This window comes from Actinocrispum sp. NPDC049592 (assembly GCF_040675465.1).
In the GTDB taxonomy this organism is placed as follows: domain Bacteria; phylum Actinomycetota; class Actinomycetes; order Mycobacteriales; family Pseudonocardiaceae; genus Kibdelosporangium.
The window spans coordinates 114068-170819 of record NZ_JBFAPA010000007.1; the positions used below are offsets into that span (position 1 = coordinate 114068).

Annotated in this window: 55 protein-coding genes (1 of these 55 only partly in view); 31 read left to right on the forward strand and 24 right to left on the reverse strand. The window is 68.7% G+C overall.

Features of this window, described 5'->3' with window-relative positions:
- The 7 genes from AB0J95_RS19465 to AB0J95_RS19495 all read left to right on the forward strand — a co-directional run.
- On the forward strand, positions 1 to 610 hold the 3' portion of the coding sequence (locus AB0J95_RS19465) for a heme-copper oxidase subunit III (RefSeq protein WP_364759137.1). Its footprint begins 14 nt before the window's first position; the window shows 610 of its 624 coding nt (coding positions 15–624); its start codon lies off the left edge, out of view; it ends in the stop codon at positions 608 to 610.
- A gap of 52 nt (positions 611 to 662) precedes the next feature.
- Complete coding sequence (locus tag AB0J95_RS19470; RefSeq protein WP_364759140.1) at positions 663 to 1508, forward strand: c-type cytochrome; 846 nt, start codon at positions 663 to 665, stop codon at positions 1506 to 1508.
- Positions 1505 to 2692: a ubiquinol-cytochrome c reductase iron-sulfur subunit gene (locus AB0J95_RS19475; protein ID WP_364759143.1), complete on the forward strand. Its 1188-nt coding sequence runs from the start codon at positions 1505 to 1507 to the stop codon at positions 2690 to 2692. The genes AB0J95_RS19470 and AB0J95_RS19475 overlap by 4 nt, the downstream gene beginning before the upstream one ends.
- Positions 2689 to 4332 (forward strand): cytochrome bc complex cytochrome b subunit, encoded by a 1644-nt coding sequence (locus AB0J95_RS19480; RefSeq protein ID WP_364759146.1) that lies wholly within the window; start codon positions 2689 to 2691, stop codon positions 4330 to 4332. The genes AB0J95_RS19475 and AB0J95_RS19480 overlap by 4 nt, the downstream gene beginning before the upstream one ends.
- Positions 4333 to 4469: 137 nt before the next feature.
- Positions 4470 to 4775 (forward strand): hypothetical protein, encoded by a 306-nt coding sequence (locus AB0J95_RS19485; protein ID WP_364759149.1) that lies wholly within the window; start codon positions 4470 to 4472, stop codon positions 4773 to 4775.
- A 1-nt stretch (position 4776) separates the two neighbouring features.
- Positions 4777 to 6309, forward strand: coding sequence for a hypothetical protein (locus tag AB0J95_RS19490; RefSeq protein WP_364759152.1), 1533 nt, complete (start codon positions 4777 to 4779; stop codon positions 6307 to 6309).
- Positions 6310 to 6312: 3 nt separating this feature from the next.
- Positions 6313 to 6687, forward strand: a complete 375-nt coding sequence (locus tag AB0J95_RS19495; RefSeq protein ID WP_364759155.1) for a hypothetical protein — start codon at positions 6313 to 6315, stop codon at positions 6685 to 6687.
- 3 nt (positions 6688 to 6690) lie between these two features.
- Here AB0J95_RS19495 and AB0J95_RS19500 read toward each other — a convergent pair whose 3' ends face one another.
- From AB0J95_RS19500 to AB0J95_RS19510, 3 genes are all read right to left on the reverse strand, one after another.
- Positions 6691 to 7116, reverse strand: a complete 426-nt coding sequence (locus AB0J95_RS19500; protein ID WP_364759158.1) for a protease inhibitor I42 family protein — start codon at positions 7114 to 7116, stop codon at positions 6691 to 6693.
- A 4-nt stretch (positions 7117 to 7120) separates the two neighbouring features.
- Positions 7121 to 7408 (reverse strand): Lrp/AsnC ligand binding domain-containing protein, encoded by a 288-nt coding sequence (locus tag AB0J95_RS19505; RefSeq protein ID WP_364759161.1) that lies wholly within the window; start codon positions 7406 to 7408, stop codon positions 7121 to 7123.
- Positions 7409 to 7741: 333 nt separating this feature from the next.
- The gene (locus AB0J95_RS19510) at positions 7742 to 9445 is read right to left on the reverse strand and encodes a DEDD exonuclease domain-containing protein (protein WP_364759164.1); all 1704 of its coding nucleotides are present in this window, start codon (positions 9443 to 9445) and stop codon (positions 7742 to 7744) included.
- A 59-nt stretch (positions 9446 to 9504) separates the two neighbouring features.
- On the opposite strand from AB0J95_RS19510, the gene AB0J95_RS19515 reads away from it, so the two are divergent.
- The 4 genes from AB0J95_RS19515 (at position 9505) to AB0J95_RS19530 (ending at position 16141) form a co-directional block, all read left to right on the forward strand.
- Positions 9505 to 10863 (forward strand): NYN domain-containing protein, encoded by a 1359-nt coding sequence (locus AB0J95_RS19515; protein ID WP_364759167.1) that lies wholly within the window; start codon positions 9505 to 9507, stop codon positions 10861 to 10863.
- 154 nt (positions 10864 to 11017) lie between these two features.
- Complete coding sequence (locus AB0J95_RS19520; RefSeq protein ID WP_364759170.1) at positions 11018 to 13744, forward strand: Tat pathway signal sequence domain protein; 2727 nt, start codon at positions 11018 to 11020, stop codon at positions 13742 to 13744.
- Positions 13745 to 13766: 22 nt separating this feature from the next.
- Positions 13767 to 15731, forward strand: a complete 1965-nt coding sequence (locus tag AB0J95_RS19525; RefSeq protein ID WP_364759173.1) for an NPCBM/NEW2 domain-containing protein — start codon at positions 13767 to 13769, stop codon at positions 15729 to 15731.
- A gap of 80 nt (positions 15732 to 15811) precedes the next feature.
- Positions 15812 to 16141, forward strand: coding sequence for a hypothetical protein (locus AB0J95_RS19530; protein ID WP_364759176.1), 330 nt, complete (start codon positions 15812 to 15814; stop codon positions 16139 to 16141).
- 53 nt (positions 16142 to 16194) lie between these two features.
- Here the strand turns inward: AB0J95_RS19530 and AB0J95_RS19535 are convergent, their stop codons facing one another.
- The 7 genes from AB0J95_RS19535 to AB0J95_RS19565 form a co-directional block, all read right to left on the reverse strand.
- Positions 16195 to 16467 (reverse strand): hypothetical protein, encoded by a 273-nt coding sequence (locus tag AB0J95_RS19535; RefSeq protein WP_364759179.1) that lies wholly within the window; start codon positions 16465 to 16467, stop codon positions 16195 to 16197.
- Between the two features lie 312 nt (positions 16468 to 16779).
- Positions 16780 to 18408 carry a glycoside hydrolase family 13 protein gene (locus AB0J95_RS19540; RefSeq protein WP_364759182.1) on the reverse strand — a complete coding sequence of 543 codons (1629 nt, stop codon included), beginning with the start codon at positions 18406 to 18408 and terminating at the stop codon, positions 16780 to 16782.
- Between the two features lie 30 nt (positions 18409 to 18438).
- Positions 18439 to 19308: a carbohydrate ABC transporter permease gene (locus AB0J95_RS19545; RefSeq protein WP_364759185.1), complete on the reverse strand. Its 870-nt coding sequence runs from the start codon at positions 19306 to 19308 to the stop codon at positions 18439 to 18441.
- Entirely contained in the window at positions 19308 to 20237 is a 930-nt protein-coding gene (locus tag AB0J95_RS19550; RefSeq protein ID WP_364759188.1) for a sugar ABC transporter permease, read from the reverse strand. The genes AB0J95_RS19545 and AB0J95_RS19550 overlap by 1 nt, the downstream gene beginning before the upstream one ends.
- A 10-nt stretch (positions 20238 to 20247) precedes the next feature.
- Positions 20248 to 21615: an extracellular solute-binding protein gene (locus AB0J95_RS19555; RefSeq protein ID WP_364759191.1), complete on the reverse strand. Its 1368-nt coding sequence runs from the start codon at positions 21613 to 21615 to the stop codon at positions 20248 to 20250.
- Positions 21616 to 21728: 113 nt separating this feature from the next.
- Positions 21729 to 22736: a LacI family DNA-binding transcriptional regulator gene (locus AB0J95_RS19560; RefSeq protein WP_364759194.1), complete on the reverse strand. Its 1008-nt coding sequence runs from the start codon at positions 22734 to 22736 to the stop codon at positions 21729 to 21731.
- Between the two features lie 87 nt (positions 22737 to 22823).
- The gene (locus AB0J95_RS19565) at positions 22824 to 23867 is read right to left on the reverse strand and encodes a hypothetical protein (protein WP_364759197.1); all 1044 of its coding nucleotides are present in this window, start codon (positions 23865 to 23867) and stop codon (positions 22824 to 22826) included.
- A gap of 55 nt (positions 23868 to 23922) precedes the next feature.
- On the opposite strand from AB0J95_RS19565, the gene AB0J95_RS19570 reads away from it, so the two are divergent.
- Positions 23923 to 25497, forward strand: coding sequence for a D-alanyl-D-alanine carboxypeptidase family protein (locus AB0J95_RS19570; protein ID WP_364759200.1), 1575 nt, complete (start codon positions 23923 to 23925; stop codon positions 25495 to 25497).
- Here the strand turns inward: AB0J95_RS19570 and AB0J95_RS19575 are convergent.
- On the reverse strand, positions 25494 to 26369 hold the full coding sequence (locus AB0J95_RS19575; protein ID WP_364759203.1) for an NADP-dependent oxidoreductase: 876 nt from the start codon (positions 26367 to 26369) through the stop codon (positions 25494 to 25496). The genes AB0J95_RS19570 and AB0J95_RS19575 overlap by 4 nt on opposite strands.
- Before the next feature lie 111 nt (positions 26370 to 26480).
- Here AB0J95_RS19575 and AB0J95_RS19580 point away from each other — a divergent pair, with 111 nt between their 5' ends.
- The 5 genes from AB0J95_RS19580 to AB0J95_RS19600 all read left to right on the forward strand — a co-directional run bounded on the left by AB0J95_RS19580 (position 26481) and on the right by AB0J95_RS19600 (position 31996).
- The gene (locus AB0J95_RS19580; protein WP_364759206.1) at positions 26481 to 26891 is read left to right on the forward strand and encodes a helix-turn-helix domain-containing protein; all 411 of its coding nucleotides are present in this window, start codon (positions 26481 to 26483) and stop codon (positions 26889 to 26891) included.
- 78 nt (positions 26892 to 26969) lie between these two features.
- A complete protein-coding gene (locus AB0J95_RS19585; RefSeq protein WP_364759209.1) occupies positions 26970 to 27170 on the forward strand; it encodes a hypothetical protein in 201 nt (66 codons plus the stop codon).
- 393 nt (positions 27171 to 27563) lie between these two features.
- The gene (locus AB0J95_RS19590) at positions 27564 to 28616 is read left to right on the forward strand and encodes an NlpC/P60 family protein (protein WP_364759212.1); all 1053 of its coding nucleotides are present in this window, start codon (positions 27564 to 27566) and stop codon (positions 28614 to 28616) included.
- A gap of 904 nt (positions 28617 to 29520) precedes the next feature.
- Positions 29521 to 30864 (forward strand): hypothetical protein, encoded by a 1344-nt coding sequence (locus AB0J95_RS19595; RefSeq protein ID WP_364759215.1) that lies wholly within the window; start codon positions 29521 to 29523, stop codon positions 30862 to 30864.
- Between the two features lie 16 nt (positions 30865 to 30880).
- Positions 30881 to 31996, forward strand: a complete 1116-nt coding sequence (locus tag AB0J95_RS19600; RefSeq protein ID WP_364759218.1) for a glycosyltransferase family 4 protein — start codon at positions 30881 to 30883, stop codon at positions 31994 to 31996.
- 406 nt (positions 31997 to 32402) lie between these two features.
- Here AB0J95_RS19600 and AB0J95_RS19605 read toward each other — a convergent pair whose 3' ends face one another.
- Together AB0J95_RS19605 and AB0J95_RS19610 are read right to left on the reverse strand one after the other, a co-directional pair.
- The gene (locus AB0J95_RS19605) at positions 32403 to 32879 is read right to left on the reverse strand and encodes a GNAT family N-acetyltransferase (protein ID WP_364759221.1); all 477 of its coding nucleotides are present in this window, start codon (positions 32877 to 32879) and stop codon (positions 32403 to 32405) included.
- Positions 32876 to 34669, reverse strand: a complete 1794-nt coding sequence (locus AB0J95_RS19610; RefSeq protein WP_364759224.1) for a long-chain fatty acid--CoA ligase — start codon at positions 34667 to 34669, stop codon at positions 32876 to 32878. The genes AB0J95_RS19605 and AB0J95_RS19610 overlap by 4 nt, the downstream gene beginning before the upstream one ends.
- An 84-nt stretch (positions 34670 to 34753) precedes the next feature.
- On the opposite strand from AB0J95_RS19610, the gene AB0J95_RS19615 reads away from it, so the two are divergent.
- The 8 genes from AB0J95_RS19615 to AB0J95_RS19650 all read left to right on the forward strand — a co-directional run bounded on the left by AB0J95_RS19615 (position 34754) and on the right by AB0J95_RS19650 (position 40315).
- A complete protein-coding gene (locus tag AB0J95_RS19615; protein WP_364759226.1) occupies positions 34754 to 35125 on the forward strand; it encodes a polyketide cyclase / dehydrase and lipid transport in 372 nt (123 codons plus the stop codon).
- A gap of 9 nt (positions 35126 to 35134) precedes the next feature.
- A complete protein-coding gene (locus AB0J95_RS19620) occupies positions 35135 to 35923 on the forward strand; it encodes a metallophosphoesterase (protein WP_364759229.1) in 789 nt (262 codons plus the stop codon).
- A 23-nt stretch (positions 35924 to 35946) separates the two neighbouring features.
- On the forward strand, positions 35947 to 36387 hold the full coding sequence (locus AB0J95_RS19625) for an SRPBCC family protein (RefSeq protein WP_364759959.1): 441 nt from the start codon (positions 35947 to 35949) through the stop codon (positions 36385 to 36387).
- A gap of 7 nt (positions 36388 to 36394) precedes the next feature.
- Positions 36395 to 37555 (forward strand): ArsA family ATPase, encoded by a 1161-nt coding sequence (locus AB0J95_RS19630; protein WP_364759232.1) that lies wholly within the window; start codon positions 36395 to 36397, stop codon positions 37553 to 37555.
- A gap of 44 nt (positions 37556 to 37599) precedes the next feature.
- Positions 37600 to 37920: a hypothetical protein gene (locus AB0J95_RS19635; protein ID WP_364759962.1), complete on the forward strand. Its 321-nt coding sequence runs from the start codon at positions 37600 to 37602 to the stop codon at positions 37918 to 37920.
- Positions 37914 to 38867: an ROK family glucokinase gene (locus tag AB0J95_RS19640; RefSeq protein WP_364759234.1), complete on the forward strand. Its 954-nt coding sequence runs from the start codon at positions 37914 to 37916 to the stop codon at positions 38865 to 38867. The genes AB0J95_RS19635 and AB0J95_RS19640 overlap by 7 nt, the downstream gene beginning before the upstream one ends.
- Before the next feature lie 66 nt (positions 38868 to 38933).
- The gene (locus tag AB0J95_RS19645; RefSeq protein ID WP_364759237.1) at positions 38934 to 39488 is read left to right on the forward strand and encodes a DUF4360 domain-containing protein; all 555 of its coding nucleotides are present in this window, start codon (positions 38934 to 38936) and stop codon (positions 39486 to 39488) included.
- A 29-nt stretch (positions 39489 to 39517) separates the two neighbouring features.
- Positions 39518 to 40315: an aldo/keto reductase gene (locus AB0J95_RS19650; protein WP_364759965.1), complete on the forward strand. Its 798-nt coding sequence runs from the start codon at positions 39518 to 39520 to the stop codon at positions 40313 to 40315.
- Positions 40316 to 40448: 133 nt separating this feature from the next.
- Here AB0J95_RS19650 and AB0J95_RS19655 read toward each other — a convergent pair whose 3' ends face one another.
- Positions 40449 to 40856, reverse strand: a complete 408-nt coding sequence (locus AB0J95_RS19655) for a nuclear transport factor 2 family protein (RefSeq protein ID WP_364759240.1) — start codon at positions 40854 to 40856, stop codon at positions 40449 to 40451.
- 279 nt (positions 40857 to 41135) lie between these two features.
- Between AB0J95_RS19655 and AB0J95_RS19660 the strand changes: the two genes are divergently transcribed.
- Entirely contained in the window at positions 41136 to 43808 is a 2673-nt protein-coding gene (locus tag AB0J95_RS19660; RefSeq protein ID WP_364759243.1) for a LuxR C-terminal-related transcriptional regulator, read from the forward strand.
- On the opposite strand, the gene AB0J95_RS19665 is transcribed toward AB0J95_RS19660, so the two are convergent.
- Positions 43805 to 44350 carry a hypothetical protein gene (locus tag AB0J95_RS19665; protein ID WP_364759246.1) on the reverse strand — a complete coding sequence of 182 codons (546 nt, stop codon included), beginning with the start codon at positions 44348 to 44350 and terminating at the stop codon, positions 43805 to 43807. The two genes, AB0J95_RS19660 and AB0J95_RS19665, sit on opposite strands and share 4 nt — an antisense overlap.
- Positions 44351 to 44526: 176 nt before the next feature.
- Here AB0J95_RS19665 and AB0J95_RS19670 point away from each other — a divergent pair, with 176 nt between their 5' ends.
- Both AB0J95_RS19670 and AB0J95_RS19675 read left to right on the forward strand, forming a co-directional pair.
- Complete coding sequence (locus AB0J95_RS19670; RefSeq protein ID WP_364759249.1) at positions 44527 to 45270, forward strand: lysophospholipid acyltransferase family protein; 744 nt, start codon at positions 44527 to 44529, stop codon at positions 45268 to 45270.
- A 9-nt stretch (positions 45271 to 45279) separates the two neighbouring features.
- Entirely contained in the window at positions 45280 to 45783 is a 504-nt protein-coding gene (locus AB0J95_RS19675) for a polyadenylate-specific 3'-exoribonuclease AS (protein WP_364759252.1), read from the forward strand.
- On the opposite strand, the gene AB0J95_RS19680 is transcribed toward AB0J95_RS19675, so the two are convergent.
- On the reverse strand, positions 45780 to 46397 hold the full coding sequence (locus tag AB0J95_RS19680) for a hypothetical protein (RefSeq protein ID WP_364759255.1): 618 nt from the start codon (positions 46395 to 46397) through the stop codon (positions 45780 to 45782). The two genes, AB0J95_RS19675 and AB0J95_RS19680, sit on opposite strands and share 4 nt — an antisense overlap.
- Positions 46398 to 46601: 204 nt before the next feature.
- Here AB0J95_RS19680 and AB0J95_RS19685 point away from each other — a divergent pair, with 204 nt between their 5' ends.
- Entirely contained in the window at positions 46602 to 47627 is a 1026-nt protein-coding gene (locus AB0J95_RS19685; protein ID WP_364759258.1) for a 6-phosphofructokinase, read from the forward strand.
- Between the two features lie 49 nt (positions 47628 to 47676).
- On the opposite strand, the gene map is transcribed toward AB0J95_RS19685, so the two are convergent.
- The gene (map, locus tag AB0J95_RS19690) at positions 47677 to 48444 is read right to left on the reverse strand and encodes a type I methionyl aminopeptidase (RefSeq protein WP_364759260.1); all 768 of its coding nucleotides are present in this window, start codon (positions 48442 to 48444) and stop codon (positions 47677 to 47679) included.
- A 57-nt stretch (positions 48445 to 48501) separates the two neighbouring features.
- On the opposite strand from map, the gene AB0J95_RS19695 reads away from it, so the two are divergent.
- Entirely contained in the window at positions 48502 to 48744 is a 243-nt protein-coding gene (locus AB0J95_RS19695; protein WP_364759263.1) for a helix-turn-helix transcriptional regulator, read from the forward strand.
- A 111-nt stretch (positions 48745 to 48855) separates the two neighbouring features.
- Here the strand turns inward: AB0J95_RS19695 and AB0J95_RS19700 are convergent, their stop codons facing one another.
- Positions 48856 to 49605, reverse strand: a complete 750-nt coding sequence (locus tag AB0J95_RS19700; RefSeq protein ID WP_364759266.1) for an antibiotic biosynthesis monooxygenase — start codon at positions 49603 to 49605, stop codon at positions 48856 to 48858.
- Positions 49606 to 49658: 53 nt separating this feature from the next.
- On the opposite strand from AB0J95_RS19700, the gene AB0J95_RS19705 reads away from it, so the two are divergent.
- Entirely contained in the window at positions 49659 to 49997 is a 339-nt protein-coding gene (locus tag AB0J95_RS19705; protein ID WP_364759269.1) for a helix-turn-helix domain-containing protein, read from the forward strand.
- Here AB0J95_RS19705 and AB0J95_RS19710 read toward each other — a convergent pair.
- From AB0J95_RS19710 to AB0J95_RS19735, 6 genes are all read right to left on the reverse strand, one after another.
- Positions 49987 to 51261, reverse strand: coding sequence for an ankyrin repeat domain-containing protein (locus tag AB0J95_RS19710; RefSeq protein ID WP_364759272.1), 1275 nt, complete (start codon positions 51259 to 51261; stop codon positions 49987 to 49989). The two genes, AB0J95_RS19705 and AB0J95_RS19710, sit on opposite strands and share 11 nt — an antisense overlap.
- A gap of 52 nt (positions 51262 to 51313) precedes the next feature.
- Positions 51314 to 52936, reverse strand: coding sequence for a glycosyltransferase family 2 protein (locus AB0J95_RS19715; protein ID WP_364759275.1), 1623 nt, complete (start codon positions 52934 to 52936; stop codon positions 51314 to 51316).
- Entirely contained in the window at positions 52933 to 54534 is a 1602-nt protein-coding gene (locus AB0J95_RS19720) for a sugar nucleotide-binding protein (protein WP_364759278.1), read from the reverse strand. The genes AB0J95_RS19715 and AB0J95_RS19720 overlap by 4 nt, the downstream gene beginning before the upstream one ends.
- Before the next feature lie 84 nt (positions 54535 to 54618).
- On the reverse strand, positions 54619 to 55365 hold the full coding sequence (locus AB0J95_RS19725) for a DUF429 domain-containing protein (protein WP_364759281.1): 747 nt from the start codon (positions 55363 to 55365) through the stop codon (positions 54619 to 54621).
- A gap of 11 nt (positions 55366 to 55376) precedes the next feature.
- Complete coding sequence (locus AB0J95_RS19730) at positions 55377 to 56333, reverse strand: DUF1152 domain-containing protein (protein ID WP_364759284.1); 957 nt, start codon at positions 56331 to 56333, stop codon at positions 55377 to 55379.
- 56 nt (positions 56334 to 56389) lie between these two features.
- A complete protein-coding gene (locus tag AB0J95_RS19735; protein ID WP_364759287.1) occupies positions 56390 to 56710 on the reverse strand; it encodes a helix-turn-helix domain-containing protein in 321 nt (106 codons plus the stop codon).
- Between the last annotated feature and the right edge of the window lie 42 nt (positions 56711 to 56752).

Here is a 56752-nt window from a genome sequence, read left to right on the forward strand (position 1 = left end):
AACAGCATCGCCTTCGATCAGCTCGCGAGTGCACTCGCTGAACCGGCCGAACATGGTCAGCGTCGGCACCATCGTGTGGCTGTCCAGTGAGCTGATGTTCTTCGCCGGGCTGTTCGCCATGTTCTTCACGGTGAAGGCACAGAACAGCACCGGACAGTGGCCACCGCCCCTGCACGGGGAGCCGTTCCACCTCAACCTGCCCTTCGCGACGCCGTTCACGGTGATCCTGGTGCTGTCCTCGGTCACCTGTCAGCTGGGTGTGTTCGCCGCGGAGAAGGGGGACGTGTTCGGCCTGCGCCGCTGGTACGTGCTGACCCTGATCATGGGCGCGATCTTCCTCGGCGGGCAGATCACCGAGTACATCAACCTGGTGCACGAGGGGATGACCATCCCCTCCGGCGGGTTCGGCACGGTCTTCTTCCTGACCACCGGGTTCCACGGCCTGCATGTCACAGGCGGGCTGATCGCCTTTGTCTACCTGCTCATGCGGACGAAGATGAGCAAGTTCACGCCTGCCCAGGCCACGGCCGCCATCGTCGTGTCCTACTACTGGCACTTCGTCGACATCGTGTGGATCGGCCTGTTCGCGGTCATCTACATCGTGCCGTGACGCACCAAGAAGACAATCCCGAACCGACTTCTCCAGCAAGGTTGCCCATCACATGACGAGCAGTAAAAAGGCGGACGCCGCCGGGGAGAGCAAGGCGGCACGCAACCATGCCCGCTCCTCCAAGCGTCGGCGGCGGATCTCCGGCCTGCTTGCGTTGGGTTTTGCCCTGATCGGTGTCGGCGCGATCTACAGCGCGGTCGCGCCGGAGCCGCAGACCGCGAACGCCTCGCAGCAGGACCCGGCGTTGGTGCGCAAGGGCGAGCAGATCTACAACAACACCTGCATCACCTGCCACGGCGCCAACCTCGAGGGCGTGAAGGACCGCGGGCCCGCCCTGATCGGCATCGGCGAGGCGTCGGTCTACTTCCAGACCTCGACCGGCCGGATGCCGCTGGCGGCGCAGACCGCGCAGGCCGAGCGCAAGCCCCCGAAGCTGAGCCCCGAGGAGATCGACGCGCTGATCGCGTTCGTCGAGTCCAAGGGCCCGGGCGGGCCGAAGCTGCCCGACGAGCACGGTGAGCAGCTGCGCGGCGACAACCCGGCCCGCGGTGGCGAGCTGTTCCGGATGAACTGCGCGTCCTGCCACAACTTCACCGGCCGCGGTGGCGCCCTGTCGTCCGGCAAGTTCGCACCGGAGCTGGACCCCGCGACCGAGGAGCAGCTGTACGCGGCGATGGTGTCCGGTCCGCAGAACATGCCGAAGTTCTCCGACCGCCAGCTGTCGCCGGAGGAGAAGAAGGACATCATCGCTTACGTCAAGTCGGTCACCGACGGGAACAACAACCCGGGTGGCGCGCCGCTGGGCGGTCTTGGCCCGCAGTCCGAGGGCCTGATCGCGTTCATCGTGGGGATGGCGGCGCTGATCGGCGTGACGCTGTGGATCGGAGCCAAGCAGTGAGCGAGCAGGACAAGAAGCTGCCGACCGACGAACAGCTGGCCGAGATGGACCGCGACCAGCTGGTCAGGCTGGGCGGTCAGCTCGACGACGTCGAACTGGTCGAGTACGACGACCCGTGGCCGGTCAAGGGCACCAAGGCGGAGAAGCGCGCCGAGCGCGCGGTCGCGTTCTGGTTCGCCCTGTCGGGTCTCGCCGGGCTGGCGTTCATCGTGGTGTTCATCGCCTGGCCGTGGCGCTACGCCGCGGCCAACACCAGCGACCACCTGCTGTACCTGCTGTACACGCCGTTGCTGGGCATCACCCTGGGGCTGTCGATCCTCGGCGTGGGGGTCGGCGTGGTGATGTACGCCAAGCGGTTCCTGCCGCACGAGGTCGCGGTCCAGCAGCGGCACGAGGGCCGCTCGACCGAGGTCGACCGGCAGACCTTCGTGGCGCACCTGGCCGACGCGGGCGACAAGAGCACCATCGCCCGCCGGTCGCTGATCAAGCGCACCGCGCTGTTCGGCGCCGGCACGTTCGGCCTGGCCGCGGCGGTGCTGCCACTGGGCAGCATGATCAAGAACCCGCACGCCGAGTCGGCCAACGAGAACGGCCTGTGGCACACCGGCTGGATGGCCAAGAACGGCGAGCGGGTGTTCATGCGCCGCGACACCGGCGACCCGCACGCGATCGAGCTGGTCAAGCCGGAGGACCTGGACGCGGGCGCGATGGAGACGGTCTTCCCGTTCCACGCCCCGGTGACCAAGTCCGGCCAGGTGGACTACGCGGCGCTCGAGGCGATCCTGACCGGCAAGCAGCGGGTCGACCCGGAGGAGCTGTCCGAGGCGCTGATCAGGTCGGACAACCCGGTCATGCTGATCCGCCTGCGGCCGGAGGACGGCAAGCGGGTGATCAAGGCGCAGGGCCAGGAGGACTTCAACTTCGGCGACTACTACGCCTACACGAAGATCTGCAGCCACCTCGGCTGCCCGACTTCGCTGTTCGAGCAGCGGTCCAACCGGATCCTGTGCCCGTGTCACCAGTCCCAGTTCGACGCCTTGCACTACGCCAAGCCCATTTTCGGCCCGGCCACCCGCAAGCTCGCGCAGCTGCCGATTCAGGTCGACGCCGAAACGGGTTACTTTTATGCCACGGCCGACTTCAACGAGGCGGTCGGACCGGCCTTCTGGGAGCGTAAGTCATGAGCGGCATCACGACGCCCACCAAACAGAAGAACCCGGCAGCCAGGGCCGCCGCGGGTGCGGGCAACTGGCTGGACGACCGGCTGCACGCGGCCGGTGGTATCCGCAAGCAGCTCAACAAGGTCTTCCCGACGCACTGGTCGTTCCTGCTCGGTGAGGTCGCTCTCTACAGCTTCATCGTGCTGCTGCTGTCGGGCACGTACCTGGCCCTGTTCTTCGACCCCTCCATGCAGGAGGTCGAGTACCAGGGCTCGTTCGTCAACCTGCGCGGCCTGGAGATGTCCCGGGCCTACGAGACCGCGCTGAACCTGTCGTTCGACGTGCGCGGCGGCCTGTTCGTCCGCCAGGTGCACCACTGGGCGGCGCTGCTGTTCATGGCGGCCATCGTGCTGCACATGTTCCGCGTGTTCTTCACCGGCGCGTTCCGCAAGCCGCGCGAGACGAACTGGGTCATCGGCATCCTGCTGTTCATGCTGGGCGCCATCGAGGGCTTCGCCGGCTACTCGCTGCCGGACGACCTGCTCTCCGGCGCCGGCCTGCGGATCATGTCGGGTCTTATCCTGTCGATCCCGGTGATCGGGACGTGGGTCAACTGGCTGTTGTTCAGAGGCGAGTTCCCAGGTCACGACGTCATACCCCTGCTCTACACCGCGCACATCCTGCTGATCCCGGGGATCATCCTGGCCCTGGTCGGTGTGCACGTGGGCCTGGTCTGGTACCAGAAGCACACCCAGTTCCCGGGTGTGATGCGGACCGAGAAGAACGTCATCGGCGTGCGGATCATGCCGTTCTTCGCCCTCAAGGGTGGCGGCTTCTTCGCGATCTGCGTCGGTGTCATCGCGATCATGGGCGGCATCTTCCAGATCAACCCGATCTGGAACTTCGGCCCGTACAACGCGGCGCACATCTCCGCGGGCACCGTGCCCGACTGGTACATGGGCTGGACGGACGGCCTGATCCGGTTGTGGCCGGCCTGGGAGGTCTACCTCGGGAACTACATGGTCCCGGCGCCGTTCTTCCCGTTCATGCTGGGCCTGCCGCTGCTGACCGGTATCGCGGCGGTCTACCCGTGGATCGAGCGGAAGTTCACCAAGGACTACGCGGCGCACAACCTGCTGCAGCGGCCGCGCGACGTGCCGGTGCGGACCTCGCTGGGCGCCATGGCGATCACGTACTTCATGGTCTCCCTGTTGTCCGCGGCCAACGACGTGCTGGCCGACAAGTTCGACATCTCGCTGAACGCCACCACCTGGATGGGCCGGATCGGCCTGCTGGTGCTGCCGCCGATCGCGTACGCCATCACGTACCGGCTCTGCCTGGGCCTGCAGCGTGCCGACCGCGAGGTGCTCGAGCACGGTGTCGAGACCGGCATCATCAAGCGGCTGCCGCACGGTGAGTTCATCGAGCTGCACCAGCCGCTGGGCCCGGTCGACGACCACGGCCACCCGATCCCGCTGGAGTACCAGGGTGCGGCCGTGCCGAAGAAGATGAACAAGCTCGGCTCCGCCGGCCGCCCGGTCGCCGGAACCCTGCTGCGGCCCGACCCCGTCGAGGAGACCATCGCTCTCGAGCGCGCCCGCTCCGAGCAGCACACCAACGGTCACGGCAACGGCCAAGGCCCAGGCTCGCACAGCAACGCCTGATCGACGCCGAGCAAAGCCCCCGCGAACCCCAGGTTCGCGGGGGCTTTCTCTTACGAGGGTCGTACCTGGGGTTTTGCTTCCGGGAACATTGCCGGGTCCGGGGGAACCGTCGTGATCATCGTGGGGTCTGATGGCGCATGGGCGATGGGTACGAGGCCGACAAGAAGGGCATGACCGAGCTCGCGGGGGATCTGCGGGACGAGGGTCGTGCGCTGGGCGAGGTGGAGCGGCCGCTGCGGGGGCGTTCCTGCGGGTCCGAGGACGAGCTGGGGGAGTTCGCCAGTGGCGCGTTCTCGAACTTCTACGGGGCCTGGTGCCAGGAGACGGACGTGATCATCGACGCGCTGGGGGAGCTGGCCACCAAGCTGGAGCAGAGCGCGGGCACGTACTCGTCCGTCGACGCCGAGCACGGCCGGGGTTTCGCGAAGATCGGCGGGTTCTGACGTGGGCACCAGGCAGGACGCCGAGAACGTCGCGCACGGCTGGGAGTCGGTCAACGTCTACTTCGGCGGGATCGGCTCGATGAAGAGCCTGGCCGACGCGGCGCTCAAGCTGCCCGAGCCCAAGGGGAACCCGCAGCAGCTGGCCGACCGGGCCAACGACTACCTCAAGGCGGCGCCGAAGGCCGACGCCGTCTCGGTCGACCTGACCAGGATGGCCTCGTCCAGCCTGCCGCGGGTGTGGGTCGGCGAAGCGTCCGAGTCGGCCTGTGACGTGATCACCGCCGCCGCCAAGGAGGTCGACCGGGTGGTGACCGTCTACGGTGATGTCGGCCGTGAGCTGGACGTCCTGGCCGATGCGATCGCCATGGCGAAGGCCAAGCACAACGACGGCTACGCGGCGATGGCCGGCGTCCGCAACGAGCTCGACGGGGTCAGCAACCCGTGGGACTTCGGGCACGCCGAGGAGATCAAGGCGAAGGGCGTCTCGGCGGCCGCGATGCTGCGGGACGCCGCCGTGATCGCCGAGGACGCGGGCAGGAAGGCCGCCGGCCGGCTCGACGACCTCGCCTCCCAGGCCCGCGCGGGCAAGCTGGCCAGCAGCAACCTGACCAGCGTGGACAAGCTCGTGCTGACCCAGGCCGCGGCGCCGGGCGGCCCCGAGGACCTCAACGCCATCCTGTCCGCGAACGACGCCACCCGCGCCGGGGACCGGCTGGACAAGCTCAGCGCGCAGGACCGGGCGCGGGTGGACAGCCTGCTGGACAACGCCAGGTCGCCGCAGGAGAAGGCGTACCTGATGAAGGCGCTCGCGGCTGGGCACAACGTCGGCGAGATCGAGAACTTCGACCGCCAGATCCACGACCACGGCGACGACCCGCAGTGGCTGCGCGACCGCCTGACCCCGATCGTCACCCCGGACCACGACACCACCACCGGCCAGAACGTCCCGGTCACCTACCAGGGGTCGGGCTGGAGCCAGGACCAGCGGCCCACCTGTGTGGCGTACTCGACGATGACCGCGCGGGCCCAGGTCGACCCGCTGTACTCGTTGAACCTGACCACCGGTGGCCACCCAGGCGACCCCGCCTACGACAACCCGCAGGCGTTCCACGAACGTGCGAGGGTGGAGAGCGAGCGGATCTACTCCGAGGGCAGGGAGGTCGGCTGGCACCCGTTCGGCCAGGGCGACGGCATGAACACCAAGCAGGGCATCTCGGTGGCGAACAAGGAGATCAGCCCGGCCACCGGCGGCCACTACGAGCACAAGGACCTGGACGACGCCGACGACCGGCGCAACGTCCTGCCCGAGGTCGAACACGCCGTGGACAACGGCAAACCGGTGCCCATCCAGGTGCGCGGCGACGGCGGCCACCAGATGATGATCATCGGCCACGAGGGCGACAAGCTGCAGATCTACAACCCGTGGGGGCACACCGTGTGGGTCAGCGAGGACGACTTCATCAACGGCCACATGGACAAGGCCTCCGACAGCCGCCTGCCCAACGCCGACGGCGTGCACATCCCCAAGGACTGAGCGATGGAAGACGCAGAACTCGCCCGGCTGGACGTTCCGGCCCTGCTCACCGAGGGTGTGGCGGCCCGCGGCAAGGAACTGTTCGGCAACGGAGCCGTGGCCGCGGCCATCATCCTGGACAACGCCGGGGTGATCCCGCGTTCGGTGGTGTTCCTGGCCGAGATCGTCCGCAGCGGCGGCGCCAAGTACGCCAGCGAACTCACCGAGCCCCTGCCGACCCCCGCACAGACCGAGGTGATCCGCCCCTGGCTCACCGCCGCGGCCGCCGCGTCGGCAAGCGTCGAGGACGACTACACCGTTGAGGACTGGCTCAAAGCCGTCGCGGCCATCCTCGCCGCCCGCCGCTCCGCCCGCGGCGAGGACGTCCCCCTGGTCTGACGCTCAGCCGGTGATGGTCAGGGTGATGGTGACCGTGTACTGCTCGCGGCCGGCCTGGAAGTCGTTGACCAGGACGATCTCGTTGGTGCTGGCCTTTTTGGCGACGAACGTCCAGTAGTGCCGGCCACCGCCGCCGGTGCTGTCCGATGAGGACATCGACACGTACTCGTCGTGCTCCAGCGCGGCGTTGACGTACTGCGGCTTGGTCTTCAGCCACCAGCTGTCGCCGATCGACGCGTTGTCCCTGGAGACGATGCTGAACCGGTCGCCCACCTTCACGGTGAGGTCCTGGCTGGCGTCCTTGGTCGCCGGCACCGGGACCACCGTGCCGTACCGGATGCCGCGGATGATGGGGCCGGTGAGGAACACCGCCGCGACGGCGACCGCCGCCACCCCGGCCCCGATGAGGACCAGGGACCTCGTGCGCATCAAGTCAGTCGGTGGTCTCGGCACCGATCGAGAACGCGGCCTCGGTGTCCTGCCGCGAGTAGGACCGGAACGCGATGTGCGTGTCGGTGGCCAGCACCCCCGGGATCTTGCTGATCTTGCCCGGGATGATCGTCGCCAGCTCCTCGTGCTCCCGCACCGTGATCACCGCGATCAGGTCCACATCACCCGCGCAGGAGTACACCTCGTCCACGCACTCCACGTCCGCGATCGCCTGCGCCGTCTCCGGGATGCTGTCCACTGTGGCCTGGATCATCACAATCGCCTTGATCACGGGCGTTCCTTCCTGGTCACGAGAATCCGTGACCAGCGTAGGAGGTGTCAGGCGGCGCAGTGCACCCGGGCACGCAACGCGGGCCTCGGTCACGCCGGTCGATGATCACGCTCAGGAGTTGAACGGGAACCAGATGTGACTCACAGTCGTCTCACTGCGTGACACCGTCCAGCCACGGGGAGGACACCGGACGTGCCGAACGACGGGTTCGAGATAGACCTCGCGGAAGCCCGGAAAAGCCGCTGACACCTCTTCCAAGCGAGGCAGGTCTGCGGGTTTCCCGCGGTCGAGCTCGGGTGAACGTCACCCCGCCGGGAGACGCGAGCAGCCCGGCTAGCCGGGACGGGTCAGCGAACGGGCGGATTCGGCGCGGTCGAGCCAGGGGCGCCAGCTGGCGGCGGAGGCGGCGGGCACGGTCCACGGGCTCGAGCACTGGACCATGCGGGTGCCGTCGCGTTCGAGCCAGCGCAGGATCACGCCGACCTCCTCGTGCGGGGCGCCGAACAACGGGCCGTCCCCGGCGATGACCGTCTCGGCGGACGCGACCAGCATGTCCACCACGGGCATCGGCCGGACACCCCGGGGCGCCGAACCGGCGGCGGCCAGCCGGCCGTGCCGGACCACGGCGAAATCCCAGCCACCGGTGCCATCCGGCCGCGCGGCGACCAGTTCGGTGATCCCGGCCAACGACGCCAGCCGCTGCCCCCGGTCCAGCGCCCGCACCAGCGACGCCAGCTCGTCCCGTCCCGTGGCGGCCTGTTCGTAGTGCTGCGCGTCGGACGCGGTGAGCATCCGCGAAGCCGCCCGCCACAACACGTCCAGGCGCTGCCCGGCGGCCAGTGACCGCACCGACTCCACCATCGGGTGATATTCGTCCGCCGATTGGTGTCCCGCACAGGGCGCCCCGCACCGCCCGATCTCGAACAACACGCACGGCGTCCCGTTCGGCGAGCGGGCTGGGATCCGTTGCGAGCACGAGCGGATCCCGCTGCCCGACTGCAGCGCCCCGGCCGCGTTCTCGGCGGACCGGTGCGACCGGAACGGCCCCAGCGAGCCGTCCCTGGGGGTGCGCACCACGGACAACCGCGGGAAGGCCTCGTCGGTCAGGGTGAGCCACCAGGCCTCGTGCTTGTTCCGGGACTTCCGGTTGTACGCCGGTTTGTGCGCGGCGAGCAGGCGTAACTCGCGGACCTCGGCCTCCAGGGCGTGCGCGCAGGTCACCGAGTCGACCCGGATGGCGAGGTTGACCATCTCGCGCAGCCGCCGCCGGGTCTCGCTGGCGGTGAAGTACTGGCGGACCCGTCGCCGCAGGTCCGACGCGGTGCCGACGTAGAGCACCTCCTCGCTCGGCCCGCGGAACAGGTACACCCCCGGCGCGTTGGGCAGGTCGGCCGCGAGTGATCGTTTCCGGCGCTGCTCGGGGGTCACCTCCGGGATGAAGTCCATCAGCTCTTCGAGTGACTGCACGCCGATCGACCCCACCCGTTCGAGCAGGCCGTGCAGCACGTCGACGGTCGCCCGCGCATCGGCCAGCGCCCGGTGGATGGGCGTCGTGGTCGCGCGGAACAACGTGGCCAGCGCGGAAAGCCGGCAGCTGGGCGCCTCCTCCCGGGACAGCACCCGGCGCGCGAGCTTGACCGTGCACACCACCGTCGGCCGCGGCCAGTGGTATCCGTGCCGCTGGCAGGCCGTTTTCAGGAATCCCACGTCGAACCCGGAGTTGTGCGCCACCAGCACCGCGCCCGCGGCGAACTCCAGGAACGCGGGCAGCACCTCGTCGATTTTCGGGGCCTGGTAGACCATCGCGTTCGTGATTCCGGTGATCGCCACGATCTCCGGCGGGATTCCGCGCCCGGGGTCGACCAGGGTGGCGAACTCGCCGACCACCTCGCCACCGCACACCTTCACCGCGCCGATCTCGGTGATGGCGTCCGCATCCGCGCTGCCCCCGGTGGTCTCCAGGTCGAACACGACGAACGTGGTGGTGCGCAGGGGCGTGCCCAGCTCGTCGAACGAAAGCTGCGTATCCGTGCTCATCGCGCGGGACGCTATGGGTCCGCACCGACAATTTCGCCCGGGCCAACTAACCTGAAGGGATGGCGCCGCCGCAGGAACAGGACGAGCTCCCCGACGACGAGGTCGGTGAGGAGCTCCTGGCTGACGACGCGTCCGAGATGGACTGGGAGGACATCCCGGACGCCGTGCGGCACCGGCTTGCCGAAATCGGGGCGGAGGCGATCAGCGGGCTCAACCGGGTGGACATCCCGCAGCAGCTCAGAGCGGTCGCCAAGTTCGCCCCGGCGAAACGCGCCCGGCTGGGCGGCGCGTCGATCATGGCCGCGCTGAAGATGTCGAGCAGCTTCCGCACGGCGGTCGTCGAGTGGGCCCGTGAGCACCGCCCCGGGGCCCTGGAGATCAGCGGCGCCGAACCGGTGTCCGCGGCAGCGGCGGCCGTTCTGCTGGGCGACGAGACCGCCGTGCACTACGTCGAGCTGGTCACCCGTCGTGCGGGCGACGCGGTCCTGCGTGCCGAGCGGGACGCGGCCCTGACCAGGGCGGACAAGCTGGAGAACGAGGTCAAGCAGCTGCGCGGCGAGCTGGAGGTGGCCCAGGGGTCGGCCGACATGGTGCGCCAGGAGGGCGAGGCCGAGCTGGACCGGTTGCGCAAACGCCTGCGTGAACAGGGCGTGAAGGTGCGCGAGGCCAAGGACGCGGCCGCGGCGGCCCAGGCCGAGATGGAACGTCTGCAAGCGGAAGTGACCGCGCAGATCGCCGATCTCACCGCGCAACGGGACCGCGAGCGGGAGCGCGCGGAGCTGGAGCGCAAGAAGGCCCGCCGCGCCGAAGCCGACGCGGAGGTGGCCCGCCAGTCGGCACGCGAAGCCCGCCAGGCCGACGAGGTGCGTCTGGCGTTGCTCGTGGACACATTGGACGGCGCCGTGACCGGGCTGCGCCGTGAACTCGCGCTCGGCGGGGGAGGACCGCGCCCCGCCGACCTCGTCCGTGGCGCCACCGCCGCGCAGGGCACCGTCGGCCGGGTCGAGGACCCCGCCGCCCTCGACCGCCTGCTGGCCCTCCCGTCCGTGCACCTCGTCGTCGACGGCTACAACGTCACCAAGACCGGCTACCCCGACCTCCCCCTCGCCGACCAACGCGACCGCCTGACCCACCAGCTCGCGTCTCTCGCGGCCCGGACCTCCGCCGAGGTCACCCTGGTCTTCGACGGCGCGGGCGTGGTCGCCGTCCCGTCCGCCGCCCCTCGCGGCGTCCGGGTCCTCTTCAGCGACCCCGGCGTCCTCGCCGACGACGTCATCCGGGCTCTCGTCGCCGCCGAACCCGAGGGCCGCCCGGTCGTCGTCGTCACCTCCGACCGCGCCGTCGCCGACTCCGTCCGCCGCCGCGGCGCCCACCCCGTCCCGTCGGCCGTCCTGCTGTCCCGCCTCGGCCGCGTCTGACCGTCCACAGTAGACATTTACGCATGAGCTGAACTGGGGGTTCATGGGGGTGAACCTCGGATATCTGTGGGGTTGTTGACGGCGTGTAAAGGTTTCCATACAGTCGGGCGCGGGTATACATCGGATCTTTTCGGCGCTCGGTGTGGGGTGGCTGATGGACGTGTCGCGGCGTGGACTGCTCGGCGGGGCGCTGGCGGCTGGGGTGGTGGGGGCGTTGCCGCAGGTGGCCGAGGGGATGGTGGTGCGTGATCTGGTTGACTGGCCCGGGTTTCTGGGGCAGTCGGACATGGTGTGGGCACGGGTGCCGCGCGCCTGGTACGAGGGACCGTTCCTGGGCAACGGGTTCCTCGCAGCGGCGGTCTACAAGGAGCCCGGTGCGAACGCCATCCGGATAACCGTCGACCACAGCCAGGTGCAGGACCACCGTCCGGAGTTCGGCAACGAGTGGGGCGTGGCCAGGCTCCCGGTCGGCAAGCTCCTGCTCACCACGCCCGGCCAGATCATCGGCGCCGACCTGCGGCTCAGCCTCTGGAACGCCGAGCTCACCGGCCGGATCCTGACCGACCGCGGCCCCGTCGGCCTCAAGCTGTTCATCCACGCCGAGGCGAACATCCTGGTCCTGGAATCGAACGCCGACGTCACCTTCGAGCCGGCCGAAGCCCTGAGCCCCCGGACGATCCGCGAGAACCCACCGGCGAACTTCACCCGAAACCCGCCGCCGGTCTCCAGAACCGAAGGCGACATCACGGTGGTCGTCCAGCCGATGGTCGCAGGTGGACAGACGGCGACGGCGTACCGCAAGCGGGACAACACGTTGACGCTGTCGGTCGCCCACACCTACCCGAGCCTGGACGCCGAGAAGACCGTCACCGACGCCATCAAATACCAGGCACCGGTACGCGCGCTGCGCGAGCAGCACCAAAGTTGGTGGCACGCCTTCTACCCAAAGAGCTTCCTGTCCATTCCGGACGGACTGCTGCAGAGCTTCTACTGGATCCAGCTGTACAAGATCGCCTCGGCATCCCGCGCCGAGGGCCCGATCATGGCCACCACCGGCCCCTGGATCGAGCCCACCCCGTGGCCCTCGCTCTGGAACAACCTCAACGTGCAGCTGGAGTACTGGGTCGCCTACGGCTCCAACCACCTCGAGCTCGACCCCATCCCCAGGACCATCGCCGCCACGCAGAAGATCCTCGTCGACGCCCTGCGCCCGGAGTTCCGCGCGGACTCGATGGGTATCCGCCGCAGCACCGACGCCCAGTTCGACGACGCCGGATTCGTTGGCGCGCCCGGGTACAGCTCGCCGGACCCGGAGATCGGCGACCTGCCGTGGTTGCTGCACAACGTGTGGCTGAACTACCGGCACAGCATGGACGACCGCGTCAGGGAAGTTCTGGTTCCCACGCTGCGCAAGGCGATGAACTACTACCTGCACTTCCTGGAGGACAAGGACGGCCGCCTGCACCTCAAACCGAGCTACTCGCCCGAGTACGGTACCGCGCCGGACTGCAACTACGACCTCGCGCTGATCCGGTGGAGCTGCCGGACGCTCCTGGAGCTCGCCCCGAACGACGCTCTGGCAACGAAGTGGCGCGATGTGCTGGCCCGGCTGGCCGACTATCCGACGGACAGCAACGGGTTCATGATCGGCGCTGGTGTTCCGTTCGCCAAGTCCCACCGGCACTACTCGCACATGCTCGCGGTCTACCCGTTGTACTTGGTCACCAAGGAGAACGGGCAGGAAGAGCTGATCAGCCGGTCGCTGAACCACTGGATCAGCTTCGAGGGTGCCTTGCGCGGCTACAGCTTCACCGGTGCGTCCTCGATCTCCGCCGGACTCGGGCGTGCCGACGACGCACTGAAGTACCTGCGGCAGTTCGTGGCCCGGTTCGTGCAGGCGAACACGATGTACTTCGAGGCCGGGCCGGTGATCGAAACACCGTTGTCCGGCGCGCAGTCCCTGCACGACATGCTGTGCCAGAGCTGGGGTGGCATCATCCGGATCTTCCCGGCGACCCCGTGGCGCGACGCCGTTCTCCAGGACTTCCGGACCGAAGGGGCTTTCCTGGTCACCGCGTCCAGAAAGGACGGAACGACCCGGTTCGTCAGCGTCAAAAGCCTGGCCGGGCAACCGCTCAAGGTCAAACCTGGCATCGAAGGACGGATCGAGGTCCGGGGCGCGCGCTGGCGGCAGCTCGCGGACGGTGTTGTCGAGATCGACCTGCCCAAGGGCCGGGAAGCGCTGATCTTCGCCGAGGGCACGCGCGATTTCACGATCAAGCCGGTGCAGGTCGAGCCTTCGCCGAAGTGGGGCTTGCCCGCGTTGCCGACGGGCGGGACGACCACGACGGTGGATCTGCCGTTGAACAGTGACGCGATCACGAGCGAGTTCTTCCCGGGTGACGGCGACTTCGACGGGGCGGGGAACACCTATCCGGCCGCGCAGCTCCCGCAGACCGGTCAGGCGGCCGACGACGGCATCGGGTTCGTGTTCGTCAACGGCAGCGAGGGCACGCCCAACAACGTGATCCCGGACGGCAAACCGATAACCGTCCCCAGTGGACGGTACAGCACCCTGCATCTGCTGGCGGCCAGCGACAACGGGAACACGGACGGTTCACTGACAGTCACCTATGCCGACGGGACGGCGCAGGTTCCGTTGCAGATCACAGACTGGCGCACCTCACCCGCGTTCGGCGAGACCGAAGCCGTTCGCACCAGCCAGATGCACACCCGGACCGGGCCGGTGAACGTCCGGCTGTCGGTGTTCCACCAGAAGATCACGCTCGACCCCAGCCGGGAGCTGACGTCGCTCACATTGCCGGTCGCTCCCGGTCCCCGGCCGCATATTTTCGCTGTGACGCTGGAAAAACCCAAGTAACGCCGCCGCCTGCGAAGGAGGCATGTTGATCAGGGCCATTGTCGTGACCATGGTTCTCGGGCTGACCACAGTGGTGAGCCCGGGCACCGCCCAGGCGCTTGCGGACGGTCTCGCGCTCACGCCGCCGATGGGGTTCAACAACTGGAACGCCACCGGTTGCGCGATCGACGAGCAGCTCATCAAGGACACCGCCGACATCTTCGTCGACCGGGGCCTGAAGGCCGCGGGCTACCAGTACGTGAACATCGACGACTGCTGGGCCGCGCCGGAGCGGGACGCGAACGGCCGGCTGACCGCGCACCCGGTCCGGTTCCCCAGCGGTATCAAGGCGATCGCCGACTACGTGCACGCCCGCGGCCTGAAACTGGGGATCTACACCAGCGCGGGCACCCAGACGTGCGCGAAGACCATGCCCGGCGCGCTGGACCACGAGGACGTCGACGCGCAGACGTTCGCCGACTGGGGCGTGGACTACCTCAAGTACGACAACTGCAACAACGCCGGTCGTCCCGCTTTGGAGCGATACACCAAGATGCGGGACGCGCTGAAGAAGACCGGCCGTCCCATCGTGCTTTCCATCTGCGAGTGGGGCGAGAACAAGCCATGGGAGTGGGGTGCCGGCGTCGGCCACCTGTGGCGGACAACCGGTGACATCAACGACACCTGGGCCAAGACGGTCGAGATCCTCAAGAAGAACGTTCCCCTGGCGCCGTTCGCCAAGCCGGGTGCCTGGAACGATCCGGACATGCTCGAGGTCGGCAACGGCGGGATGACCGATATCGAGTACCGGTCGCATTTCAGCCTGTGGTCGATGATGGCGGCGCCGTTGCTGATCGGCGCGGATCTGCGGAAGATCTCGCCCGCAAATCTGGCGATCCTGGAGAACAAGGAGATCATCGCGCTGGACCAGGACCGGCTGGGCGTCCAGGCGCGAGCGACGTCCACATCGGACGGTCGATGGGTGTTCACCAAGCCGCTGGCCAATGGTGATGTCGCGGTCGCGCTGTTCAACGAGGGTGCCACCGCGGCGAAGATCTCCACTTCCGCTGCGGCGCTCGGTCTTGCGCGTCGACCTGGATATGTCGTACGGGACCTGTGGCAGCACAAGGATCTGCAGACCGCTGGTGAGATCGCGGCTGTGGTCGCGCCGCACGGGACTGCGGTCTACCGGGTGTCCAGTGGGAGTTGGTGGCAGGCCGAACCGATGGTCAGCTCCGGTCTCACTTTCGAGGCCGGGACACCGGGCATCCCGGGCAAGATCACGCCTGCCGGGCGGCCGTTCGAGGTGACGGTCAGCGCAACGAACCATGCTGTGCTGCCGGTGATCGCGCCCTCGGTGAAGCTGGACGCTCCCGCCGGCTGGCAGGTCGTGCCGGTTGATCAGCCGCGGAAACTCGTCCTGCGTACAGGCGAGTCGTTGTCCGCGAAGTACCGGATCACCCCCGTGGCAACGGCTTCACCGGTGCTGACCGCTACAGTGCGGTACCTGGGCGGGGAAGCGAGCCAGACAACCGAGCTGATCGTGCCGCCATTGCCGCCGAGCGGCGGCAGCCAGCTCGGGGATGTCCCGTCGGCGCTGGAAAGCGGCGGTTACGGGCCGATCGAACGGGACATGTCCAACGGAAGCTGGAAGGCCAAGGACGGCAAACCGTTGACGATCAACGGGGTGCACTACGACAAGGGCATGGGCGGGCACGCGCCGACCGAGATCATCTACTACCTCGGCGGCAAGTGCCAGAGCGTGGAGTCCTTCGTGGGCCTGGACGACGAACGCGACGAACGCCAGACCGGCGCCGTGACGTTCGAGATCTGGACCGACAGCACCAAAGTGGCCGACAGCGGGCTGCGCACCTGGCGCGATGACGCGGTGAAGATCGGCGCTTCCCTTGCTGGCGCGAGCTTCCTCCGGCTGGTGATCACCGATGGTGGCGACACCAACAGCTACGACCGCGGTGACTGGGCCGCACCCATCCTGACCTGCGCGTGAAAGGGCGCTGAAAGGGCTGTGCAACGCCGTCGTGATTGGCTGTCCGCGCAGTTGATCACGACGGACGGGGGACAACCCAGATGATCAAGAAACTGGCGACCGCGGTCGTCGCGGCGGCCGCTGTGTCCACAGTGGCCGCTCCGGCGGCGAGTGCCGGGCAGCTCTGCGAGTCCAGTGGCGCTTGGCACGTCTGCATCGAGACGCATGCGGACGGGCTCTGGCACGCTCGTGGGTGGGGCCCGAATGCGGCCATCACCAGCCTGTGGAAGAACACGACACTGCAGCAGTCCGTCTGGACCCCGCCGAATGGCGGGAACGTGACCACCGCGGGTGCGTCGGGTTCGACGGCCGCATGTGTTGGTACGTCCGCTACTTCGGGCTACTACGTCTGCGTCAGCCGTTTGGCATGAGAAAGGTCGTGAGTGGTTTTGCCGGTTCTAACCGGCAAACCACTCACGACCAATCAGATGTTGGTGCTGTTGGGGATCAGGGACGGTTGCAGGTACGGGTAGGCGAGTGGGCGGCGTTTGTTCGTGATCCTGCCGGTGTCCTCAATGGACGTAAGCTCGTTGATGAAGTTCTTGTGGGCAGCGGAGACCCGGGTGTTGGTGAAGTCGCGCATCCCGGCGGACACCGGGAACCCGAAGTCCATGTTGTACCGGTACGCCGCACGCACGGCGGCCAGCTGCTCGGCCCGTTCGGCCCGCCCGTCGTGCTGTGGAACCAGGTAGTCCACCGCTGCCTCCCGAGAAAGATCCCTCGGGCGCGAATGTACCTGCTCCCGGCCAACGAGAGTCCCGGACAAGGCGAGGTGGGGCCCTACCGCCAGAGCCCCACCTCGGCTTGCGTCCCCTGGTTCACTTGGCAGCAGGGGAGGTCGGCTGTCCGGGCGAAGCGCGGCGGGCCGGGCGGCCGCTGCGTACCATGGGCTGGCTCACCTTCCGTGGAGGTGGGTCGGTCAGTTCTTCATCGCGGTGCGCGCCGCGGGTGCAGGGAGCTGACCAGCCCGTCGGTGCGGCTGGCAGGCCGCGCCGACGGGTCTGTCACATCAGGGGATCCGCAGCCAGACCGCGGTGTCCGGCGGCAGCATGTCGTCGTTGAGCGGACCGCTGGCCAGCAGGACGCTTTCGTGCCGTGGCAGCGGCACGTCCTCACCGGACAGGTTGACCAGGCAGGCGAACCCGGGGTCCCGGGCGAACGCGATGACGTCGGCCAGGTGCACCAGCCAGCGCATCTCCCCGTCGCCCAACGCCGGCTCGTCCCGGCGGATGCGCAGTGCGGCCCGGTAGAGCTCCAGCATCGACCCGGGATCGGCGGCCTCGGCCTCTGCCGTGTAACTGGTCCATTCCCCGGGCTGCGGCAGCCAGGTGTGCCCGGTGCTGAAGCCGAATGGCGGAAACTCGCCACCCCAAGGGATCGGCACGCGACAGCCGTCGCGGCCCGGGTCGCCGCCCTTGGTTCGCGCGAAAACGGGGTCCTGGCGCAGCTCGTCCGGGATGTCTTCGATCTCCCAGAGCCCCAGCTCCTCGCCCTGGTACACGTACACCCCACCAGGCAACGACATGGTCAGCAAAGCGGCGGCTCTGGCACGTCTGGTGCCCAGCTCGCGGTCGACCGGCGTGCCGTGCCGCCGGTCCGCGAACTCGAACCCGGTGTCCCCGGAACGGCCATACCGCGTGACATGCCGTGTAACGTCGTGGTTGGACAGAACCCAGGTCGTCGGCGCGCCAACGGGAGAGTGCGAGTCCAAACTGGCCTGAATGACCTCGCGCAGTTTCTTCGCATCCCACGGGCAGGAGAGGAAGTCGAAGTTGAACGCGGAGTGCAGCTCGTCGGCCCGCAGGTACTGGGCGAACCGGACCGGGTCGGGCAGCCACATCTCCCCGACGAAGATGCGCTCACCCGGGTAGGAGTCGGAGATCTTGCGCCACTCCCGGTAGATCTCGTGCACACCGTCCATATCGGAGAACGGCAGCTGCGCCCCCGGCGCCAGACCCTCCACATTGGGCAGTGCGGGATCCTTGACCAGACCGTCGGCCACGTCGATCCGGAACCCGTCGATGCCCCGGTCGAACCAGAATTTCAATATGTCGATGAACTCCTTGTGCACATCCGGGTTCGTCCAGTTCAGGTCCGGCTGGCGGGAGCTGTAGAGGTGCAGGAACCACTCACCGTCGGCGACCCGTGTCCACGCCGGACCGCCGAACCGGGACTGCCAGTCGTTCGGCGGCAGCTCACCGTTCGCACCGCGCCCCGGCCGAAACCAGAACCGTTCCCGTTCCGGCGATCCCGGCCCCGCCCGCACAGCCGCCTTGAACCAGGGGTGCTCGTCGGAACAGTGGTTGGGCACGATGTCGATGATGATCCGGATGCCCAGCTCGTGCGCCTCGGCGATGAGCAGCTCGGCCTCGGCCAGCGTGCCGAACGTCGGCTCGATGTCGCGGTAGTCCGACACGTCGTAGCCGCCATCGTCCATGGGGGACGGATACCACGGGCAGAACCAGATCGCGTCGATGCCCAGCTCGGCCAGGTAGGGCAGCCGGCTGCGGACCCCGGCCAGGTCGCCGATCCCGTCGCCGTCGCCGTCGGCGAAGCTGCGCACGTAGACCTGGTAGATCGCCGCACCACGCCACCACGCGGTCCGCGTTTCGGGCGCAAGGCGATTGGAAACGGTCACGGTGAGACCTCCGCAAAGTGTCAGGTGGGTTCAACCCTTGACGCTGCCGGCGGTGAGGCCGGCCAGGATGTGTCGCTGGAAGAACAGGAACAACGCCACCATTGGCACCGATGCCAGCACGAGCCCGGCCAGCAACAGGTTGAGCGGCATGTCGATCTCCATTCGCTGCAGTGCGACCGACAACGTCTGCTTCGACGTGTCCGGGAAGACCAACAGGGGCCAGATGAAGTCCTTCCAGGCTGCGACGATCGCGAGAATCGAGACCACGGCCAGGATCGGGCGGGAGATCGGCAGGACGATCCGCCAGAGGATGCGCGGCTGGCTCGCGCCGTCCAGCACGGCCGCCTCCAGCAGCTCACCCGGGATCTGGTCGAAGAACCGTTTGAGCAGGTAGATGTTGAACGCGTTGGCCGCCGCCGGGAACCAGATCGCGGTCGGCGAGTTGATCAGGTTCACGCCGAAGATCGGCAGATCCGTGACCGTGACGTAGGTCGGCACCAGCAGCGCGGACGCCGGGACCATCAGCGTGCCCAGCATCAGCGCGAGGATCTTGTTGCCCAGCACCGGACGCAGCTTCGACAGCGCGTACGCCGCCGGGACGTCGACGGCCAGCTGGATGGCCCACGCACCGATCGCCACGACGATCGTGTTCAGAAAGTAACGCGCCAGGTCCATCTGCGTCCAGGCCTCGCCGTAGTCGTCGAGATGCCACTGCGAGGGCACCACAGTCGGTGGTGTACGGGCGAGTTCCGACGGGTCCTTCATCGCACCCGTTACAGCCCAGTACAACGGGAACACGAACGCGGCCACGAACAGCACGAGCACCACGGCGAAGACGGTCCAGTAGATCGCCTTGCCCTGCGGGGACCGGAGCTGGGCAGGGGAGACCAGGGTACGCATCAGTCGCTCCTCGTCCGGGTCAGCCGCAGGTACAGGCCCGAGAAGATGGCCAGTGCCACCAGAAGCAACAGGCTCATCGCGCTCGCCGCACCGAAGTCGTTGTACGTGAACGCATATCGGTACAACAGCAGCAGCACGGTGACCGTGGAGTCCTCCGGGCCGCCCCCGGTCATCACGTAGGGCTCGGTGAACACCTGCATGGTGGCCACGATCTGCAGCAGCAGCAAGACAAGCAGCACGAACCTGGTCTGCGGGATGGTGACGTGCCAGATCCGTTTCCACAGCCCGGCACCGTCCAGCTCGGCCGACTCGTACAGCTCACCCGGGATGGTCTGCAGTGCCGCCAGGTAGATCAGCGTCGTCGAGCCCATATTGGCCCAGGTGGACACGATGACCAGCGACACCATGGCCGTACTGCTGGAGTCCAGCCACTGCAGCTGCGGGATCCCGGCCGAACCCAAAGCCGCATTGGCAAGTCCGGGCCCGGGGTTGTAGATCCACTTCCAGAGCATGGCCACCACGACCGGCGGCAGCATGACCGGGAGGTAGACCGCGACCCGGAAGAACGCCCGCGCATGCCGCAGTTCGTTGAGCAGCACAGCGGTCACGAACGGGACCGCGAACCCGAGCAGCAAGGCGAACCCGGTGAACTCCAACGTGTTCAGCCACGCCGTGCCGAACAGCGGATCGGCGAACAGCCGGGCGAAGTTGTCCAGCCCCACCCACTTCGGCGGGTCGACGAAGTTGACCTCCTGGAAGGACAACAGGATCCCGCGCACGATCGGGTACCACGAGAACAACGCGAACACCACGAGCGCGGCGGCCAGCAGGCCGTAGGCCGTGAGGTTGTCGTTGACCTTGCGGCGCAGCCTGCTGACCGTCCGAAGTGCAGGCGGGTCGGTGGTGACCGGCCACTGTGGACCGGTCACCACCGGGGCCTCACTTGACTTGAGCGAGGGCACTGTTGACCTTGCCTTCGGCGTCGGTCAAGAGCTGGTCGATGTTGGCGTCCTTGTTGGTCAGCACTGCCTGCATCACGCCGTCGAGCACCGCGTAGATCTGCTGGGCGTTCGGCGGTTCCAGGTTGCCCTTGAGCTTGGTGTTGCCGTCCAGGTAGGACGCGAAGTTCTTCTCCGGCACGTTGGCGTACTGGGTCTTCAGCGACGCCTGCTTGGCGCGGGTCTCACCGGTGTAGACGTCCGGCGTCGGGATCGCGGGCAGGCCGATCGGCTGCTTCTCCGCGACGTAGCGCTTGATGTTGGTCTCGAACCGGTCCGGGTTGAGGTACTTCCAGGTGATCCAGGTCAGCCCGGCCTTGATCTTGGCGGCGTCCGCCTTGGGGTTGATCATGTAGCCCTCGCCGCCGAGCAGGGTGCCCTGCCCGCCGGGCATCGCGGCCACGCCGTAGTCCTCGTACTTGCCGTTGAACTGCTTGACCAGCACCGGAACGTTGTCCGGGGCGGACAGGTACATGCCCAGCTGGCCGGCGCCCATCATCCGCTGCACGTCGGTGGCTTCCAGCAACTGCTTGGCGCCCATGGTGTTGTCGGTCCAGCGCATGTCCTTCAGCAGCTGCAGGGCGGAGCGCACCTTGTCGTTGTTGAAGTCGGCCTTCCACTTGTCGCCGTCCTGCTTGGCGATCTGGCTGCCCATCGCGTAGGCCCAGGTGGTCAGGTGCCAGCCGCCCTGGTTGTTCTTGCTCAGGTCGGCGAACCCGACGGTGCCGTTGCCCAGCCCGGCGATCTTCTTGGCGTCCTCGCGCACCTCGTCCCAGGTGGTGGGCGGCTTGTCCGGGTCCAGGCCGGCCTTGGTGAACAGCGCGCGGTTGTACAGCAGGCCCATCGAGTAGTTCGCGGTCGGCAGGCCGTACAGCTTGCCGCCCTTGTCCTTGAAGATGTCCAGCAGCGCGGGCTGCAGCTGGTTCACCACCGCGAAGTCCTTGACCTGGTCGGTGATGTCGGCAGCCTGCCTGCGGGCGATGATGTTCGCCGGGTCGGTGAAGTAGACGTAGTACACGTCCTCCAGCTGCCCGCCGGCCAGCTTCGCCTGGAACGTCTTGGGGTCCATGAACCCCTCGTGCGGCTCGATGTCGATGTCCGGGTGGGTGGACTCGAACTCGGCGACGTCCTGGTCGAAGAGCTTGCGCTCGACCGCTTCGGTCTTGGGCGGCTGGCCGGTGATCGTGATGGTCACCTTGCCGCCGCCGCTCGCGGCCGGCTTGTCCGTGGACTCGCTCCCGCAGGCCGACAGGCCTAAACCCGCGACTACGAGCAGGACTGTGGCCCTGCGGGTGAGGGATCTCTGCATGGCTCGCGCCTCATCTCCAGGTAGCGACGACGCTCTGTGATGGCGCTCACCATAAGAGACTCGAACGAACCTGCGCAATATGTCGATGAGTTTTCGCAAGTAACGAACAGGGATCAGCGACGAGTCGGCGCGGTCGAGCCGCGGACCACCAGTTCGGGTTCGAACAGCAGCTCCTCATCGGTGGCCGAAGCCCCGTTGATCTGCATCGTCAGCAGGTCGACGGCCGCGCGGCCCATTGCCTCGATCGGCTGGCGGATGGTCGTCAGCGGCGGGTCGACCGAGTTCATGAACGCCGAATCGTCGTAACCGATCACTGAAACATCCTGCGGAACCGACAAACCCTGCCGGCGCACCGCGCGGATCGCGCCGAGCGCCTGCGGGTCGCTCGCGCAAACGATGCCGGTGAACCCGCGCCTGACCAGCCGCGCGGCCGCCGCCTGCCCGCCCTCCAGGGAGAACATCGCGTGCTCGAAGCAGCCCTCGGGCAGCTCGGCACCGGCTGCCCGGGCCGCCGCGGCGAACGCCTCCTGCTTGCGGCGGGAGGGCACGTGGTCGTCCGGGCCGAGCACCATGCCGACCTTGACGTGGCCCAGCGACAACAGGTGCGTCAGCGCCTGCTCGGCCGCGACAGCGTCATCGCAGGACACCCGCGGGAAGCCGAGGTGCTCGATGGCCGCGTTGATCAGCACGGTCGGCAGGTTGCGGTCGGTCAGCCGCCGGTAGTGCTCGTGGCTCGCGTCCGCCTGGGCGTACTGGCCACCGGCGAACACCACGCCCGATACGTGCTGCTGGAGCAGTAACTCCACGTAGTCGGCCTCGGAGACACCACCAGCCGTCCGGGTGCACAGAACCGGCGTGAACCCCTGTTGGGCCAGCCCGTTGCCGATCACTTCACCGAACGCCGGGAAGATGGGATTCTGCAGCTCAGGCAACACTAGGCCGACCAGCCGTGCGCGTTCCCCCCGCAGCTGGGTCGGGCGTTCGTACCCGAGAACGTCGAGGGCCGTGAGGACCGCCGTGCGAGTACTCTCCGAGACACCTGGCTTCCCGTTGAGTACCCGGCTTACGGTCGCCTCACTGACCCCGACCTTGCGGGCCACCTCGGCAAGTCTTCGCGTCATGCCCGCAACTATAGGACAATGCTTGCAGGATCCTTGCATCCGTTTGCAGGCGCGTCGGCTGCGCCTTGCGCACCGCCATCGAGATGATCAAGCGGACGCGATGACCGCGCGCAGCTCGGCCCGCTCGTCGGGCAGCCCGCACTTACGCAACCAGCCGCACCGGTTGGACACGTTGCCCCAGTTCTCGTCGTTGTCCAGCAACGCCGCCACGAACTTGCGCTGCGCCGGGGTGAACGTGCCCGCGTAGGGCTCCGGGAACGCCTTGGTCAGCAGCGGGCCCCAGTCGCTGTCCACTGTGTACTCGCTGCACATCGGGACCAGGGCGAGCGCGGCGGGCAGCAGCTGCTCGAACGACTCGGTCCGCGCCACCGCGGCGGCGATCAGGGTGAACCGGAACCAGCCGCCGAACTGCGGCAACGGTGGCTCGAACCACTCGTCCGCGGTCCACGGGTCCAGCAGCGTGTCCAGGACCATCTGCGTGGCCTGCGGGTTGTCCGCGCAGCCGGGCGCGAGTGCCGCGCAGGCGCGGATGGCCGGATCGTCGTCGGTGAGCAGCGCGCTGGTGTCCTCGCCGCGGGTGCCGAGCGTGAGCACGGCCCCGGCTCGTTCCCGCCGGTCGGTGCTGGTCGTGAGAACACGGTGGAAGACCTCGGCCGGGGCGACCTCGGCGAGCGCGCTGACCGCGCCCAAGGCGGCCTCGCGGACGCTGGGGTCCTCGTCGTCGACGAACGGGGCCACGGCGGTGTAGAGCTGCGGGCGGATCGCGCGGCAGGCCTCGACGTCCGGGTCGTCGTACTCCTCGGCGGCCGACTCGGCGACGTTCCCGAGGAACTCCAGCAGGGCGGCGCGCAACGGCCGCTGCCGGTCATCCCAGGGGTAGACGCTCTCGTGCGGGCTCAGCGTGCGCGGGTCGTCCAGGATGGACGCCATGAACAGCGCGGACGGCGCCGTCGAGCTGTAGATGGAACCCTGGTGCAGCACGGACATCTCCAGCTGGCCGAGCGCGTAGGCCTGCTCGTCCTGGTCGCCCTCCAGCAACAGGACCAGCAGGTTCCGGGTGTCCTCCGCGGAGCCGTACGCGTGCCCCAGCGAAGCCCAGTCGTAGTCGTCGAGATCCACGGCGTCATCCAACCGGTTCACCGGATCGGGGCCGTCACGGCCATGCGTTCCGTGCGTTGTGCCTGGTATGCGGGTTGGCGCGGCGTTGATGGCGGTGGTCGCCCTGCTGGGCGCGCAACCGCCGGAGGAGGCCGGGGTCGCGCCCGGTGCGCCCGTGCCCGACTCACGTCCCGGCGAGGCGTTCGCCGATCCGCAGGTCGCCGCGCTGCAACGGACCGCGGGCGACATCCAGAACGAGCTGGGCGCGCTGGCCGGGCAGATCCACGAGGCCTCGGCGGCGCTGGATGCCGCCTCTAACAGCGTTAGAGAAGCTCGGACTTCACGGGAGGCGGCCGACTCGGCTGTCCGGGCGCAACAAGCCGAAGTGGACCGCTACACCGCCGCGCTGCTGAACTCCTATGGCCGCCCGAACCAGTTCCAGGTCCTGCTGTTGGCCCAGTCGCCGCGGGACTTCCTGGACGGCTCCACGTTGATGGCGCGGGTGCAGGAGTATGAGTCGCAGGAGCTGACGGCCGCGGTTGCACGGCAGCGCACGGCCCAGGAGGCCGAAGACAAGGCGCAGGCCGCGGAAAAGGCCGCCGCGGACCGAAAAGCCGATCTGTCCCGCCGCGGCGACGACGCCACCAACCGGGCGGCCGCGGTCACCGGGGAGTTCCGCGCCAAGCTCGCCGCGACCAACGAAGCCGTTGTCGCCCAACAACAAGCGCAGAGCACCCGTAACTCGCGGACCGCGGCGAACTGGCGTGCCTATGTTGCCAAGATCGCGGGTCTGCCGCCTGGCCCGGCGACTCTGCCCAACGGTGAACACGTGCTCGTGTTGCCGCCGGACACTGTCCGCTCGGTGTCCGCGGTGATCGACGCCCTGGGAAAGCCTTACGCGCCAACACATGGCGACGGCCCAGACGCGTACTCCTGTGACGGGCTGACCCGGGCGGCCTACGGGCTCACTGGTTCCGCGGGTGGGCAGATGGCCGTCCTGCAGCCGGTTTCCGAGCCACAGCCAGGTGATCTCGTGTTCCTCGGGCCCGCTCGGTATGGCGTGCAAGGGGTTGGTGTCGTTCTCGATCCGCGGACCATGGTCACCGCGGACGCCAGGCTCGTCGGGGTTGTGGTCGCTGACATCCCACCCGATGTTCTCGGCTATGCGCGGCCTTCCTTGCCGCATCGGCCTGCTCAGCCTGTGCCGCAACGGACCGACAACGGGTTGCTGTGGCGGTGCGGGGGAGTGGAGCTGCCTTCGGGTGGCTGGAGCGGTTTTCCCAACGGGATGATCCCGGCCTCGGCGTTGTGCCCGATCGGGATCGGCGCGCACCGGCTGCGGTGCGACGCGGCCCGGTCGTTCGTGCTGCTTTCCCTGGCGTACCAGTCGGTTTTCGGCTCGCCGTTGTGCGTCACCGACTCCTACCGGACCTTCGAGGAACAGGTTCGGCTGTACGGGGCCAAGCCCGCGCTCGCGGCCGTTCCGGGGACCAGCAACCACGGCTGGGGTCTCGCGGTGGATCTCTGCGGCCCCGAGAAGTCCTGGGGCACAAGGGAACGCGCCTGGCTGGACGCGAACGGCCCCGGCTACGGCTGGGTGAACCCGGGGTGGGCCCAGCCGGGCCGGGGCCGCGAGGAGCCGTGGCACTGGGAGTTCGGTTAGAACGTCAGCACGAGCTTGCCGCGGAACCCGCCCGCGCGGGCCCGCCGGTGTGCCTCGGCGGTGTCCTCGATCGGCAGCACGTCGGCGACCCTGGTCTGCAGGGTGGCGATCTCGCGCAGCTGATCGGCGTTCGGCGTGCTGTGCACGACGCCGACCTCGATCCCGCGTTCCGGCTGGGGCAGCGCGGGATCGCTCACGCCGACATACGCGCCACCGTCCCGGATGGGGGACAAGTCGCCGGTCAGCGCCGGGTCGAACATCCCGTCGACGCCCGTGGGCAACGGCTGGCCGCGGGTGATCACCTGCTTGGCGCCCAGCCCGGCCACGTAGTCCTCGTCGCCGGGCGAGGCCAGCGCGATCACGTTCCGGCCGTCGCGGGCGGCCAACTGGACCGCGAAGCCGCCGACGGCCCCGCTCGCCCCCGTGATGAACACGGTTTCCCCTGGCGGCAACAGGTTCAGGCCCTGGCGGGCGGTCAGGCCGTTGAGCCCGAGGGTTCCGGCGGAGACCCAGTCGACGCCTTCGGGCAGTGCTGCCAGCCACCCGGGGGCAGCGAGGATGACCTCGGCCTCGGAGCCCTGGCCGGTGCCCTCCGCCAGCCACGGCACCGCGCCGAACACACGCTGGCCCGCGGTGAACCCCTCGGCGTCCTCCAGGACCGTGCCGGCGATCTCCCAGCCGAGCACGAACGGGAAGGTGAGGTTCGGCGTGCGCAGCGCGAACACGCCCTGGCGGATGGCCAGGTCGGCCGGGTTGACTGCGGTGGCCACCATCCGGACCCGCACCTTGCCCGGCTGTGGCCCCGGTTCGGGGCGGTCGGCGAGCTTGAGCACCTCGGGGCCGCCGTACTCGTGGGCTTCGATGACACGCATGGGACTTCTCTTCTCTGTGGATGCCTTCCTCCTGTGTCGTCCACAGTGCGCGGGGTCGGGTACTATTCGAAAGTAGGTACCTATAAGTGCCTAAGGCGAGGAGAGGTGCCCATGCCCACTCAGTCGGCGGCGCAACGCCGGGCCGAGGCCAAGGTCGTCTACGACGCCTTCGTGGCCACCTGCCCGACCCGTGAGGTGTTCTCGATGCTGGCCGACAAATGGGTCGGCCTGACCATCAACGCCCTGTCCGGCGGGCCGATGCGGCACGGCGAGCTGCGCAAGAAGATCGCCGGTGCCAGCCAGAAGATGCTCACCCAGACACTGCGGACGCTGGAGCACAACGGTCTGGTCACCCGGACGGTCACGCCGACCGTTCCGCTGCGGGTCGACTACGAGCTCACCCCGCTGGGGGAGACGTTGTTGCCAGTGATGGCGGGTGTGAAGAAGTGGGCGGAGACCCACATCCCCGAGATCATGGCCGCCCGGGATGCCTACGAGGCCCGTGACCTGCGAGAACAATGATCGTGACCGGAATTGTCGGTGGGTCTCGCTAAGGTACGGTGTCGAACATACGATCGAACGAGTGCCTGGGAGCTGAACATGGTCGTCGACTGCGACAGCTGTGAAGTTCGGGGTAGGGCCTGCCAGGACTGTGTGGTCAGCGTGCTGCTCGGGGCGCCGCCGAGCATCGAGCTGGACACGTCCGAGCAGCGGGCGATCGACGTCCTCGCGGGTGCCGGTCTTGTCCCGAAACTGCGCCTGATCCCGATCCGTCCGGTGGATTCTTCCGAGGTTGCCTGACGTCTCGCCGAGCGGTACCCATTCGGCGCCGAGCGGTCCACCCCTTGGCTGAGCTGGGTGTTGTCGTGCTCACACAGGGGCGTCGCCGCTGCTCCATTAGGGTTTTGGCGGCGGACGATCAAGTTTTTTCGCGGGGGCGGTGGACGCCCGTCATGTCTTTTCGTAACCTGTCCGAGATCTCGCGGCCGATCAGCCGTCCACAAAGGGCGGCGACGCGGGATCGCCGCCGAGTCAGCCCGTCGGGGAGCTGAACCGGAAACCCCCACCGGTTGGGAGCCGTACGGCCTTCAGTGCGTGTCCACTGTGCCAAGGCCGACAGGCTTCAGGGTGCCCCCGCGCCCTGAGACCGCGCCCTTCCCTCGGCGGTGCGATGACGAAGGAGACACGCGCGACGTGGCGTCGCAGAGACTGAAGCGCGGAATGCGTGGAGCGTTCACAGCTTCCGCCATCATCGCGATGGTCAGCACCTCCCCAGCTCCGGCCCTCGCGCAGCCTCCGGCCCAGAACTCCGACTCGGACGCGGTCAAGAAGTACAAAGACCTGTCCGCGCAGGCCGAGCAGGTGAACGAGGAGCTCAACAAGGCCAAGGACGACAAGGACGCCCGGCAGGCCGAGCTCGACAAGGCGAACGCCGACATGGCGGCCGCCAACCAGGCCAAGACCCAGGCAGCGGCCACGGAGGAGCAGTTCCGCGGCCAGGTGGACCAGCTTTCGACCGCCTCTTTCCAGGGCGCCCGCTTCAACAAGCTGTCCGCGCTGCTGACCGGGACCTCGCCGGAGGACTTCCTCGACCGGTCCACCGCGTTGAACGTGCTGGCCACCGACAACAACAAGGCGCTGACCGAGCTCTCGTCCGCCGTCACCACCGCCGCCGACGCGGAGCGCAAGGCGGCCGACGCCGCCAAGCGCGCCACCGAGGCCCGGGACGCGGCGGCGAAGCTGCAGGCGGACATCGAGGCCCGCAAGAAGGACCTCGACGCCCAGATCAACCAGGTCAAGGCCGCCGCGCAGAAGCTGACCCAGGGCGAGAAGAACTCGCTCATCGGCCCCGCCGACAACGGCGTGTACATCGGCCCGCCCGGCGCCGCCGGCACGGCCATGAACGCGGCGCTGAGCATGCGCGGCCAGCCCTACGTGTGGGGCGGTGCGGCCCCCGGCGGGTTCGACTGCTCGGGCCTGACCTCGTGGGCATACAAGCAGGCGGGCGTCAGCCTGCCGCGGTCCAGCCGCGCGCAGTACGGCGTCGGCCGGTCCGTGGGCCGCAACGAGCTCATCGCCGGCGACCTGATCTTCTACGGCGGCAGCGCCGGGTCGATCCACCACGTGGCGATGTACATCGGCAACGGCATGATCGTGCACGCCTCCACCTCCGGTGTCCCCGTGAAGACGGCCACCATCGACGGCGGCGGCAAGGACTACTTCGGCGCCAAGCGCATCGTCGGCTGACACCCGGCCGACCCCCTGAACCCCTCGTGCCCCCCACACGAGGGGTTCAGTTCTGTCCGCCCCTCTTCACTCGGTGACGTGCCCCTCGTCTCCCTTCGCTCTGGGCCGGGGATGATCCGCCCTTGTCTCACTCGCATCCAGGTGCCCGACCTGGTTCCCGCGGCCAGCCACCCGTGCTCATTCCCCACGCAGGCCCCAAACCTCATTCGCCGCCGGACTACCTGCGCGCTGCGGCCGACGGCCCGGTTCACGACCGCCCCGCTTGGCTCTGCCCCGCTTGGCTCCGGCCGTCCTGCCCCGGCTGCTTGGCTCGGCCCCGCTTGGCTCCGGCCCGCCCCGCCCCGGCTGCTTGGCTCCGCCCGCCCCGCCCCACCTGCCCCGCCCCACCTGCCCCGTCCCCGCCCGCCCACTCCACCGGCCCGGCCCACTCCACCGGTCCCACTTCACCGGTCCGCGCCGCCCCGGTCCGCGCCGCCCCGGTCCGCGCCGCCTGGGACCGCGCCGCCTCGGACCGGCCCGGCGCCACTTCACCGGCCCGGCCCCGCCGGACCGGACCGGCCCACTTCACGGGCCTCGCCGCACCGGTCCCACTTCACCGGTCCCGCACCGCACCCGCCGCGCCCTGCCCCGCCGCGTCCGCCCCACCCGCCCCGCCGCGTCCGGCCTGCCCCGCCGAGTCCGGCCTGCCTCCGCCACCACCCCGCCCCCAACCCGCGCATGCGCACGCCGCGACGAGGGTCCCCTCCCAGGGGGAACCCCTAATTTCACGCTACGGGTGGGGGACGACATTTGTGGGTGGGTGTGGAGGAGTTATCCACAGGGTCGGCCGGGGGACAGGTGGGTCTCAGGGAATCGACAGGCAGGGTGACCGACAAGATCACCTGTGGGGCAATACGATCAGGTTGTGACCGGGATCGCTCGGTTTCGAGCTCTGCTGGTGGCCGGGGTAGCGGTGGCGCTGCTCGGCGGCCTCGCGCTGGTCTCGGCACCGTTGAGTCACCGCACCGGCACGCTCCCGCCGGACCAGGCGCAGACCTCGTCCGCGCCGAGCCAGGCGGCGATCGCGCCACCGGCCTCGATGCGCACGGACGCGGTCCAGGCGCTGCTGCACGGCCGCGCCGATGCGATCAAGCGCCGCGACGAGAAGGCGTTCCTGGCCGGGCTGGACCCGCAGGCGGATCCGGGTTTCGTCAAGGCGCAGCTGACCATGTTCACCAACCTCGCGGGCGTGCCGTTGCGGGAGTGGGACTACACGCTCGTGCCGCAGCGATCCCTCGATTCCGCGGTGCTTCCCGGTGTGCGGGGGGCCGAAGAGCTGTGGGCGCCGGAGATCCAGCTGGTCTACGCGTTGCAGGGGTCGGATGTGGCCGCGACGCAACGCCCGATGGGGTACCTGCTCGTCAAGCGCGCGGGCACCTGGTACCTGCGGTCCGACAACGACTTGGCTGGGGTCGGCCGGAAAACGTGGCGCGGGCCTTGGGATTTCGGGCCCTGTGCGGCGGTCGCGACCGGGCGTGGGCTGGTTGTGTACCACCCCGCGCGCAAGGAGATGGCCGACCGGATCGCGACCGAGCTGGACTCGGCGGTGCGCGCGGTGAGCGACGTGTGGGGCGCGGGCTGGCCGGAGCAGGTCGTCGTGTTGCTGCCGGACACGCCCGAGGAGATGCGCGCGCTGGTGGGCCCGAACTTCCCGGTGGACGCCGTGGTCGCGGTCTCGGTGGCCGATCGGGTGGACACCGACAAGCACACCGCCGAGGGGCAGCGGGTCGTCATGAGCCCGGCCACCGCGGACACGTTGTCGGTCGCGGCGCTGAAGATCGTGCTACGCCACGAGATCACGCACATCGCCGCCCGTGGGTACACAGTGGACGGTTCGCCGATGTGGCTGCTGGAGGGGTTCGCCGACTATGTGGGGTACCGCGAGAGCGGCATCCCCTTGTCCCAGGCCGCGCCGGACCTGAACGCCCAGATGATCACGCGCGGCCCGCCGGACCGGCTGCCCACCGACGAGGAGTTCCGCGGCTCGGGGCACACCCTCGACCTCGCCTACCAGCAGTCCCTTTCGGTCGCCCGGTATGTCGCCGACAAGTTCGGCGAAGCCAAACTCCTTGAGCTGTACCACACCCTCGCCAGGTCCGGCCGGGCGGGCGCCACCGAGATCGACAAGCTGCTGCAGTCCGTTGTTGGCCTCAACCGCGAGCAGTTCGTGGCGGGCTGGCAGGAGTACCTCCGCGAGACGCTCGGCTAGACACTAAAGTGCGGGTGTGGCCCGGACGCTTCTGCTGACCAACGACTTCCCGCCGCGGCACGGCGGAATCCAGCTGTACCTGCACGAACTCGCCAGCAGGCTGCCCGCGCACTCGTTGGTCGTGTACGCGCCCGCCTGGGAGGGCGCGGCCACCTTCGACGCCGCCCAGCCGTTCCACGTCGTCCGCCACCGCACCTCGCTGATGCTGCCGACACCCGACGTGGCGCGCCGGGCGCGGGAGATCATCAAGGCCGAGGAGTGTTCGACCGTCTGGTTCGGCGCCGCCGCACCGCTCGGCCTGCTCGGCCCCACCCTTGGCGTCGCCAGGACGGTCGCCTCCACGCACGGCCACGAGGTCGGCTGGTCGATGCTTCCGGTGTCCCGTCAGGCTTTGCGGCGGATCGGGTCCACAACGGACGTGATCACGTACATCAGCAAGTACGCTCGCAACCGGTTCGCCGCCGCGTTCGGCCGGTACGCGGCCCTCGAACACCTACCGTCCGGTGTGGACACCCAACTGTACCGCCCCGACCCGGAAGCGCGGGCGTTGATCCGCAAGCGCCACAACCTTTCCGACCGCCCCACCGTCGTCTGCGTGTCACGTCTCGTACCCCGCAAGGGCCAGGACACCCTCATCCGCGCGTTGCCCGCGATCCGCCGCCAGGTGCCGGACGCGGCGCTGCTGATCGTCGGCGGCGGCCGGTACGCGTCCCGGCTTCGGGCCCTGGCCAAGGAAAACGACGTGGACGAGCATGTGATCCTCACCGGACCCGTGCCCTGGGAGGAACTTCCGGCGCATTACGTCGCCGGTGACGTGTTCGCCATGCCATGCCGGACCCGTGGCGGCGGGCTCGACGTGGAGGGCCTCGGCATCGTCTTCCTCGAGGCCTCCGCCTGCGGCCTGCCGGTGATCGCCGGAAACTCCGGTGGCTCACCGGAAACCGTGCAGGAGGGCGTCACCGGCCACGTCGTCGACGGCCGCAACCCCACCCAAGTCGCCGCCCGCATCGCCCCCCTCCTCGCCGACCCCGACAAGGCCGCCGCGATGGGCGCCGCCGCCCGTTCCTGGGTTTCCCAGCACTGGCAATGGACCCAGATCGCCGACCGCCTCCAAGACCTGTTGACCCCCTGAGGCGTTGTGCGCCAGACCATTCAGCTTTTGCCGACTGCGGTGAATCGCGTGACGATCCCGGGGGGAGAGATTCATCTGGTCGTACTGCGAACCTGTACTGACCTCGACCCAGACGAGCTTGCGAGTGGTGCCCACCGGTGGTGGGTCGCCGGCGTAGCTGCCCGTGCAGTTCGTGATCTTGGTGATCCTGAAGGCCAGTTCGCAGGATTCCGCGGTGCCGCCGCAGTGGTCACCGGTCCCCGCCCATTGTCCGAGCGACTTCTGCGAGCACGACAAAGTGCTTGATCATCTCAGGCTCTCCTCTGGCGGTGATCTGCCTGCGTGGAGGGCGTCGAATGGATCAGTCACACCGTTATCAGCCGTGACCGGACTGTGTCCTACGTGGACCTGAGGTCGCTCGATCGAGTTACCGCAGCGGTTTGATGAGGACGAAGCAGGTTTCGGGGCGGGAGCGGCGGCCGGTGGGCAGCCAGATGTCAGTGAGCAGGGAGATGGGGGAGTGGGGTTGTTCGCGGTAGCCGAGGCGGGTGAAGAGGCGGGCGGCGTCGACGTGTTCGACGGGCACGGCGATGCCGACCTTGGTGTGGCCGTGGGTGTGCAGGAGGCGTTCGGCGGCGGTGACGAGGGTCTTGGCGTGGCCGTTGCCTTGGTGTGGCGGGGCGACGTTGATGCCCTGGATGAACGGGACCGCGGGCAGGGCGATGCGGACGGCGGGTTGTTCCGGCGGTTCCACGCGGATGTAGAGGTGGCCGATCAACTCCGCGTCATGCCAACCCGTGAGCAGCCAGCCTCGGCCGGAGTTCTGGCGCGCCAGGCGGTCGGCGAAGAACGCCTCCTCGAAATGCGGTGAATCGCTGTCGGTGGCCGGCCGGATCTCCATCATCCGTAGATGGACTCGATGCGGTCCGCGTACGCCTTGGCGATCACTTCCCGCCGCAGCTTCAGGCTCGGCGTGACCTCGCCGCGTTCCTCGCTGAAGTCCCTTGGCAGCACGGTGAACGCGCGGATCGACTCGGCGCGGGACACCGCCTGGTTGGCACTGTCCACAGCGGACTGGATGGTGGCGTGCAGGTCGGGGTCGTCGACCAGGTCGGCAACGGTCGCGGAGACCGGCTTGCCGTGCGCGGCCTTCCAGTGCGGGAAGTGCTCCTCGTCGATGGTGATCAACGCGCCGATGAACGGCCGCCGGTCGCCGACGACAAGCGCCTGGGACACCAACGGGTGCATGCGCAGGCTGTCCTCGAGCACCGCCGGGGCAACGTTTTTGCCGCCAGCCGTGACGATGATCTCCTTCTTGCGCCCGGTGATGGCGATGAACCCGTCACTGTCCACAGTGCCCAGATCGCCGGTGTGGAACCACCCGTCCTGCAGCGACTCCTTGGTGGCGACCTCGTTGCGCCAGTACGATCCGAACACCATGTCGCCGGACAGCAGGATCTCACCGTCATCGTCGATCCGCACCGAAGCCCCGGCGACCGGCCGACCCACAGTGCCCACCCGGAAAGCCGCGTCGGTGTTCACCGCGATCGCGGCCGAAGTCTCAGTCAGCCCATAGCCCTCGTACACCGGAACCCCGATGCCCCGGAAGAAATGCGCGAGCCGCTCGCCAAGAGGCGCACCGCCGGAGATCGCGGCCTCACACCGCCCACCAAGAGCCGCCCGCAGCTTGACATACACAAGCCGGTCGAACACCAAGTGCTTGGCCCGCAACGCCACCCCGGGCCGGCGGGTCTGGCTGTACTCCAGGGCGACCGACTCGGCGAGGTCGAAGATCCGCCCCTTGCCGGTGGAATGCGCCTGCTGCCGCGCGGAGTTGTAGACCTTCTCGAACACCCGTGGCACAGCGACCACGAAAGTCGGCCGGAACGTCCCCAGATCCTGAACCAGGGTCTTCACATCCGGCAGATGCCCAACGGTCGTGCGCGCGTACACGCAGCACAAAGCGATCGCCCGGGCGAAAACGTGCGCCAACGGCAGGAACACGAGCATGGAGTTGTTGGGTCGCAACAACTCCGGGAAGGCCGCGAGGTCCGCGCGGACCTCCGCCAGCAGGTTGCGGTGGGTCAGCTCAACGCCCTTGGGCCGCCCGGTCGTCCCGGACGTGTACACGAGGGTCGCGAGCGAGGAGGCCCGCACGCTCCGGCGCAGGTCGTGCGTGGTCTCGTCGTCGACCTCCGCGCCCAGCGACGTCAGCTCGTCGACCGCGGGCGCGAGGTCCTCATCGGCGTCGATCTGCCAGACCCGCCCGATCTCCGGCAACCGGTCGACCAGGCCATCGACGACAGCGCGGTGCGCGGGGGTCTCGACGATCACGGCGCGCGCGTCGGAGTCGGTCAGGATCCACTCGACCTGGTCGGCCGAGGAGGTCTCGTAGATCGGCACGGTGACGCACCCGGCGGTCCAGATCGCGAAGTCGAACAGCGACCACTCGTACCGGGTCTTGGACAGCAGCGCCACTCGGTCGCCGGGCTTCAGGCCGGTGGCGATCAGTCCTTTCGCGACCGCCAGCACGTGCGCGGCGAACTCACGCGCCGTCACGTCCACCCACGACCCGTCCACCTGGCGGCGGAAGCTGACGGCGTCGCCGAACCGGTCGGCGTTCGCGAACACCATGTCCGTCAGGTTCTCGTCGGCATTGACCGTGAACGTCGCCGGCGCACTGTATTCCCGCACGTCGGCAGAAGATAGTCCACCTGTGCACGCCGTGAAACTTTTACCCGTGGGACGGGTGCCGCCTGCCCGTGCGATGCTCATGGTGTGCCCGCTGTTGATGTCGTCGACGAGACGTTCCTCGCCGTGCCGCCCGCGACCGTCGCCGCCGCGTTCACCGACCCGGCGACCTGGCGCAGGCTCTGGCCGGACCTGCGGCTGGAGGTCTACCTCGACCGCGGCGACAAGGGACTCCGTTGGACTGTCCAAGGGGCGCTCACCGGGTCGATGGAGGTGTGGTGCGAGCCGATGCTCGACGGCACCCTGCTGCACTACTTCCTGCGGGCCGACCCAGCTCAGCCGATGACTCCGCGTGAGGCCATGCGCGAGGTCCACCGCCGCCAGCTGGCCGCCAAGACCATCGCGTTCGACCTCAAGACCGTCCTGGAGGATGGACGCCGCCCCGGCTGCCCACCGTAAGGTGAAGGAGTGCGGGTCCACGTCGTCTCCGATGTCCATGGCAACTCGGACGCGCTCGCTCGCGCGGGTGACGGGGCCGACGCGCTGGTCGTGCTCGGCGACCTGATCGACTTCGTCGACTACCACGACCACTCCGGCGGCATCCTGGGCGCCGTGTTCGGCCCGGAGAAGGTCGGCCGGTTCGCCCAGCTGCGCCGCAACCGCCAGCACGCCGAGCTGGCCGCGTACGCCCGCACGCTGTGGGAAAGCCTGGACAACGCCGCCGACACGGTCCAGGAGGCCCTGCGGGAGCAGTACGAGCGGCTGTTCCAGGCGATGTCCGCGCCCACGTACGCCACGCCCGGCAACGTCGACGTGCCCGAGCTGTGGACCGAGTTCGCCGGGGACCACCTGACGATCCTGGACGGCGACGTCGCCGAGATCGGCGGCCTGCGGTTCGGCTTCGTCGGCGGCTCGATCCTGGCGCCCGGCGGCCGGATCCGGCGGACCGGCGCGTGGTTCCCCTACCTCCGCCCGGAGGAGGATTTCAACGCCCGTGTCGGCAAGCTCACCGACGTCGACGTGCTCTGCTCGCACATCCCGCCCGCTGTGCCCGAACTCACCTACGACGTTGTCGCACGTCGCAGCGAGCCCGGTTCGCGCGCCCTGGTCGAGCTGATCAAGGAGCAACGTCCCCGGTGGTCGCTTTTCGGGCACGTGCACCAGCCGCTGTCAGCGCGGATCCGGATCGGCATGACCGGCTGCATCAATGTCGGACATTTCCAGCGAACCCAGGTGCCGCACGTTCTGACCTGGTGACCGAACCAGGTAGCCTGCCCGGCATGGCCGACGAGTCCACCCAGTCCATTGTCGTAGAGGCAGACCCGGACACGATCATGAGCGTGATCGCCGACTTCCCCGCGTACCCGGAATGGACCGGGGCGGTCAAGGAGGTCGAAGTCGTCTCCGAGGACGACGACGGGCAGGCCAAGCAGGTCGCCTTCACCGTCGAGGCGGTCATGTTCAAGGACTCCTACACCCTGGAGTACACCTGGGCCACCGACGGCCTGTCGGTGGACTGGACGCTGGTCAAGGGGCAGATGCAGAAGGCCCAGAAGGGCCGCTACCTGCTCGAGCCGCAGGACGACGGCGCCACCAAGGTCACCTACACGCTCTCGGTCACGCTGGCCGTCCCGATGATCGGGCTGTTCCGCCGCAAGGCCGAGAAGACGATCATGGACATCGCGCTGAAGGACCTCAAGCGCCGCGCCGAAGGGTTGTAACCCGGGCGTGCGGATCCTGCTGTTCACCGGAAAAGGCGGCGTGGGCAAGACCACCCTGGCCGCGGCGACCGCCGTTCGGCTGGCCGGGCGCGGGCACGCGACCCTCGTCGTGTCGACCGACCCTGCCCACTCGCTGGCCGACGCGTTCGGCACCCGGCTGGGCGGCGAACCGTCCCTTGTGGACACGCGTCTGCACGCCGCGCACGTGGACACCCGTGGCCTGGTCGACTCCGCGTGGCAGGAGCTGCGGTCGAAGATCCAGCTCATTCTCTCCGGCGCAGGGGTGGACGCGCTGGACGCCGAGGAGCTCACCGTCGTGCCCGGCCTGGACGAACTGCTGGCGCTGACCGAGGTCGCCCGGCTGGCGCGGACCGGCTCGTGGGACGTCGTGGTGGTCGACTGCGGTCCGACAGCGGAGACGTTGCGGCTCTTGGCTTTGCCCGACGCCATCGCCACCTACCTGCAGCGCGCGTTCCCGCCGCGGTCGGTGCGGGGGATGGTCGCCGGGCGGCAGGGCTGGGCCGACGCCGTTGCCCGGTTGGCGGAACACCTGTCCGACCTGCGGGAACTGCTGGCGAACCCGGAGGTCACCGGCGTTCGGCTGGTGCTGACCCCGGAACGGCTCGTGGTCGCCGAGAGCAAACGGACGCTGTCGGCGTTGGCGTTGCGGGACATCCGGGTGGACGGGCTGATCGCGAACCGGCTCGTGCCCAAGGCCGGGATGCGCCGTGGCCCGGCCGCCACCTGGCTGCGGACCCGTCGCGGCGAGCAGGACGCCGTTCTGGACGAGCTTCGCGCGTCGACTTCGCTGGATGTGCACGTGGTCGAGCATCGGGCAGCCGAGCCGGTCGGGCTGGATGCGTTGCGGGAACTGGCCGACGCGCTCTACGGGCGTACGGATCCGTTGGTGGCCTCGGGGTCCCGGCAGTCGCTGCTGCAGATCCGGCCGGACGGTGCCGCTTACCTGCTGCGCGTGGCGGTTCCGCTGACCGCTTCGTCCGATGTGGACTTGGCGCGGGTGGGGGATGATCTCGCCGTGACCGTGGACGGGATGCGCAGGCTGGTGCCGTTGCCCGCGGTGCTGCGGCGGTACTCGGTCGTGGACGCTTCCGTGGACGGGGACGGCCTGCTGATCCGGTTCGAGATCGCTGTGGAGGCCCTGTCGTGACCGCCGAGCCCGGATCGCGGCTGCTCGAGGAGATCGTGCTGCTGATGGACGCGGTCGCCGAGCGGATGGGCCCCTACCTGGACCGGGTGGCCGCCGAGCACACCGGGCCGCCGTCCAACTGTCCACTGTGCGCGCTGGCCGCCCTCGTGCGCGGCGAGCCCAACCCGCTGGCGGCGTCATCGTTGGACAAGGCGGCGGACATCGTGGCCCTGCTGCGGGCAGTCCTCGCCGACCGCTGGGAACCCGGTGTGCCGCATATGCCCGGTTTCAAGCCCGCCGGGCGACCTCCCCGCGCGCCCGCGGCCCCGGCCGAACACAATCAACGCGTGCAACACATTCCGGTTCGCCGCGGTTTCCCATGCTGACCATCGGCATCGACATCGGGGGCACCAGCGTGCGCGCCGGTGTGGTCGACCGCCGGGGCACCATTTTGGACACTGCCCGCGTCGGCACGCCCTCGGGTGCCGAGGCGTTGAACGACGCCATCGTCTCGGTCATCACCTCGCTGACGGCACGCCATCAGGTGGCCGCCGTGGGCCTGGCCGTGGCGGGTTTTGTCAGCACCGACCTGCGGACCGTCATGTTCGCGCCGCACCTCGCGTGGCGCCGGGCCGCGGTCGCCGACCGCATCTCACGCAAGATCGACCTGCCTGTGGTGCTGGAGCATGACGCCAACGCGGCGGCGCTGGCCGAGTACCGGTACGGGGCGGCGCGGGGCGCGAAGGTCGCTTGCCTGATCGCGATCGGCACCGGGATCGGCGCGGGCCTGCTGCTGGACGGGAAGATCTTCCGCGGCGCGCACGGGGTCGCGCCCGAGTTGGGACATTTGCGCATTGTCCCGGGTGGACGGCCGTGCTCGTGCGGCAAAGCCGGCTGCTGGGAGCGCTACTGCAGTGGAACCGCTCTCAGCGCGACCGCCATTGAACTTCTGGCCGGGCACCCCGGCCAGTCGACGGTGCTGGCGCGGGAGTCCGCGGGCGACGCACGTTCCATCACCGGACGAAAGGTCGCCGGGGCGGCCCGTGACGGGGATCCGGTGGCGCTGCGGGCAATGGCGGAGCTCGCGCGGTGGCTGGGCGAGGGTTTGGCTCTGGTGGCGGACATCTACGACCCCGAGGTCGTCGTGATCGCGGGCGGCGTGTCCGAGTCGGCGCCGTTGTTCCTGGACGATGCCCGGGAGTTCTACCGGGATGCCGTGACCGGCGCGGGATACCGCCCGCTGGCCCGGATCCGGACCGCGCAGCTGGGCGACGACGCCGGGCTCGTCGGCGCCGCGGCGTTGGCCCGGGATGTCGTCAACGGCAAGCACTGACGCCTTCCGGCGGTACACGGGCTGGTTCGGCGGCGATAGTTTTTGCCTCCCTGCGCAGGAGGTCTCATGTTCGCTGCAGCCGTTCTGGTGTTGAGCCTGGTCGTTCCGCCGCCGCCTTCGGTGACGATCGACGTGTTGTCCGTGTCGGGTGAGGGCTGCCCGCCTGGCAGCGCCTCGGTCGCGATGTCCCTCGACAACGAGGCGTTCACGGTGGTGTACAACGACTTCATCGTCCATCCACACGGGCCGGACGGACACAAGACGTGCGACATCTCGTTGCGGGTAAACCATCCCGACGGATACACCTACGGCATCGCGCAGACCGACTACCGTGGGTTCGCCAGCCTCGAACCGGGCACCAAAGGCACGTTGCGCACCAGCTACTTCTTCCCCGGCCTGACCCCCACCGTCCACAACCCGCACAACTTCGACGGCCCGATGGTCGGCGACTGGCAGACAACCGATCAACCGGTCACCGTCGTGCACAACACCTGCAAGGAACACAAACCGCTGACCATCAAGGCGGACCTCAAGGTGACCGGCAAGTCCGCGGCCAGCATGATGACCATGGACTCGACCGACGGCAGCGCAACGTTCAAGCTAGATTGGCGCAAGTGCTGAATGATGTTCGCCGCGTCGGGTTCGGCGCCATGCGTCTCACCGGGACCGCGCCGTTCCACCAAGGCGGGCCGCGGTCCCGTTCCACATCGATAGAGGTGCTGCGCCGCGCCATCGAACTGGGCGTCAACCACATCGACACCGCCACGTTCTACTTCTCGCAGACCCGGTCGGCCAACGAGCTGATCAACAGCGCGCTTTCGCCGTACCCCAAGGATCTGGTGATCGTGACGAAGGTGGGCCCGCGCCGCAACGCCTCGGGCGCTTGGGAACCACCGGCCACACCCGCGGAGTTGCGCGGGGAGGTGGAGGAGAACCTACGGCAGCTGGGGCTGGACTGCCTGGATGTGGTGAACCTGCGGGTATCCCGCGGGCAGACCTCCGTGGCGGCGCATTTCTCGGCGCTGGCGGCGTTGCAGGCCGAGGGGCTGATCCGGTCGTTGGGCGTTTCGGGGGTGACCGTGGCTCAGTTGGCTGAGGCGCAGGCGATCGCGCCCGTCGTGTGCGTGCAGAACCCGTTCGCCTTCGACCGGCGGCAGGGGCGGGACGTCCTGGACGCGTGCCGTGACCAGGGCATCGCATTCGTGCCTTTCTTCGCGATCGCCGGCTCCGGCCGCGACACCGGTGACGGCAGCACCCCCAGCGCCGCCATCACCGATCTCGCCGCCGCCCGCGGAGCCACCCCCGCCCAGATCCGCCTCGCCTGGACCCTCCACCAAGGCCCGCACGTACTGGCCATCCCCGGCACCGGCTCCCTAACCCACCTCGAAGAGAACATCGCCGCAGCCACAATCACCCTCACCCCAGAAGAACTAGCCGCACTGGACTGACACCCATCCGAGCGAACCCCGTGCGAACCGCCCACTCGCACGCCTCAATCCCGCTTCACCGCCCTAATCCTCGATAGAATGGCATCGGGGAGCCCCCCGGGTGGGTGGGGGATTTTGTGGGGCCGGATGGGTGTCAACGGTTGGCGGTGGCCGACTTCACGAAGTCGGGGACTTCGCCGGGTGCGATCAGCGGGCCGCTGAACTGGATGTGCGCGATTTTCCAGGTTTCCTGGAGGACGGCGACGATGCCGAGGCGGAAGGAGCCGTTGTTCTCGAAGCCGCGGGCGGTGGTCCGCTGGGTCTCGGTGGCCTCGACGATCGCGGTGTCGTTGTACACGCGGATGTGCAGGTCCGTCACGCTGAACTCGTGGTTGCGCACCGAGCCCGATTCGTGCCGCCCCAGCCATTGCGCCCGGTTGAGCACGAACCCGACCGGGCCCACGCCGATGAAGTCGTCGGTCAGCAGCGCGTCCATCGCGGCCGCGTCACCGGCCAGCTCGGCGTCCACCCAGCTCTGCACCAACGAAGTGATCTTTTCCATGAGTAACCCCTTTCAGGAGAATCGCGGTGTACTGCGTCGCGGCGAGCTGCCAGCCGGTGCCCGACCGGACCCACACGCTCAACACGCGGAACAACCCGGCAGGCGGCCGCGACCAGTTCGGTCAGCACCGCGGAGTCGCCGTCGACCAGGGCGCGGTTGAGGCGCCCCTGGCTGTGGGCGATGGTGGTTGTCCCCATGCCCGTACGGTGCCTGGCGGGCCGCCGCGGAACATTGGCCAAGTGGCCGATATCGGCAAAACCGCTGGCTACGATTCGGGGTATGACCGTCCACAACCTGCCGGTTTCGCTGACGAGCTTCGTCGGCCGCGGGCAGGAGCTGGGCGAGATCGAGGCCTTGGTGTCCGGCCGGCGGCTCGTGACGCTCGCCGGGGTGGGTGGCTGCGGCAAGACGCGGCTCGCGGTCGAGCTCGCCACCCGGGTGAAGGACCGCTGGCCGGATGGGGTGTGGCTGGTCGACCTGGGACCGGTGACCGACCCGGACCAGGTTCCCAGGCTGACGGCGGCGACCCTGAAAGTCCTGCTCGAACCGGGCAGCGCGCCGATCGACGCCCTGGCCGCCCAGCTCCGGCAGAAACGCCTGCTGTTGTGCCTGGACACCTGCGAACACCTGCTCGACCCGGCCGCGGCGTTGACCGACACCGTCCTGCGCACCTGCCCCGAGGTCTCGATCATGGCCACCAGCCGCGAGCCGCTGGGTGTCGCGGGCGAAACGGTCTGGCGGGTGCCGTCGCTCAAGGAGGACGAGGCGGTCGAGCTGTTCGTCGACCGCGCGAGCCTGGCCGCGCCCGGGTTCGACGTCCACACGACCCAGACCGATGTGCGCGCGGTGTGCGAACAGGTCGACAACATCCCGCTCGCGGTGGAACTGGCCGCGGCGTGGGTGAGAGCGCTTTCACCGGCGCAGATCGCGGCCGGGCTGGCCGACCGGTTCCGTGTGCTGGCGGGCGGAGCGCGCCGCGCGATCCCGCGCCACCAGACGCTGCAGGCGTCGATGGAGTGGAGCCACGCGCTGCTGGACGACGACGAGAAAGCCGTGTTCCGCCGGATGGCGGTGTTCTCCGGAACGTTCACCCTGGAAGCCGCGGAAGCCGTCTGCGACAGCGAACTGGCCATGATCGGCCGCCTGGTGGACAAGTCCCTGGTGTCCGTGCGCGAAAACGATGGGCACGTCCGGTATCGCCTGCTCGACACCGTCCGCCAGTACGCGCAGGAACGGCTTGACGCGTCCGGCGAGACCGAGACCATCCGCGACCGGCACCTGGACCACTACCTGCGCGAGGTCGAGGCCGCGCAGGACGGCCTGGAGACCGACCAGGACACCTGGCGCCGCGAACTGCTCAGCCAGCAGGACAACATCAACGCCGCCCTGGACCGGGGACTATCCACAAAGGACGATCGCGGTCGCAGGCTGGCCGCGGCCATGGCGCGCCAGTGGTTCATCACCGGTCAAGTGCACGCCGGTCTGGACTTCCTGCGGCGCGCGGCCGATCCTGCGGACCGGTCATCGCTGCAAAGCCGTCTGCTGGCAGGGATCGCGCTGCTCGGCATGTTGAGCGGGCGGATGGTCTTCATCGACGAGGTCGCCCGGCAAGGCCTGGAGCTGGCCGCGGAGAACGGCGACGACGTGGCGCGCGGCCGCTGCCTGACGGCGATGGCGTTCACGGCGTTCTTCTCCGACTTCGAGAAGTGCGAGGCGGTGGCGCGCGAGGCCCACGAGGTGCGGTCGGGCGACCCGTTCACCGAGGACTTCGCCGCGATCATGGCCGCCTACTCGTTCACCGCGCGCAACCGGCACGAGGAGGCCATCGCAATTGCGCGACCGGTCTACGAGCGCAGCGCCGCGCGCGGTGACCGGTTCTGCGCCGCGTTCGCGTACTGCATCGAACTGTGGGCCGGGCTGGAGACCGGCGACCTGCGCCGCGCCACCGAGGTGGGCGAAGGTCTGCTCCCGATCGTGGGGCCGCTCGGCGACTACTTCGCGGTCGGCACCATGACCGCCAACATCGCGCTGGTCGCGGGGATGACCGGGAACATCGCCGCGGGCCTGAAGATGCTCGAGGGCATCGTGCGCTCCATCGACGAGACCCCGGACGTCGACGCGGTCGCGTTCGAGCACTCGATGGGCATGCTGCACCTGTGGGACGGCGACCTCGACGACGCCGTCCGGTGGCTGGAACGTGGCATCTCGCGGATGACCACGGACACCCGGCACTGGACGGCCACGCGATGTTTTCCGGGTCTGGCAGCCGGTCTGCGGCTGCTGGGAAGGCTCGAAGAGGCCGCTGAGGTCGCGGCCAAGGGTGTGCGCCTGGCCGAGGAACACAAGTCGCCGTACATCCTCGCGGACGCGTTGGACGAACAGGCGTTCCTGATCCGCGACACCGATCCAGGCCGCGCACGCGACCTGCACCACCAAGCACTGTCGTTGCGCCGTGAAGTCCGTGTGCATACCTACACCGTGCGTAGCCTCGACGCGTTGGCTCACCTTGAGGCGGCTGTAGGCAATCACGCGGAAGCCGTGCGACTGCTAGGGACTGCTAGCAGTGCGCGCGAGGCTATGGGCCACCCGTTGCCCCCGGTCGACTTGAAGGAACACGAGGCAGTCGTCGCGGCTCTGCGCGGGCACCTTGGCGATGACGAGTTCTTGTCACTCTGGGACGACGGCGCGGCCCGTTCGCTCGACGACGCGGTGGCGGCGCTGACCCGTGGGCGTGGGCCGCGGAACCGTCCGCAGGCGGGCTGGGCGAGCCTCACGCCGACCGAGCTGGACGTGGTGCGGCTGGTCGCCGAGGGCTTGTCCAACCCGGAGATCGCCACGCGCCTGTACATGAGCCGCGGCACCGTGAAGGCGCACCTGACGCACATCTACGCCAAGCTCGCCGTGACCAACCGGACGGAACTGGCCATTCTCGCCGCGGCCAACCCGGCCTAGACCTGAGCGCCGTTGTCGTCGCTGTCGTCGGAGTTGTTCTGCCGGATGCGCAGCACGACCAGGCCGATCCCGACCGCCGCGCTGATCAGGGCGATGGGTGTGGCCACCCGCGTGGCCAGGCCGATCAGACTGGGCGCGACCAGCAGGAACAACGCGATCAGCATCAGCACCAGGGCGAGGATCGTCAAGGCGCTGGGCCGGGGGATGGGCGGCGGCTCCGGGGGCACGTAGTGGTCGTCGTCCGTGCTCCACGCCCAGTCGACCTCGGTGTCACTGCCGCGCCAGGCCACCGGAGGCGGCGACGCGGCCGGCGGTGGCTCCTCCGCGGCGGCGGACGACTCCTGCTGCTCGGCCTGCTCGGCCGCCGGGGCGTCGGTCAGCTCCGCGAGGTCCGACAGGTCCGTGGGCACGTTCGCGCCGACACCCTCGCGTTCCAGCTCCGCGACGATCTGCGCGAAGGCGGCGTCCACGTCCTCCGGTCCGTCCGAGCCGCCCTTCATGACGGAGTCCCGAAGAGTTGCACCCGACTCCTCCTCGTCCATCCAAGTCTCACTAGCCATCGTCGCACGGACTCCCATCGCGGGCGCCAGTTACTTCGTTGTCTTTTGCGCGTTGTTTTCCCCGGGGCCGCCGGTACCGACATGTGGGGGCCTTGCGTTGTGCCTGACCGGCCACTCTTCGTAGGCTGTTCGGCGGGAATAGGGAGGCGCGCTACACGGTGCTGTACTTGCTGATGAAACACGTGCTGCTGGGACCGGTCCTGCGGCTGTTCTTCCGCCCGGAGGCCGAGGGACTGGAGAACCTCCCGAAGTCCGGCGGCGCGATCCTGGCCAGCAACCACCTCGCGGTCTCCGACTCGTTCTTCATGCCCCTGGTGATCCCCGGCAGGCGGGTGACCTTCATCGCCAAGATGGAGTACTTCACCGGCACGGGCATCAAGGGCACGCTCAAACGCTGGTTCTTCACCGGGATGGGGCAGATCCCGATGGACCGCACCGGCGGGTCGGCCGCGCAGGCGGCGCTGGACACCGGCGTGCGGCTGCTCAAGGAGGGCAACCTGCTGGGCATCTACCCGGAGGGCACCCGGTCGCCGGACGGGCGGCTGTACAAGGGCAAGACCGGCATCGCCCGGATGGCGCTGACCGCCAAGGTGCCGATCATCCCGGTGGCCATGTTCGGCACCGACATCGCCAACCCCATCGGTTCCAAGATGTGGAAGCCGACCAAGATCCGGGTGAAGTTCGGCGAGCCCATCGACCTGTCCCGCTACGAGGGCATGGAGGGCGACCGGTTCGTCGAGCGGTCGATCACCGACGAGGTCATGTACGCGCTGATGGAGCTGTCCGGCCAGGAGTACGTGGACGTGTACGCGGCCAAGGTCAAGGAGGCGCAGACCGCCACCAACGGCCACGTGCCGGTCCAGCGTGACGTGGAGCGCGTCCCCGAAACGAAGGCTGGGTAAGGTCTGTCGGTGAAATTTTTTTACGACACCGAGTTCATCGAAGACGGAGTGACGATCGACCTGGTGTCCATCGGTGTCGTCGCGGAGGACGGCCGCGAGTTCTACGCGGTGTCGACCGAGTTCGACCCCGGCAAGGCCGGCCAGTGGGTGCGCGAGAACGTGCTGGACAAGCTGCCGTCCCCGGGCGACAAGGCGTGGCGCAGCCGGGCCGCCATCCGCGAGGAGCTGATGAAGTTCCTCAGCCCCAACGGCGAGAACGTCGAGCTGTGGGCCTGGTTCGCCGCCTACGACCACGTCGCACTGGCCCAGCTCTGGGGCGCCATGCCCGCCCTCCCGCGCCAGCTCCCGCGGTTCACCCGCGACCTGCGCCAACGCTGGGAGGACGTCGGCAAGCCCCCGCTGCCCAACCCCCCGACCGACGCCCACGACGCGCTGGCCGACGCCCGCCACAACCTCGCGCGCTGGCAGATCATCGAGGTCGAACGCCTCCGTCGGGGCTTCCCCGTCCGCTAGACCTTGGTGAACGTGCATCCGGCGACCCGGACGAACTCGCCCTTCTTGGCCGTGAACCGGGCCTGCCCCTCGGTGAAGTCGTTGGCGATGATCTTCTGCCCGGCATCGTCCTTCATCCGTGCCCAGTAGCAGCCATCCGGTGAGCCTGGCGACTTGTAGGACCCCGCGACCATGTCGGTGCCGACCAGGTAGGTGCCGTCGCTGACGGTGGTCAGCGGCCCGGGCGGTGGCTCCGGCGGCGCGGGTGGGGCCGGCGGATCGCCTTCGGCGAGCGTGAAGGTCGCGACGCAGCCGAACTCCTGCTTGTCCACCGACTTGATGACCAGCTTGTCGAGACCTGCCGCACCGACGCCGTAGAGGGTCACGTACCAGCCTTGGGCCTTGACGTCATCGGAGTGGATCGCTGACTGCCCGATGTACGAGGAGACCGGGAAGTCGGTGCAGTGCACCTTCGTGGTCGTGGTCGGAGTGCTGATGGTCGTCGAGGTGGTGGTCGTGGTCGGCGTTGAGGTCGTCGCCTGAGGCGCCGATGTGGCCACTGGTTTGCTGCCGCAGCCGGTCAGCACCACCGCGCACAGGCCACCGGCGAGAACCAGCAATGGTCGGATCGTCATCTCTTCCTCCCCGGCGTGCGGTCGCCTGGGGCGTCTTTGTCGATCTCCCAGCTGTTACTCCGAGCGATGATGATGTCCTATTCGTTACGGAATGTGCTCACCAATCGTGCTCGGTTCCGAGGGGTGGGAGGGGCTCGAGGGTTTCCGGTTCGTTAACGGGGGGTCGGTTGCTTTACCGATCCAGCACGTGACACCCTTCACTCCATGCGTATTGGCGTACTCACCGGTGGCGGCGACTGCCCGGGTCTGAACGCGGTGATCAGGGCGGTGACCCGCAAGGGCATCGAAGCGCACGGCTGGGAGATCGTCGGGTTCCGCAACGGCTGGCAGGGACCCCTCGAAGGCAAGTCCAAGCCCATCGGGCTGGACCAGGTCGAGGACATCCTGACCAGGGGCGGCACGATCCTCGGCTCGTCGCGCACCAACCCGTACAAGGTCGACGGGGGCGTCGACAAGATCAAGAAGGTGCTGGCCGACCAGGGGATCGACGCGCTGGTCGCGATCGGCGGCGAGGACACCCTCGGCGTGGCCAAGCGGCTGACCGATGACGGTGTCGGTGTGGTCGGTGTGCCCAAGACGATCGACAACGACCTGGGCGCGACGGACTACACGTTCGGCTTCGACACCGCGGTGCACATCGCGACCGAGGCCATCGACCGGCTGCGCACCACCGCCGAGTCGCACCACCGTGCCCTCGTCATCGAGGTGATGGGCCGGCACGCCGGCTGGATCGCGCTGCACTCCGGCCTGGCCGGCGGCGCGAACGTGATCCTTGTGCCGGAGCGGCACTTCAGCGTCGACCAGGTCGTCTCCTGGGTCGAGCGCCGGTTCGAGCGGGAGTACGCGCCGATCATCGTGGTGGCCGAGGGCGCGCTGCCGGAGGGCGGCGAGGAGAAGCTGCTGACCGGTGAGAAGGACGCCTTCGGGCACGTCCGGCTGGGCGGCATCGGCACCTGGCTGGCCGAGGAGATCGCGCAGCGCACCGGCAAGGAGTCGCGCGCGGTGGTGCTCGGGCACGTGCAGCGCGGTGGCACGCCGACGGCGTACGACCGTGTCCTGGCGACCCGGTTCGGCCTGCACGCGGTGGACGCGGTGGCCGACGGCGACTTCGGTGTGATGGTCGCGCTGAAGGGCACCGACATCGTGCGCGTGAAGCTGTCCGAGGCGACCGCGGAACTCAAGACCGTGCCGCTGGAGCGTTACCAGGAAGCCGAAGTCTTCTTCGGCTGAGCAAGGCCCCCTCCGTGAGTGGTTCCGCTTGCCTGACGGGCAGGACCACTCACGGAGCGGTCAGGATCACCGGGCCGTCGGGGGTGACGGCGATGGTGTGCTCCCAGTGCGCGGCGCGGCTCCCGTCGGCCGACCGCAGGCCCCACCCGTCCGGTTCGGTCACATAGTTGTCCCGGCCGCCCGCGATGAACATCGGCTCGATCGCGATCACCAGGCCGGCCTTGAGTTTCAGGCCGCGTCCGGCCCGCCCTTCGTTGGGCACGTGCGGGTCCTCGTGCATCCTGCGGCCCACCCCGTGGCCGCCGTGGTACGCCAGCAGCCCGTAACCCCGCGTCCGGCCGATCTCGCCGATCGCGTGCGACACGTCGCCCAGCCTGTTGCCGACCTTCGCCTGGGCGATCCCCGCGTACAGGGCGTTGCGGGTCGTCTCGATCAGCTCGGCGTCCTCCGGTGAGGGCTCGCCGATGGTGAAGCTGATCGCCGCGTCGCCGTGGAACCCCGCGACGTGCGCTCCGCAGTCGACGCTGAGTAGGTCGCCTTCCTTGAGCCGGTAGTCGCCGGGGATGCCGTGCACCACCATGTCGTTGACCGACGCGCAGATCACCGCCGGGAACGGCGTCGGCGCGGAGTGCGGGTGGTAGTGCAGGAACGACGACTTCCCACCGGCCGCTGACATCACCTCGGCCACGACGTTGTCCAGCTCCCGCAGGGACACACCCGGCGCCGCGGCCTCCTTGGCCGCCGCGAGCATGGCCGCGACCACCTTGCCCGCCTGCCGCATCAGATCCAGCTCCGCCGGCGTCTTCAGGTCCACCATCACGCACTCCTCGGGATAATTATCCCGGTATTTCTATCACAGTATTACTATTGGCGGATGGTCCGGCCACCCCTCACCGACGAGGACCGCGAACGCGGCATCCGGCTCGGCGAAGCCCTGCGCGCGGCCCGCGGCGACCGCAGCGGCGTCGAGGTGGCCGCCGCCGCGGGCATCTCCGTGGAGACCCTCCGCAAGATCGAACACGGCCGCATCCCCACCCCCGCCTTCTTCACCGTCGTCGCCATCGCCCGCGCCGTCGACCTCCCCATCGACACCCTGTGCACAGTGGCCTCGATGTGACGAGGCCCGCCGGTTGCGAGCCGACGGGCCTGTGGACAACAACCCCAGCCGCACACCCCAGAACTGTCGGTCCCCTTCGCCTAGGCTGGATTTCGGGGGCCGGAGGCAAGGTCAGCTTGTGCCGTAGGGGCGGTGGAGCTCGCCCCAGCCCCAGGTGGGCATGGGTTCGTTGGTGGTGCCGGACATGCCGGGCTGGGAGTAGGTCAGGGCCATGCGGGTGCCCCATTCGAGGTAGCCGACGAAGGCCGAGCGGAAGTCGGGGTCGGTGGGCAGGCCGATGGCGTCCGCGGTGTCGATCAGCAGGTTCATCCAGTGGCGGCGCTGCTGCTCGGTGAGGGCCTTGCCGAGGTGCCGGGAGATCATGTGCTGGTGCCCGCCCCGTTCGGACGAGTACGCCTTGGGCCCGCCGAACACCTCCCCCAGCCAGGCGGCGACGTGTTTGGGGTGCTCGGGGTCCATGGTGGCGAACAGCGGCCCGATCAGCGGGTCGTCGGCGACGCGGGTGTAGAACTCGGTGAACAGCTTCTCGAAAGCGGCGGCACCGCCTGCCCATTCGTACAGCGAGGGCACCTTGTTGACCTGGTGGTAGTGGCGCATCTCCTCGATCGCGGACACGTAGTCCTTGATCTCGGCGAAGAACTCCTGGAACTCCTTGCTGGCGCGGAACCCCTCGACGTGGTCGGCGGTCGACGTCCAGATGATCCGCAGGATGTAGCTCTCGGGGTCCTCCTCGCACCGGGACAGCTCGTAGTCCCGGCAGAACGGGGACGCGAGCAGGGGCTTGGCGGCGCGCCGGTAGGCCTCCTCGAAAGCGGCCGTCTGGTCGAGAGCAATGCGATAACGGATGTACTCAACTGTCACGCCCACAGTCGACCACTTCGACCACGGCCGGGAAAGTACGTACTTTGTGGTGCGTGAGCGTGCAACGAACCCAGTACCACTGCCCGGTCGAGCTTGCGGTCGACGTGATCGGCGGCAAGTGGGCGGTGGTGATCCTGGCCCACCTCAAGGAAGGGGACCTGCGCTACGGCGAGCTGCGCCGCAAGGTACCCGACATCACCGAGAAGATGCTCACCCAGCGGCTCCGGGAACTCACCGAGGCCGGCCTGATCGAGCGGACCGAGCACGAGACCGCACCACCGGGGGTGTCGTACAAGCTCGTGGCCGACGACCTCAGGCCCGTGCTGCAGGCGTTGTACGACTGGGGGCAGAACCGCGCGGCGAGCAAGGGAATCGAGATCGTCACCCCATGAGCCGGTGCAGGCCGGTGCTGGTGGCGGCGAGCATCCCGCAGTGGTCGGCGTAGGCGAGGTCGTGCACGGACCCGAACGTGGTCTCCCGCCCGCGCGGCCGCCCGGACTGGGCGTCCAACCAGGACACTCCCGACTCGGTGCCCACCGCCAGCGTCCGGCCGTCACTGGAGAAGCACAACGACCCCGTGCGCGACTCGATCTCGTGCCGCCACGCGGGTTCCCCGGTCGCGGTGCGCGTCGCTATCACCGCATTGGGGTGTACCCACATCACGATCAGTTCACCGTCGGGGGAGAACCGGACCTCGCCGGACACCTCGGAGCTCCACGGCTGCGGGTCGCGCCGGTCGTAGCGGTGCCGCAGGTGCCCGTCCTCGGCGACGTCCAGCACCGTCAGCCACCAGCTGCCGCGCATCGAGTTCCCCACCGCCAGCGTCCGCCCATCGGGTGAAAACGTTGGTGTCACACGGGAATCGCCGAGACCCTCCCAGTCGGTGTGGTCCAGCTCCTGGTCCTTGCCCAGTACCGCGGCGCTGACCGGGTCCACAATCCACAGACGCTGGTTCCCGCCGACAGCCAAATGCCGCCCATCGGGTGACAACGCCAACGCCCCGGTGGGCACGTCCGGCAGCTCCCGCACCATCCGCATCGCCGCCCACTGCCTGATCTGCACGTTCCGCGGCGTCGCGAACGCCAGCATCGACCCGTTCACCGACGCCGCCGGCCCGGGAAGGTCCGTGCGGGACGCGATACGCATGATCTCGACCGGCCGGATCCGCGGCTCCACCTCCCACCGCACGAGCACGGTGCCGCGGTACATCGAGGTCAACGCCTCCGCCCGGCGCGGCCGCAGCACGACTGTCTGCTGAGGACCGCTCGCCACCTCGTCGAGCCCGAGATGCGCCGAGCGACCGTGATAACGCAACCGCCGGCCCATCTTCTCGCGTAACAGCGATGGGCCATCGGGTAACAGGTCCTGGGGTAAGTCGCCGAACCCGTCCCGGCTGCCCGGATCCGCGCCCCGCTCGAGCAACATCTCGGCCACGTCCATCCAGCCGTGCTCGATCGCCTGGTGCAGCGGCGTGGTCTCGCCGTTCGTCCGCACCGGCGCCCCCGCGGAGATCAGCAACCGCGCGATATCCGGATCCCGCGCCACCTCCAACGGCGTGTTGCCCGCCGCGTCGGTCACCGACAGCGCCGCCCCGCTCGCCAGCAACGCACGGACCGCATCCGTGTCGTTGCCGGCCACGGCGCTGTGCAAATCCACAGCCGTCACGTTAAGGCCGCCAGCACTTCTGTGTCGATCAACCGTCCAGGGATCACACCCTAACGGTGTTAGAGGCTGGCCAGCCGTGTCGCCATTCCAGCCGGTTTCGCCAGGCCGAACGCCAGATCCTGCTACCGGCGGCGGCTCGGAGGGCGACGCCGGCGAGCAGGGCGATGGGGGCGTGGGGGTGGATGTGGTGGGCGTAGAGGGTGGCTTTGCCGCGGAGGATGTTGGTCAGCCGGGATTCGGGGGTGGAGCTGCCGCCGCCGTGGTGGAGGTGGACGGCGTGCGGGGTGAACATCGGGGGTGCGGGGGCGCGGAGGCAGAGGTCGACGTCCTCGCCGTAGAGGGTGTAGCGCTCGTCGAAGCCTCCGAGTTCGGTCCAGAGGTCGCGGCGGATCAACATCATCGAGCCGGTGAGGGCCGGGACCGCGCGGATGTCATCGCGGCGCCAACGACCGAGTGAATCGGGGTCGAGGGGTGTGGCGGACAGGCCGGTGGCGAACGCGAGCGCGTGCCACAGCGTGGGTCTGGCTAAGCAAGTCGTGGGATCGAGGTCGCCCGATGCGGTGATTGCGCGACCGCCGTAGAGGCCGACGGTGGGGAACCGGGCGGCCAATGTCAGCAGGTGGTCGATTGCGCCGGGATGCAGCTCGGCGTCTGGGTTGACCAGCAGCAGGTACGAGCCGTTGCCCAGACGGGCCGCCTGGTTGACGGCGGCGGCGAACCCGATGTTGGCGGGATTGCGGATCGCGGACGCAACCAGCGAGACCGTGTCATCCCGAGAGTCGTTGTCGACGATAGTGATCTGAACATCGGCGGACAGCGAACGGATGCTGTCAACGCATCTCGCGATGGTGTTAGCGCTGTTGTACGTGACGACAATGGCGTCCACAGTTGGCGGAATCGGTGCGCTGACAGCAGGACGCAACGAAGATGCCCGGCTCCAGCCAGGCCGGGATCGTCCCGTCAGGACAGTGGCGAACGCGGGCAGATGCGGCCACAACGACGGTTTGCGGGCAACGAAAGCGAGGTTCTTGCGCAGTCCGGCCGAGGGGGAGGAAGGCAGGGCGGCGTTGCCGGAACGCCAACGCCGGACAACCGAGATCAGCTCCCGTCCCTCCGGCAGGACCAGCAGGAACGACCCGGCCAGCGCTTGCTCGTGCGGCGAGAACTGGCCACGCACGAAGGCATCGTCCGCGACCACATCCGGGAACTTGTCCCACCGCGCACGGCCTGCGGCGTTCACGGCGTAGCAGCCACCACCGATGACCTGACCGGCGACCGCGGGCAGCGCGCTCCACACCTTGGCGAAGCTCCTGGTCAGCCGCGAACGTGGCCGGACCAGCAGGGGAGCGGGCCCGGCCAGCCGCGGCGACGGCGTGTCCAAAGCGGACGCAATCGCTTGCAGCGACCCAGGGGTGAGGACCGTGTCCGCGTCCAGGTACACCACCGGGCATCCGCGGCGGTAGGGCTCGGCGGCGTTGAGCGCGGCCGCCTTTCCGCTGCGCGGCAACGAGATCACGGTGACACCGGGCAACGAGGCGGCCTCGACGGTGTCGTCCGTGCAGCCGTCGGCCACCACGATGACCTGCACACCAGGTCCCAGCGCCGACCAGATGCATGCGCGGATCAGCGTTTCCTCGTTGTGCGCGGGAATGACGACGTCGATCATTCGGTGTACCGATCCAGGACGGCGGCGGCCGAGTAAACGCCGAGGAACACCGCGCTGCACGGCCATCGCGTCGGCCGCGAGACCAAACTCCGCACCACGCCACGGTGTCTGCGGTCGTCGTCCGCGTACTCGAGGTCGTGGGACTGCAGTTCGCGGTTCCCGCACTGGTAACGCCGACGCGCTCGGACCAACTCCTTCACACCTTCGGGGAGAACGACCTCGTACGTACCGTCACGCAAAACCGCACGTTCGTGTGAAGCGAAGTGCCAGCGGACCCATTTGTCATCCGAATGAACGTCGGGGAACTCATCCCAGCGTCGCCGCCCCTCGGCGGACACAGCGTAGGCGCCCATCGTGACCGGGGACTCCTTGACGTAGGGCAAGTCCTGCCAGGCCCGGTAGAACGCACGCGACACCACGCTGTGCGGCCGGACCGCTCGCGGCCGGGGCGCGGCGAAGTGGATCCCGGTGCCGGGACGGAGGATCCTGGCCAGCTCCGCGATGGCGTTCGGCGACAACACCGCGTCCTGGTCCAGGTAGAGCCGTGGCCCCTCGGGCAGTTCGGCCTCGGCGGCAGCGAAAGCGTTGGCGCGTTTGGGAGACGAGACGACCACGGAACACTCGGCGCCGGTCGCGCGGATGACCGGAGCCAGGCGCCGGGCTTCCTCCGCGGTGTCCTCGCGACCGTCGTTGACCGCGACGACCACGCGTAGTTTCCCGTCGAACCGTTGCCGGGCAAGCGAGATCATGCTGCGATGCAGGCAGTGCGCGCCGTTGTAGGCGGGGATGACCACACCGAACATCACCGTCGGCGCCATCGCCACGTTGCGCGGCCGCGCCTTCCCGCCAGGCAGGTCCAGTCTGGACACCGTCCGCAGCTTGGGTTTCACGTTCAACGAACTGGCCAGGCGGCAGGCCATGTCCCTCGGCGTCAGCACGTCCGGCCCGGCCAGGTGGATGACCCCGCGCACGTTCTTGCGGCCGAGGTCGACGATCGCCTTCGCGGCCTCGGACAGCTCCAGCGGCGTGCGGAACTCGTCCGCGCAGACCGTGATCTCCTTGCCCTGACTGAGATTTTCGTGCCACCGGGTCCAGGTCGTCGCACGTGGGCACACGGGCAGGCCGTGCAGCAGGGAAAGCCTGGCCACCAGGCCGGACTGGCCGGCGACGCGTTCCCCGGCGTGCTTCATCTCACCGTAGACAGATCGCGGCTTCGGCACGTCGGTGTCCCGGTAGCGCCCGTTTTTCGTGCCGTCCCAGACAAAATCCGTCGACGGATAGAAAAGCCAGGCGCCGGTGCGGGCCAGTTGGCGCGGAACGGTGAGGTTCAGCGCCCATGCGCGCTCCTGGTCGCGTTCGGCCGCGACCGGCGACGAGACCGCCGCCAGATGCACGATGTGCGTGGGCTGGAACGAATCCAGCACGTCGGTGAGCCGGGCGCTGTCGCACACATCGACCACGCGCACCTCGCCATGCGAGCCCGGGCACGGCCGATGGCTCAGGCCGAGAACCGTGACGTCCCGGTCTCGCAGCAACCGGGTGACGTGACCACCCAATTGTCCACACGAACCGGTGACCAACCACCTTTCCTGTCTCACACTTTGCCATCGCGCCAAGGCACGCCGGTATGACACGCGCCGGCCGCATACGCCCGAACGGGCGACAAGTTCCGGGCGAACGTGTCAACCCCGGAGCGCATCGAGCGGACAAGTGGGCAGTGCGATCCATCCCTCCCGCGCGATCCGGTCGCGTTGCGCCTTGTCCGGCGGGTCGGTTTTGCCCAGCACACAAGCACGTGCGAGCAGCGCGGCGATCACCGCGTCGAAGACGTGGTCGCTCGCCCGGCAAATGTCCTTGAACTGTCCCAGATCCAGCCACGGCGCCAGCTCACCGAGCTTGGCCACCAACCCGTCCAGTGCGGTGACGTTCTTGGTTCCCTTGTACTGCCGGTGGTCCATGTCCCAGTGTTTGAGCCCCGCCGCCGGGTACACCTCGACGATGAGCCCGGTGCCAAGCCGGTTGACGTCGTGCCCTTGCTTGGCGAGCAGCCCCTGCAACCGCGCCGCACGCATCGCGGTGATGCCGATCCGGTCCGTGGCAACGCTGAGCGGCGTCATCTGCCGAACTTCCCGCACGTACTCGTCGGTCAGCCGGTACGCCAACGAGTGCCGCCATTCCTCCGGCGGTGTGTGCATGTCCACCGGCCCCGCGCTGAAGTGGTGCCGGTACAAGAAGGTCAGAAACGTGTCGGGCCAGCCCAGCGGGCAGTCGATCCCGACCTTCTCGGCGCCATCGGTACAACGCACCACCGCGTCGTCATCAGCCGGTCGCACGACTTCAACCAATCGGGCGGTCCCGGAGTCCCATTGGATGACGGCGATCGCCGTGTTTTCCGGCTGGGCCGCGAGGTCAACACCGACAGTGCGCATGAGGTCATCCTTCAGTGGGGGATGGCGCGCCAGCGCCTCGGGTCGACGTGGTAGCGGTGCTCTTCGATGAGCAACGAAACCTGCGCCATGTCGTCGGTGTCCTCGAGCCGGTCGAGATACCCCACTCCGCGGGCGAGCCCGGTCAGCTCGACCGCGAAGTACAGGCCCATCAAAGGATTCACGAACAGTTCACTGTCCGCGGTCCTTGCGGTGAAACGAAAGTTCCCGAACTCGCCGCGGATCGCGGCCGCGATCTGGCCGTTGACGATGCTGGGCCGCAGCGGTGTCGCGGCCTGCGCGTGTGCGACCGCGTCCAGGTAGGCGGCTGCTTCGGCGGACTGCGACGGAATGGAGAACGCGCCGAGGTACGCGCCCTCTCGCTCCAGACTGGCCAGGTTCTCCAGCACGTGTGCGTGGCAGACACCGTGGTAGGAGTCGATGCCGAAGCCCAGGCACACCACGAACCGCTCGACGCCGTCCAGGCCCGCGACCGCGGCCAGGCTGGTCATGTCCTCTTCGGGCGTGCCCAGCCCCGCCTCGTCACCGCGCATCAGGATGTCCGTGCCGCCGTCGACCAGGATGATCGCGTCGATCTCCAACCGATCGATGAGCGTCCGGTACGCGGCTCGCAGCGGGCGGACTCCGGTGCGCGGGAAGGCGTACACAGTCGACGGCCGCTCTCGCGACTTCAGCCACCGGGCCAGCGCGCGTTCGGGAAAGTAGTGGTCGTTGCCCGCGGTGTCCGGATGGATGGCCGCCACGGCCGGCTCCAGCCAGACGTCGAGATCCAGCGCGCCCAGGTCCGTGAAGGACAGGTTGGCGAGGTGGATCTCCTTGCCCTGGGCGGAAAGCGCGACGGCCAGCGGGAGCCCCGCGTAGATGTCGAAGCCGCCGCCCGCGCCGGCGACCAGGATCCGCCTGGCGTCGCGCAACCGGGTGAACAGCGGCGGCTCGCACAAGGAGAACACGACAAAGAACACTACTGGCTCGGCGCGGACCGGTCACCGGCCTTCCGGCGGGATGATCACTGCCGAGCGGCGAGGATCCCGTCGAGCAGGCCCGGGTACAGCGTGTCCAGGTCCTCACGGCGCAGCGTGGTGATCCGCGCGGTGCCTTCCGGCTGCATCCGGGTCACGCCGGCCTCGCGCAGGATTCGCAAGTGGTGGGTGCGCGTCGACTTGGTGACCGGCAGCTCGATCGCGCCGCAGGCGACGCCCTCCGGGCCGATCCTGGCCAGCTCGCGCACGATGTGCAGCCGCACGGGATCGGCGAGGGCGTGCAGCACCTCGTCGATCTTGATCTCCTCGCGCGCCGGATGCGGCAGCACCTCCACCATGCGTCCCATTGTACGAAATCCATCGTAGTTTGACGACTGTCGTAGTACGGT

What these genes read in the sequence shown, in the direction of transcription:
- AB0J95_RS19470 (WP_364759140.1), top strand. Translation starts at nt 663, where the DNA reads ATGACGAGCAGTAAAAAGGCGGACGCCGCCGGGGAGAGCAAGGCGGCA.
- AB0J95_RS19480 (WP_364759146.1), top strand. Translation starts at nt 2,689, where the DNA reads ATGAGCGGCATCACGACGCCCACCAAACAGAAGAACCCGGCAGCCAGG.
- AB0J95_RS19485 (WP_364759149.1), top strand. Translation starts at nt 4,470, where the DNA reads ATGGGCGATGGGTACGAGGCCGACAAGAAGGGCATGACCGAGCTCGCG.
- AB0J95_RS19495 (WP_364759155.1), top strand. Translation starts at nt 6,313, where the DNA reads ATGGAAGACGCAGAACTCGCCCGGCTGGACGTTCCGGCCCTGCTCACC.
- AB0J95_RS19500 (WP_364759158.1), bottom strand. Translation starts at nt 7,116, where the DNA reads ATGCGCACGAGGTCCCTGGTCCTCATCGGGGCCGGGGTGGCGGCGGTC.
- AB0J95_RS19510 (WP_364759164.1), bottom strand. Translation starts at nt 9,445, where the DNA reads ATGAGCACGGATACGCAGCTTTCGTTCGACGAGCTGGGCACGCCCCTG.
- AB0J95_RS19515 (WP_364759167.1), top strand. Translation starts at nt 9,505, where the DNA reads ATGGCGCCGCCGCAGGAACAGGACGAGCTCCCCGACGACGAGGTCGGT.
- AB0J95_RS19520 (WP_364759170.1), top strand. Translation starts at nt 11,018, where the DNA reads ATGGACGTGTCGCGGCGTGGACTGCTCGGCGGGGCGCTGGCGGCTGGG.
- AB0J95_RS19525 (WP_364759173.1), top strand. Translation starts at nt 13,767, where the DNA reads ATGTTGATCAGGGCCATTGTCGTGACCATGGTTCTCGGGCTGACCACA.
- AB0J95_RS19530 (WP_364759176.1), top strand. Translation starts at nt 15,812, where the DNA reads ATGATCAAGAAACTGGCGACCGCGGTCGTCGCGGCGGCCGCTGTGTCC.
- AB0J95_RS19545 (WP_364759185.1), bottom strand. Translation starts at nt 19,308, where the DNA reads ATGCGTACCCTGGTCTCCCCTGCCCAGCTCCGGTCCCCGCAGGGCAAG.
- AB0J95_RS19555 (WP_364759191.1), bottom strand. Translation starts at nt 21,615, where the DNA reads ATGCAGAGATCCCTCACCCGCAGGGCCACAGTCCTGCTCGTAGTCGCG.
- AB0J95_RS19560 (WP_364759194.1), bottom strand. Translation starts at nt 22,736, where the DNA reads ATGACGCGAAGACTTGCCGAGGTGGCCCGCAAGGTCGGGGTCAGTGAG.
- AB0J95_RS19570 (WP_364759200.1), top strand. Translation starts at nt 23,923, where the DNA reads ATGCGGGTTGGCGCGGCGTTGATGGCGGTGGTCGCCCTGCTGGGCGCG.
- AB0J95_RS19575 (WP_364759203.1), bottom strand. Translation starts at nt 26,369, where the DNA reads ATGCGTGTCATCGAAGCCCACGAGTACGGCGGCCCCGAGGTGCTCAAG.
- AB0J95_RS19580 (WP_364759206.1), top strand. Translation starts at nt 26,481, where the DNA reads ATGCCCACTCAGTCGGCGGCGCAACGCCGGGCCGAGGCCAAGGTCGTC.
- AB0J95_RS19585 (WP_364759209.1), top strand. Translation starts at nt 26,970, where the DNA reads ATGGTCGTCGACTGCGACAGCTGTGAAGTTCGGGGTAGGGCCTGCCAG.
- AB0J95_RS19605 (WP_364759221.1), bottom strand. Translation starts at nt 32,879, where the DNA reads ATGATGGAGATCCGGCCGGCCACCGACAGCGATTCACCGCATTTCGAG.
- AB0J95_RS19625 (WP_364759959.1), top strand. Translation starts at nt 35,947, where the DNA reads ATGGCCGACGAGTCCACCCAGTCCATTGTCGTAGAGGCAGACCCGGAC.
- AB0J95_RS19635 (WP_364759962.1), top strand. Translation starts at nt 37,600, where the DNA reads ATGGACGCGGTCGCCGAGCGGATGGGCCCCTACCTGGACCGGGTGGCC.
- AB0J95_RS19640 (WP_364759234.1), top strand. Translation starts at nt 37,914, where the DNA reads ATGCTGACCATCGGCATCGACATCGGGGGCACCAGCGTGCGCGCCGGT.
- AB0J95_RS19645 (WP_364759237.1), top strand. Translation starts at nt 38,934, where the DNA reads ATGTTCGCTGCAGCCGTTCTGGTGTTGAGCCTGGTCGTTCCGCCGCCG.
- AB0J95_RS19650 (WP_364759965.1), top strand. Translation starts at nt 39,518, where the DNA reads ATGCGTCTCACCGGGACCGCGCCGTTCCACCAAGGCGGGCCGCGGTCC.
- AB0J95_RS19655 (WP_364759240.1), bottom strand. Translation starts at nt 40,856, where the DNA reads ATGGAAAAGATCACTTCGTTGGTGCAGAGCTGGGTGGACGCCGAGCTG.
- AB0J95_RS19660 (WP_364759243.1), top strand. Translation starts at nt 41,136, where the DNA reads ATGACCGTCCACAACCTGCCGGTTTCGCTGACGAGCTTCGTCGGCCGC.
- AB0J95_RS19665 (WP_364759246.1), bottom strand. Translation starts at nt 44,350, where the DNA reads ATGGACGAGGAGGAGTCGGGTGCAACTCTTCGGGACTCCGTCATGAAG.
- AB0J95_RS19680 (WP_364759255.1), bottom strand. Translation starts at nt 46,397, where the DNA reads ATGACGATCCGACCATTGCTGGTTCTCGCCGGTGGCCTGTGCGCGGTG.
- AB0J95_RS19685 (WP_364759258.1), top strand. Translation starts at nt 46,602, where the DNA reads ATGCGTATTGGCGTACTCACCGGTGGCGGCGACTGCCCGGGTCTGAAC.
- map (WP_364759260.1), bottom strand. Translation starts at nt 48,444, where the DNA reads ATGGTGGACCTGAAGACGCCGGCGGAGCTGGATCTGATGCGGCAGGCG.
- AB0J95_RS19695 (WP_364759263.1), top strand. Translation starts at nt 48,502, where the DNA reads ATGGTCCGGCCACCCCTCACCGACGAGGACCGCGAACGCGGCATCCGG.
- AB0J95_RS19715 (WP_364759275.1), bottom strand. Translation starts at nt 52,936, where the DNA reads ATGATCGACGTCGTCATTCCCGCGCACAACGAGGAAACGCTGATCCGC.
- AB0J95_RS19725 (WP_364759281.1), bottom strand. Translation starts at nt 55,365, where the DNA reads ATGCGCACTGTCGGTGTTGACCTCGCGGCCCAGCCGGAAAACACGGCG.
- AB0J95_RS19735 (WP_364759287.1), bottom strand. Translation starts at nt 56,710, where the DNA reads ATGGGACGCATGGTGGAGGTGCTGCCGCATCCGGCGCGCGAGGAGATC.